Origin of the sequence: Allolucifera butyrica, assembly GCF_900476375.1 — a bacterium.
Taxonomy (GTDB): domain Bacteria; phylum Bacillota; class Negativicutes; order Sporomusales; family UPPP01; genus Lucifera; species Lucifera butyrica.
Genome location: NZ_UPPP01000127.1, coordinates 115,344 through 166,450, shown reverse-complemented (window position 1 = coordinate 166,450; position 51,107 = coordinate 115,344). Strand labels below are relative to the sequence as shown.

47 protein-coding genes and 1 riboswitch (1 of these 48 only partly in view) are annotated in these 51,107 nt (G+C 48.3%); of the genes, 7 read left to right on the top strand and 40 right to left on the bottom strand.

What is annotated here, in order from left to right; all coding sequences use genetic code 11:
- Positions 1-35 precede the first annotated feature (35 nt).
- From LUCIF_RS24350 to LUCIF_RS24330, 5 genes are all read right to left on the bottom strand, one after another.
- The gene (locus LUCIF_RS24350; protein WP_122630402.1) at positions 36-368 is read right to left on the bottom strand and encodes a helix-turn-helix domain-containing protein; all 333 of its coding nucleotides are present in this window, start codon (positions 366-368) and stop codon (positions 36-38) included.
- Positions 369-462: 94 nt separating this feature from the next.
- Positions 463-1,395, bottom strand: a complete 933-nt coding sequence (locus LUCIF_RS24345) for a metal ABC transporter solute-binding protein, Zn/Mn family (RefSeq protein WP_122630401.1) — start codon at positions 1,393-1,395, stop codon at positions 463-465.
- Between the two features lie 31 nt (positions 1,396-1,426).
- Positions 1,427-2,257, bottom strand: coding sequence for a metal ABC transporter permease (locus LUCIF_RS24340; protein ID WP_122630400.1), 831 nt, complete (start codon positions 2,255-2,257; stop codon positions 1,427-1,429).
- Positions 2,244-3,074 (bottom strand): metal ABC transporter ATP-binding protein, encoded by an 831-nt coding sequence (locus LUCIF_RS24335; RefSeq protein ID WP_122630399.1) that lies wholly within the window; start codon positions 3,072-3,074, stop codon positions 2,244-2,246. The genes LUCIF_RS24340 and LUCIF_RS24335 overlap by 14 nt, the downstream gene beginning before the upstream one ends.
- A gap of 74 nt (positions 3,075-3,148) precedes the next feature.
- Positions 3,149-3,577 carry a Fur family transcriptional regulator gene (locus LUCIF_RS24330; protein ID WP_122630398.1) on the bottom strand — a complete coding sequence of 143 codons (429 nt, stop codon included), beginning with the start codon at positions 3,575-3,577 and terminating at the stop codon, positions 3,149-3,151.
- 186 nt (positions 3,578-3,763) lie between these two features.
- On the opposite strand from LUCIF_RS24330, the gene LUCIF_RS24325 reads away from it, so the two are divergent.
- The 4 genes from LUCIF_RS24325 (at position 3,764) to LUCIF_RS24310 (ending at position 7,494) form a co-directional block, all read left to right on the top strand.
- A complete protein-coding gene (locus tag LUCIF_RS24325; RefSeq protein ID WP_122630397.1) occupies positions 3,764-4,945 on the top strand; it encodes a glycosyl hydrolase family 18 protein in 1,182 nt (393 codons plus the stop codon).
- 188 nt (positions 4,946-5,133) lie between these two features.
- The gene (locus LUCIF_RS24320; protein WP_165866153.1) at positions 5,134-6,153 is read left to right on the top strand and encodes a YibE/F family protein; all 1,020 of its coding nucleotides are present in this window, start codon (positions 5,134-5,136) and stop codon (positions 6,151-6,153) included.
- Between the two features lie 133 nt (positions 6,154-6,286).
- Entirely contained in the window at positions 6,287-6,511 is a 225-nt protein-coding gene (locus LUCIF_RS24315; protein WP_122630395.1) for a hypothetical protein, read from the top strand.
- Between the two features lie 143 nt (positions 6,512-6,654).
- Positions 6,655-7,494, top strand: coding sequence for an MBL fold metallo-hydrolase (locus LUCIF_RS24310; RefSeq protein ID WP_122630394.1), 840 nt, complete (start codon positions 6,655-6,657; stop codon positions 7,492-7,494).
- Here the strand turns inward: LUCIF_RS24310 and lipA are convergent.
- From lipA to LUCIF_RS26320, 12 genes are all read right to left on the bottom strand, one after another.
- Positions 7,491-8,381, bottom strand: a complete 891-nt coding sequence (lipA, locus tag LUCIF_RS24305; RefSeq protein WP_122630393.1) for a lipoyl synthase — start codon at positions 8,379-8,381, stop codon at positions 7,491-7,493. The genes LUCIF_RS24310 and lipA overlap by 4 nt on opposite strands.
- Before the next feature lie 20 nt (positions 8,382-8,401).
- Positions 8,402-9,382, bottom strand: coding sequence for a lipoate--protein ligase (lplA, locus tag LUCIF_RS24300; RefSeq protein ID WP_122630392.1), 981 nt, complete (start codon positions 9,380-9,382; stop codon positions 8,402-8,404).
- Between the two features lie 93 nt (positions 9,383-9,475).
- A complete protein-coding gene (locus tag LUCIF_RS24295; RefSeq protein WP_122630414.1) occupies positions 9,476-10,765 on the bottom strand; it encodes an MFS transporter in 1,290 nt (429 codons plus the stop codon).
- Between the two features lie 53 nt (positions 10,766-10,818).
- Positions 10,819-11,838 (bottom strand): Zn-dependent oxidoreductase, encoded by a 1,020-nt coding sequence (locus LUCIF_RS24290; RefSeq protein ID WP_122630391.1) that lies wholly within the window; start codon positions 11,836-11,838, stop codon positions 10,819-10,821.
- A 178-nt stretch (positions 11,839-12,016) separates the two neighbouring features.
- Complete coding sequence (locus LUCIF_RS24285) at positions 12,017-13,090, bottom strand: ABC transporter ATP-binding protein (RefSeq protein ID WP_122630390.1); 1,074 nt, start codon at positions 13,088-13,090, stop codon at positions 12,017-12,019.
- Complete coding sequence (locus LUCIF_RS24280) at positions 13,087-13,791, bottom strand: ABC transporter permease (protein WP_122630389.1); 705 nt, start codon at positions 13,789-13,791, stop codon at positions 13,087-13,089. Before LUCIF_RS24280 ends, LUCIF_RS24285 begins: the two co-directional genes overlap by 4 nt.
- Before the next feature lie 9 nt (positions 13,792-13,800).
- Entirely contained in the window at positions 13,801-14,673 is an 873-nt protein-coding gene (locus tag LUCIF_RS24275; RefSeq protein WP_122630388.1) for an ABC transporter substrate-binding protein, read from the bottom strand.
- A 14-nt stretch (positions 14,674-14,687) separates the two neighbouring features.
- The gene (locus LUCIF_RS24270) at positions 14,688-15,419 is read right to left on the bottom strand and encodes a HesA/MoeB/ThiF family protein (protein WP_122630387.1); all 732 of its coding nucleotides are present in this window, start codon (positions 15,417-15,419) and stop codon (positions 14,688-14,690) included.
- A complete protein-coding gene (locus LUCIF_RS24265; protein WP_122630386.1) occupies positions 15,420-15,659 on the bottom strand; it encodes a MoaD/ThiS family protein in 240 nt (79 codons plus the stop codon). It abuts the gene before it with no gap.
- A 1-nt stretch (position 15,660) separates the two neighbouring features.
- Positions 15,661-17,649, bottom strand: coding sequence for a molybdopterin biosynthesis protein (locus LUCIF_RS24260; RefSeq protein ID WP_207858413.1), 1,989 nt, complete (start codon positions 17,647-17,649; stop codon positions 15,661-15,663).
- A 5-nt stretch (positions 17,650-17,654) separates the two neighbouring features.
- Positions 17,655-18,899 carry a molybdopterin molybdotransferase MoeA gene (locus LUCIF_RS24255; RefSeq protein ID WP_122630385.1) on the bottom strand — a complete coding sequence of 415 codons (1,245 nt, stop codon included), beginning with the start codon at positions 18,897-18,899 and terminating at the stop codon, positions 17,655-17,657.
- Between the two features lie 83 nt (positions 18,900-18,982).
- The gene (locus tag LUCIF_RS26320) at positions 18,983-20,269 is read right to left on the bottom strand and encodes an aldehyde ferredoxin oxidoreductase N-terminal domain-containing protein (RefSeq protein ID WP_165866152.1); all 1,287 of its coding nucleotides are present in this window, start codon (positions 20,267-20,269) and stop codon (positions 18,983-18,985) included.
- Positions 20,270-20,589: 320 nt separating this feature from the next.
- Here LUCIF_RS26320 and LUCIF_RS24245 point away from each other — a divergent pair, with 320 nt between their 5' ends.
- Complete coding sequence (locus tag LUCIF_RS24245) at positions 20,590-21,789, top strand: tungsten cofactor oxidoreductase radical SAM maturase (protein ID WP_122630384.1); 1,200 nt, start codon at positions 20,590-20,592, stop codon at positions 21,787-21,789.
- A 34-nt stretch (positions 21,790-21,823) separates the two neighbouring features.
- On the opposite strand, the gene LUCIF_RS24240 is transcribed toward LUCIF_RS24245, so the two are convergent.
- The 11 genes from LUCIF_RS24240 to LUCIF_RS24190 form a co-directional block, all read right to left on the bottom strand.
- A complete protein-coding gene (locus LUCIF_RS24240) occupies positions 21,824-22,126 on the bottom strand; it encodes a MoaD/ThiS family protein (protein WP_122630383.1) in 303 nt (100 codons plus the stop codon).
- 217 nt (positions 22,127-22,343) lie between these two features.
- Entirely contained in the window at positions 22,344-24,083 is a 1,740-nt protein-coding gene (locus tag LUCIF_RS24235; RefSeq protein WP_122630382.1) for an aldehyde ferredoxin oxidoreductase C-terminal domain-containing protein, read from the bottom strand.
- 56 nt (positions 24,084-24,139) lie between these two features.
- A riboswitch (molybdenum cofactor riboswitch) is annotated at positions 24,140-24,249 on the bottom strand.
- A gap of 320 nt (positions 24,250-24,569) precedes the next feature.
- A complete protein-coding gene (locus tag LUCIF_RS24230; protein WP_165866151.1) occupies positions 24,570-25,643 on the bottom strand; it encodes a M48 family metallopeptidase in 1,074 nt (357 codons plus the stop codon).
- Between the two features lie 99 nt (positions 25,644-25,742).
- The gene (locus LUCIF_RS24225; RefSeq protein ID WP_122630380.1) at positions 25,743-26,930 is read right to left on the bottom strand and encodes a MalY/PatB family protein; all 1,188 of its coding nucleotides are present in this window, start codon (positions 26,928-26,930) and stop codon (positions 25,743-25,745) included.
- 11 nt (positions 26,931-26,941) lie between these two features.
- The gene (locus tag LUCIF_RS24220; protein WP_122630379.1) at positions 26,942-28,012 is read right to left on the bottom strand and encodes a M24 family metallopeptidase; all 1,071 of its coding nucleotides are present in this window, start codon (positions 28,010-28,012) and stop codon (positions 26,942-26,944) included.
- Positions 28,013-28,067: 55 nt separating this feature from the next.
- Positions 28,068-29,309, bottom strand: coding sequence for a PTS fructose transporter subunit IIC (locus tag LUCIF_RS24215; RefSeq protein ID WP_122630378.1), 1,242 nt, complete (start codon positions 29,307-29,309; stop codon positions 28,068-28,070).
- Between the two features lie 112 nt (positions 29,310-29,421).
- A complete protein-coding gene (locus tag LUCIF_RS24210; protein WP_122630377.1) occupies positions 29,422-29,742 on the bottom strand; it encodes a PTS fructose transporter subunit IIB in 321 nt (106 codons plus the stop codon).
- Between the two features lie 24 nt (positions 29,743-29,766).
- Positions 29,767-30,222 (bottom strand): PTS sugar transporter subunit IIA, encoded by a 456-nt coding sequence (locus LUCIF_RS24205; protein ID WP_122630376.1) that lies wholly within the window; start codon positions 30,220-30,222, stop codon positions 29,767-29,769.
- Positions 30,223-30,235: 13 nt separating this feature from the next.
- Complete coding sequence (locus tag LUCIF_RS24200) at positions 30,236-32,137, bottom strand: BglG family transcription antiterminator (protein ID WP_122630375.1); 1,902 nt, start codon at positions 32,135-32,137, stop codon at positions 30,236-30,238.
- Positions 32,138-32,223: 86 nt separating this feature from the next.
- Positions 32,224-33,600 carry a Sapep family Mn(2+)-dependent dipeptidase gene (locus LUCIF_RS24195; protein WP_122630374.1) on the bottom strand — a complete coding sequence of 459 codons (1,377 nt, stop codon included), beginning with the start codon at positions 33,598-33,600 and terminating at the stop codon, positions 32,224-32,226.
- Between the two features lie 263 nt (positions 33,601-33,863).
- Positions 33,864-34,241 (bottom strand): MerR family transcriptional regulator, encoded by a 378-nt coding sequence (locus LUCIF_RS24190; RefSeq protein WP_122630373.1) that lies wholly within the window; start codon positions 34,239-34,241, stop codon positions 33,864-33,866.
- 75 nt (positions 34,242-34,316) lie between these two features.
- Here LUCIF_RS24190 and LUCIF_RS24185 point away from each other — a divergent pair, with 75 nt between their 5' ends.
- A complete protein-coding gene (locus LUCIF_RS24185) occupies positions 34,317-34,697 on the top strand; it encodes a carboxymuconolactone decarboxylase family protein (RefSeq protein WP_122630372.1) in 381 nt (126 codons plus the stop codon).
- A gap of 299 nt (positions 34,698-34,996) precedes the next feature.
- Here LUCIF_RS24185 and LUCIF_RS24180 read toward each other — a convergent pair whose 3' ends face one another.
- The 12 genes from LUCIF_RS24180 to LUCIF_RS24125 form a co-directional block, all read right to left on the bottom strand.
- Positions 34,997-36,298, bottom strand: a complete 1,302-nt coding sequence (locus LUCIF_RS24180) for a nucleotide sugar dehydrogenase (protein ID WP_122630412.1) — start codon at positions 36,296-36,298, stop codon at positions 34,997-34,999.
- A 361-nt stretch (positions 36,299-36,659) separates the two neighbouring features.
- Positions 36,660-38,030, bottom strand: coding sequence for a glycosyltransferase family 2 protein (locus LUCIF_RS24175; protein WP_165866150.1), 1,371 nt, complete (start codon positions 38,028-38,030; stop codon positions 36,660-36,662).
- Positions 38,031-38,226: 196 nt separating this feature from the next.
- Positions 38,227-39,531, bottom strand: coding sequence for a sensor histidine kinase (locus LUCIF_RS24170; RefSeq protein ID WP_122630370.1), 1,305 nt, complete (start codon positions 39,529-39,531; stop codon positions 38,227-38,229).
- Entirely contained in the window at positions 39,512-40,204 is a 693-nt protein-coding gene (locus LUCIF_RS24165) for a response regulator transcription factor (RefSeq protein ID WP_122630369.1), read from the bottom strand. The genes LUCIF_RS24170 and LUCIF_RS24165 overlap by 20 nt, the downstream gene beginning before the upstream one ends.
- Positions 40,205-40,695: 491 nt before the next feature.
- Entirely contained in the window at positions 40,696-41,847 is a 1,152-nt protein-coding gene (gene fucO, locus LUCIF_RS24160; RefSeq protein ID WP_122630368.1) for a lactaldehyde reductase, read from the bottom strand.
- 42 nt (positions 41,848-41,889) lie between these two features.
- Positions 41,890-42,783 carry a dihydrodipicolinate synthase family protein gene (locus LUCIF_RS24155; RefSeq protein ID WP_122630367.1) on the bottom strand — a complete coding sequence of 298 codons (894 nt, stop codon included), beginning with the start codon at positions 42,781-42,783 and terminating at the stop codon, positions 41,890-41,892.
- Positions 42,784-42,825: 42 nt separating this feature from the next.
- Complete coding sequence (locus LUCIF_RS24150) at positions 42,826-43,935, bottom strand: L-rhamnose mutarotase (protein WP_122630366.1); 1,110 nt, start codon at positions 43,933-43,935, stop codon at positions 42,826-42,828.
- A complete protein-coding gene (locus tag LUCIF_RS24145) occupies positions 43,919-45,199 on the bottom strand; it encodes a sugar MFS transporter (protein ID WP_122630365.1) in 1,281 nt (426 codons plus the stop codon). Before LUCIF_RS24145 ends, LUCIF_RS24150 begins: the two co-directional genes overlap by 17 nt.
- 16 nt (positions 45,200-45,215) lie before the next feature.
- Entirely contained in the window at positions 45,216-45,995 is a 780-nt protein-coding gene (locus LUCIF_RS24140) for an SDR family oxidoreductase (protein ID WP_122630364.1), read from the bottom strand.
- 26 nt (positions 45,996-46,021) lie between these two features.
- Positions 46,022-47,539, bottom strand: a complete 1,518-nt coding sequence (locus tag LUCIF_RS24135) for a UxaA family hydrolase (RefSeq protein WP_122630363.1) — start codon at positions 47,537-47,539, stop codon at positions 46,022-46,024.
- Between the two features lie 278 nt (positions 47,540-47,817).
- A complete protein-coding gene (locus tag LUCIF_RS24130; RefSeq protein WP_122630362.1) occupies positions 47,818-48,597 on the bottom strand; it encodes an IclR family transcriptional regulator in 780 nt (259 codons plus the stop codon).
- Positions 48,598-48,711: 114 nt separating this feature from the next.
- Positions 48,712-49,386 carry a hypothetical protein gene (locus tag LUCIF_RS24125; RefSeq protein WP_122630361.1) on the bottom strand — a complete coding sequence of 225 codons (675 nt, stop codon included), beginning with the start codon at positions 49,384-49,386 and terminating at the stop codon, positions 48,712-48,714.
- Between the two features lie 395 nt (positions 49,387-49,781).
- On the opposite strand from LUCIF_RS24125, the gene LUCIF_RS24120 reads away from it, so the two are divergent.
- Positions 49,782-51,107: the 5' portion of a cysteine desulfurase gene (locus tag LUCIF_RS24120; RefSeq protein ID WP_122630360.1), read on the top strand. 48 nt of this gene lie beyond the right edge of the window; only the first 1,326 of its 1,374 coding nucleotides appear in the window; it begins with the start codon at positions 49,782-49,784; its stop codon lies beyond the right edge, outside the window.

Below are 51,107 nucleotides of genomic sequence, written 5' to 3'. Positions count from 1 at the left end.
GGTCATGATGGGGGCTCCTCCCGTTCCAGAAGATTTTAACTCCTCATGACCATTATACTTTGAAACCCAGTCTTGCAGTTGACAGGTTGATTTAATCCCGTATTTTTTGCAAAGATTTCTGTAAGAACAGTACCAGCCAAATAATCCATTACAGCTGCTTCTTTCAACGTCGGCGAGTAGTGCATGTTTTTTGATGTTTCTATTAATCCTTCTGGCCCCAAAGACTGATACGTTATTAACCACCGCTTAACAGCCCAATAGCTAACTTTTAATTGCTTTGCCAGATGTGTTAATGAATTCTCATGCCGCAAATACTTTTCAATTGCATCGATACGTTCTTCATAAGAAACTGAAAACTTTCGACCCATAAAAATACGCTCCTCCTTATGGTAAACAGTTTTTTTATTTCAACTGTCTACCACAAGGGGAGCATATCAAGGTGGTTGTTTTTAGTTTCTTTGTTTACATTTGTATGCCCAGCGCCTTGCCGACCTGGTCCAGCTGGGATGTCATCCATTGCAGGTAATTCTCTCCCGTCGGTTCCGTTTCGGTTACTTTGACGACCGGAATGCCGTTTGCCTCAGCCAGCTTTACGATGTTGTCCACGGTCTTACTGTCCGTTTGCGTGTTATATACAAACAGCTTAATTTTTTTCTCTTTTATATCCTTTTGGACATTGGCGAAATCGGCGGCAGCGGGATCATTTCCTTCCTCTACGGCTTTGGCAAATTCCGGATTGTTCACTTTCAAGTTCAGAGCAGCCGCCATATAGTCAAAAACCGGTTCCGACACATCAACGCTCACCGGGGCGGACTGCCTGATTTTCGCCACTTTCACCGTCAGGGGTGCTAACGACGCGATATAAGCCGCGGCCCGCTTCTGGTACTCCGGCCCATGAGCCGGGTCCAATTTAGTGAAATTCGCGGCCAGGGTCTGCGCCAATTTGGGCATTGTGGCCGGATCATACCAGACATGGGGATTATCTCCGGCGGCCTTGCCCAATAAATCACTGCCGACAGCCACGATTTCCTTGTTTTTGGCCGAAGAATCCGCTTTCAGCAGCTTAGCCATCCAGTCATCATAGCCAATCCCGTTGTACACAACCACTTGTGCGTCCGCCACCGCTTTCGAAGCCTCCACAGTGGGTTCATAGTCGTGCGGGTCCTGTCCCGGATTGGTTAGAATGGAAGTTACCGCTACCTGATCCCCGCCGACGGCCTGCGCGACTTCACCATAAAAATTTTCCGCCGTCACTACTTTGATTTTAGACTTTTGACTAACCGCAGGATTGCTTGCCGAGCCGGGCTGTTTCAGCAGGCTGCAGCCGGCCAGTAAAATTGCCGCCGTCACCGCAAAAGCAATCCCCGCTATCCATTTCGAACCCTTCGTTCTCATTGTTTTCCCTCCAAGCACTAATATAAAACGCTTAATTTGGCAGTACCGCCGCCTGCTTGCTGGCAAGCCTGCGCTCGTGCCAAACATTCCAGCCTAAGGTAATAAAGTACAGGCTACCTTCTACCACCGTAATAAAGAAGCTAACCGGAGCATTGGTATAAAATCCAAGGATTAGTCCTGCCCATACCCCTGCCAGCGCCATCAGCGACGATATCAGAATCATCCGCGCGACGGACTGCGTCAGATGCTGCGCAATCGCGGCCGGGATGGTCATTAACGTAAAAACGAGGAGAGCTCCCACGATCTGTACCGCTTCGGCCGTAGCAACCGAAAGCAGCAGCAAAAAGCCAATCGAAATAACATGGACCGGCAGTCCGGCGGCCTGAGCGCCCACCGGGTCAAACGAGTCAAAGGTAAGCATTTTATACCCCAGAACAAGCACGCCTAAGACAACCAGCGATAAAAAGGCGATTTTGACCACATCGAGAGCGCTGATGCCTAAGATGGTTCCAAACAACAGCGCGGTAACCGCAGTCGATTGTTTGCTGGAAAGAGATAAAAATAACAAACCGAGCCCTAAAAAGATGCTCAAAACGACGCTGATCACGATATCCTTCCGGAACAGTTTCACTCCCAGCCGCCCGATAACCAGCGCCGCAGTCACCGTAAAAAGCAGCATTCCATCTAGCGGGTCCATTCCCATGTACATGGCAAACGCCGCTCCGGAAAAACCAATGTGGGAAAAAGTATGCGCGATAAACGGTAATCCCCGTGCAATTACATAGACGCCAATAATGCCGCACATGATGGCGACAAAGGTTCCCGCGAGAAAGGCGTGTTGCATAAAATCATAATGAAACATCGGCCAACACCCCCTGTTCCGGATTGTCGTGGCAGCAGATGGAAGTTTTCAAATTATCGGCGACAGCCGTCGATACGATAATCTTGGAACCGACCTTCAAAACCTCTACCGGCGCCCCGTATAACCGGGTTAACACATTGGCCTGCAATACTTGCTGCACCGTACCCAAAGCGTACTGCCCTTTAGTTATGTACAGGATACGGTGCGCATATTTGGCAATCAGATTCACATCATGGCTTACCAGCAAAACCGTGATGCCCAGCTTCTGATTTATACTATGGACAACGGCTGCCAAATTCTCCTGGGCTCCGGGGTCCAGATTGGACGTAGGCTCATCCAACAATAAAATTTGCGGATTTCTCACTAAAGCCTGGGCAATAAACAGACGCTGCCTTTCTCCCCCCGATAACTTGCCAATGGCTTTATCGGCGAATCGTTCCGAGTCGGTCACCCGCATTGCTTCCTCTACGTTCCGCCGGTCCTGTCCGGTTAGCCACGGACGAAACCGGTGCGGCAGGCCAAAACTCACAAAATCCCAAGCCCGCAGCGGGGTTGTTTCATCAATTTGCCGGGACTGCGGTGCATATCCCACCAATGACGAGCCGGCCGCTTTCCGGTCCGTACCGGGAAAGGTGATCGTTCCGCCCGCAACCGGAACCAGACCCAGAAGAGCCTTGAGCAACGTCGTTTTTCCCGCTCCGTTCGGTCCGATAATACCGACAAATTCTCCTGATTTTATTGTCAGCGAAAAGTCCCGTAAAATCCACTTCCCGCCGAGATGTATATTTAACCCTTCAATAACAATACCGGATCCCATTTCTTTCCTCCTATATTCATTGCCGCCTGCAAGACTGCCGTCAGCCGGCCGGCGGCCGCTTAGCAATTCCGGTCCTAGCGGGCTGCCGCTCTGCACTTGGGACAATAGCCGTAAATTTCGAGCGAATGCCCCACAATTTTAAAACCGGGACCCGCCGATTTCTGGATTTCACTGTCGTCGATAGGGCAATAATTTAAACAATTCGCCTCACCGCAGCCAAGACAGACCAGATGATGATGGTGTTTATCGTGGGCAAGTTCAAAGACTTTCAAGTCTTTTCCCGGCACACTGATCTGGTTGATCACGCCCATACTGATCAGCAGGTTCAGATTGCGATACACCGTATCCAATCCCACGTCGGGATCCTTTTGGTGAATATGGTCCAAAATTTCCTGGGCCGTGGGAAATTTGTCAAAACTTGCCAGCACTTGGATGATGGCCCGCCGTTGCGGAGTGATTTTACAACCTCTGTCGCGCAGCATCTGAATGATCTTTTCAGTCATTTGCGGTACACTCCTAATTAATAATATTATTAACTATTTTAATATATTCATTCCACTTTCGCAAGGGAATTGAAAAAAACAAAAAACCACTGACATTATTTTCAACTCGGATTATACCCGATATTCATTGATAATCACTAGCTTCTATGTTAATATGATAAAATATCGCAAGAATGGAGGTAATAAATGCGAAACTATAAAAACATTGTTTTCCTTTTGCTCCTCGTTCTGTGTACAAGCATTATCGTTCCTTTACCTGCCTATGCTTCCACCTCATTGGGCAGTTCGGGCCAGGCGGGATTTCTGGATACACTGGTAGGATTGCTGGCGAATCTGTTTCACATTGATTTAAACCAGACCAATCCTCTGACGCAAATACTTTCTCCCCGTACCACCGGCGTACTGCCGCCCGGACAAAAAGATGTGCTGGGTTTTTACGCGGAATGGTCGGCTGACGATATGGCTTCCTATAACGACCTGCAGCAGCACATTCATTCCCTCGGGGCGATTGCTCCGTTCTGGGCTACCCTGCATGGCGACGGCTCGGTAACAAACCGGGGCGGCAGGGATCATGCCTCTGTAATTAAGTATGCCCATAACAACCATGTAACCGCCCTGCTGCTGGTTAACAATGCGAAACAGAATGATCCTGATTCCGGTATCCACGCGGTGTTAACGAATCCGTCCCTGCGCAAGACAGCCATTGCTAATCTTGAAGCCTATATCAAAAAATATAATCTGGACGGAATCAATATCGACTTTGAGCAAGTGCCGCAAACCGACCGTGACAGCCTGACCGCCTTTATGCGCGAATTGTCGGCGCGTCTGAAGCCGCAGGGCTACCTGGTTACGATCGACGTTTTCCCCAAGCATAATGAGGAAAACGATGTCGCGAATGCCTATGACTATGCTCAGCTTGCGAAATATGCGGACCGGATTATGCTTATGACCTATGACTACCATGCGGGCTGGAACGGAGCCGGACCGATCGCCGGCGTTCATGCCGTCGAAACAGACCTAAAATACGCCTTGAAATTTATTCCTAAAAACAAAGTGTATTTGGGCATCGCCGGCTACGGGTACGACTGGTCCAATAACGGCGTGGAAAGTGTTGAATATAGCGCCGTCCAGAAACTGATCAGCCGCTACGGACCCAATGTCCAATGGGATGACTCCTCGGAATCGCCTCATTTCAGTTATACCGGTTCCGACGGAGTATACCACCGGGTATGGTATGAAAACAAAGAAAGTATCAAATACAAACTTGATTTAGTGAATAAGTATGATATTGCCGGCATCGCTGTCTGGAAACTCGGCGATGAAGATCCGGCGGCCTGGCAGGTAATTAAAGATACCCTAAAACGGTAAGCTTGTAAGGGGGCAATAAAAAATTGCCCCCCCATTTTTCGTGGGATCAGTAGTCTAACTGTGAAAAGTAGAAGTAAGGGAGAAACCGTATGCGCAAAAAATATATAGTTTTAATACTATTCTTCGCTACCACCCTATTGCTGTTTTACAGCAAACTAGGGCCTCAGCTGGTTTCAAAGGACGCCTCAATGAATGATTACCAAAAAGCAACCGTATTGTCCGCCAAAACGCTGCAAATTTTGGACCAATACGGGCAACGCAAGGAACAGAAAGTAAAGCTGCGGTTAACGGATGGACCTGAGACCGGCAAAACCGTTGAAATTACGAATAATTCTTCGGTGAACGGAATTGATTTTGATTATGCTTTAGCTCCCGGCGATAAGGTTCTTGTATTCGCTGACCACAGGGGAGCCCTGACAACCTACTACTTCTACGATTTTGACCGTCTGCCCTATTTTTTGTTTTTATTGGGAATTTTTGTATTTGGACTGCTATTTTGGGGACGAATCGTCGGTCTTAAGTCGATCATCGCCCTTGGAATTTCTTTGTTCTTTCTCTGGCATTTCTTTTCTGTCGCCTTAGTACCCACTAACAATATCTATTTTATATCTTTGCTCTTTTGCGCTGCCGCCAGTCTGTTTGTTTTACTGACCGTTGGCGGGAATACTGATAAAACTTGGGCTGCACTGGCCGGAACGTGGGGCGGTTTAGCTTTCGCCGGTCTCTTATCTTACTTCTCAATTCAATGGATGCATTTGTCCGGTCTCGGCAATGAACCGGCTTTTTCACTCAAAGCGAGTATCGCTCCTCAACTGGATCTGCATGGAGTATTATTCGCCAGCATGATCATCGCCTCTTTGGGCGCGATCATGGATGTAACAGTATCCATAGCTTCCGCTCAATTCGAATTGTACCAGTCTTCGCCTGAAATCACCTGGCGGGAACTGTACCGGGCAGGAATGAATGTGGGTAAGGATATTATGGGAGCCATGTCCAATACACTCGTCTTAGCTTACGTTGGCAGTTCACTGCCTTTACTCTTACTCATTGTGGCGGAAAAACAGCAGCTTGCGCATATACTGAATACATCGGTAGTTATTACGGAACTCACCCGGGCTATTGTCGGCAGTATCGGATTAATTGGCTCGGTGCCGCTAACTGCCATCACCATGTCCGTGATTTGCTGCCGGAAAAGAAACCAGTTATAAGGCCGGAATTCCCTTTTTCAGCCGAGACTTAGTTTTAACCGTCCAAATATTAATGAACAGCTAAAATGAATAGGCATATAATTCATTGTCACCGCATAGTATTATTTATCCAGCAAATTTAAGGAGGATATCTATGCCGTTTGACAGTAAAGGAAAACAGTATTTATCTTTTGAGACGGACAAGAATAAATATCTGTATTATCCGAAAGAGGGAACCCTGGTCATCAACGATAAAAATACCCATAGCGAGGTCGCTATCAGCAGTCATGAATTAAGTAAAGCCATAGACTGCCCGGCCATCCGGATGGCGATCAGCAATATTACTTATTTGAGCGCGGCCATGCGGGCCAACGAATAAAAGGAATTAAAAACCGCTTTCAAGCCGCAAGGCAAGGAAGCGGTTTTTTTAATTCAATTCTGCCGGTTCTCCGGTTTCTGCTTTATTTCCGGCGAAATTTCTGGCATACTGGACGCAGGATTAAAAAACGGGAGGTAATGTTTTTGAAGTGCACCGTTGTAGTTGATAATTCCGTGCCGATTTCAACGCGCCGTCCTTTCCGGGGTGAGCACGGCTTTTCCCTGTTAATCGAAGTGGCTTCGGCCAAAATTCTTTTGGATACCGGACAGTCGGAGATTGTGCTGCATAATCTAAAGCTGCTTGGCGTTCAGCCAAATGACCTGGATGCCATTGCTCTAAGTCATGGGCATTATGACCATACAGGCGGCTTGGCTTTTCTTTTGCAGCACCGGCATAAACCCATCCCCGTGTATGCCCATCCGGACATCTTTCAAAACCACCATTCCGTTAACGAAGGGAAGCGGCGGTATATCGGCATTCCCCACACCCAAGAAGAGTTAAGCGAACTCGGCGCGCAATGGAACCTGACGGCGGCTCCCCGGGAAATCGTCCCCGGGCTGATGTTCAGCGGACAAATTCCCCGCCGGACTGACTACGAAACAGGTGACGCGAAACTGGTTATTGCGGCGGAAGCAGGCTGTGATTGTCAGGATCCAATCCTCGATGACGCCGCATTATACTATTCTTGCCGGGACGGCTTGGCGGTTATTGGCGGCTGTGCTCATTCAGGGCTGGTTAATACCGTCGAATACGGGTTGAAACTGACTGCCAACACTCAGTTGGCAGGGTGGATCGGCGGTACCCACCTGGGTCCGGCACCAAAACCGCAGCAAGCTAAAACCTTATGCCGGCTGGCAGAATACGCTCCGCGCCTGGTGGCGGCAAGCCACTGCACCGGCTTTGCGATGATGGCCGAACTGCAAAGGCGTTTTGGCGAACGCTTTATTCCCGGTTTCATCGGCCAGGTTATCCAAGTAGATTAAACGTCCCCGCCCGCCGTGGCATTGGCGCGTTTTAAATAGTTGAACCCATCCTCGGCATAGTAAGAGCTTCTAACCAGCGGACCGCTTGCTATGTATTGAAACCCCATCGTTTGGGCTATTTCCTCATATTTTTTAAATTGACCGGGGTGTATGTACTCCACTACCTCATAGTGCTCCCTGGAGGGCTGCAGATACTGTCCGATGGTGATGATGTCACAGCCAACGTTCCGCAAAGCAGTTAACAGCGCAATCACGTCTTCCTCTTTCTCGCCAAGACCAACCATAAACCCGGATTTTGTAAACAAATTGCCATTTCGTTCTTTAACTCTTGCCAGCAATTCCAGAGAACGCTCAAAAACAGCCATGGGCCGCACCGCGTTATAAAGTCCGGGCACGGTCTCCACATTGTGATTTATAATATCTGGGTTAGCGTCCACTACTGCTTTTAACGCCACATAATCCCCCTGAAAATCAGGAATCAGCACTTCAATCGTAACGTCCGGACAAAGATGCCTAATTTCAAATATAGTGCTTGCAAAATGCCCGGCTCCGCCGTCGGGAAGATCATCCCTGGTTACCGAGGTAATCACGGTATGTCTTAAATTCATTTCCCGCACAGCTCTGGCAATATTCAGCGGTTCTTCGGGATTCAACTCTTCCGGCGCCGCTTTGGCCACCTTGCAGAAGCGGCAGTTTCGCGTACAGTTTTTGCCCATAATCAGAAACGTAGCCGTGCCCCGGGTAAAACATTCCCCTTTGTTGGGACAGCCCGCTTCATTGCAAACCGTATTCAGCGAGTATTTCGCCAAGACACCGTTCACAGGGCCTGCTCCCGCTGCGACCCTCAAATTTCTCTTTAACCAGTCCGGCTTCCTTATGTATGTCATTCTAAGCGGTTCCCCTCCGTTTAAATTAATACCTCCAGCATATTTTCCAAAGTGACGTTTTTAATATGCTCATCCATAGTAAAGTCTTGTAGTGCCGTATATAAAACCGCATAATTGTATTCCAATCCTTTCAGGGCTGCCTCTAGCTGGGAAACTCCTTTTTCACTGAAAAAATCGCCGTATATTCTTACATCTTGAATTCTCCCTTTATAAACTTCCAAATAAGCCTGTACAATTCCTCCCGCAAATCTCTTTTCCCTTTTCAGATTAAATTGAGGACTGGTGCCAAAATTCCACTGCCAGGTCGCATATTTTGCTTCGGTTATGCGGTCAATTTCCCGCCAGTCTTCGTCCGTAATCGAATACCGTTCGGCGTTTTCCGTATTGCTCAAAACCTCATTAAAGAGATATTCTCTAAATTCGTCAATACTCATTGGAAACGCCAGAAAGTCGCTAATATTGACTACCCGGCTTTTAACCGATTTAATTCCTTTGCTGTCGAGTTTTATGTCGTTGACGGTCAGAGCATTCGCCAGCTCGGATACATCGGCGGCAAAAAGCAGCGTGCCATGGTGAAGCACTTTATTCTTATATTTACACTGCGCATTGCCGGAGAACTTTTTCCCCTCAATCGTCAAATCATTACGGCCGGAAAGCTCAGCCTGAATGCCAAGCTTTTTCAGAGCCGCCAGAATGGGCGCCGTGAATTTGTTAAAATCGGCAAAATTCTCATCTGCCCGGCAGCTGATAAAAGTGAAATTGAAATTGCCCGCATCGTTAAAAACGGCACCGCCGCCGGTGATTCTCCTCACAACAGGAATGGCATGTTCTTTTACATAGTTCAGATTGATTTCATTGTAGGCGTTCTGATTGCGGCCAATTAAAATACATTTTTCATTTTTCCACAGCATAAAACAGTCCTCATTCAATGTGCTCATAAGAAATTCTTCTATGGCATGATTTCTATAGGGATTTGTATTGTTATGCTCGACAAAAATCATAAGGGTCCTCCATCCCGCTCACTCTATTTCTCTTTCTTGTTTCCATATTAAGAATTTTACTTATACCTCTCCATTCCTGCATAGCAGACCCAATTACTGCACTAATTTACTATGATTCTTTAGATTAACCATACCTTTAATAGGACGAACAAAAAATGCGACTGCCAGGGAGCCTAGAAGAGCCAAAGAGCCCGCCAGTACAAAAGCGCTGGTGAAAGCTCCCGTCGATTGCACAATAAATCCGGTAACAGTTGGCCCAATCACTCCCGACAGGTTGGCCAGAAAGTGAACAAAGCCGCTCACCCCGCCAACATTTTCGCTGCGGACGGTATCCTGAATCAGCGCCCAATAAGTCGAACCGGTTAAGTACAGTGTAAAAATTGCGATTGCCATCAAACCAACTGCCCACTCCACTGATTGAACAAAACCGGTCAATGCAATACATACCGCGGTAGCGCCTAACCCGGTTACCAATATAAGTTTACGGGAAAACATTAGATTTCCCGTCTTTTTAAATATAAAATCAGAAATAAAACCGCCTGCTGCCAGGCCAATAAAACCGGTAATCCATGGCAGCACAGTCACAATACTCATTTTAGCAATGCTTAGCCCCTTAGCCATAATAAGGTAACTTGGGAACCAGGTTAAGAAGAAGAACAAATTGTAATTATAGGCAAAAAATGCTAAGGCTGTCAGCAATACCGTAGGTTGTCTTAAAAAATAACTCAGTGGTAATTTATCCACCCCGGTACCGGACATAATTTGAACTTGGCCTTGCTTGATTTCTTCCCGTTCTTCCTGCGAAACGCCCGGATCTTCCCGGGGTAAATCTCTGGCTATATGCCACCAGAAGACCGACCATACAAGTCCGACGAGCGCCATAACGATAAAAGCTGCTTTCCAGCTATAATAAAAGGCGATCACTCCCACGACCGGTCCTGCTACGGCAGCGCCCAGCGGAGTGCCGGCGCTGGCAACTCCCATTGCGCTGGAACGTTCCCTAGCCGGAAACCAATTACTTACGGTCTTGCTGGTAGTGGATGAAATCGGCCCCTCACCGATCCCAAAGCACACGCGAATGATGAGCAGGGAAGTAAAATTGAAGGCGGCTGCTGTCAGTCCGCAAAAAACAGACCAAATCGTCATAAAACCGGTAAAAATTTTCCTGGGCCCGCAGATGTCGGAGAGATAGCCGCCAACAAAGTTAAATAATGCATATCCCAGGAAAAAACTGCTGAATAGTATGCCTAATTCCACCGGAGTCAGCTGAAACTCTTTGGTAATAAAAGGAGCTGCCACGGAAAACGCGGTCCGGTCCATGTAATTTATAAAACTGGCCAGAAAAATCAGCATAATGATTTGCCACCGGCGTCTACGGAACATATAATAACCTCCTTTTTCATAACCCATCTATCCCCCTGTAGATAAGAATCCCGTTAAAACCTCAAAACAATTTTACATACCTCTGCCGGGTTCGTATCGATTAATTCAAAGGCTGTCTGCACTTCATGAAATTTAAAAGTATGAGAAATCACTTGCTCCGGCTCTACCAGTCCTTTCACAAACCACTCCGTCACTTGCGGAAATTTATGATTATTCAACCGGGTCCCGATAATCTCCAGTTCCCGGCTCATAATATCAACCTGGGGGATTTTAACCGGCGGTTCGGTGCTAAAACCCAGCACAACCACTCTCCCCGCTGCCGAAGCAATCCGATGAATACAGGTTTCAAGAACATTTGCATTTCCAGTGGCTTCCAAGATCAGACTGGCTCCGTTCTGGTCGGTAAACGTCATTATTTCTTGTACCAGATCCCTTCTTTCCGCATGAATAACAAGGTCGGCACCCATTTTCCCTGCCTTATCCAATCTGGTTTCAATGATATCCATGATGGCAACCTTCGCTCCGGCCATCTTAACTGCTTGTAAAAGGATCAATCCAATCGGACCTGCGCCGCAAATCAGCACCGTATCCTCCGCCGTCAGACGCCCCCGGTCAATTACCTGCGCTGCAATCGTATACGGTTCGACCAGCGCTGCCACTTCCCAGGAAATATTCCCGGGCAATTTATAGGTGTTTGCCGCGGCTACCGCAACATACTCCTGATAACCGCCATCCCGGTGCACACCCAATACATTCAAATTCCGACAGACATTATGCCGGCCAATGCGGCAGGGATAACACCGGCCGCAAGAAATAACCGGATCAACAACAACCCGGTCGCCAGCCATTAAGCCGGTAACTTGTGAGCCAATCTTTACAATTTCCCCGGCAAATTCGTGTCCGGCCACTCTGGGGTACGTAGCGAAAACATTTTTACCGTGATAAATATGAACATCGGAGCCACAGATTCCGGCAGCCTTTACTTTGACTAACACTTCATTTTCTTTCAAATCGGGAATTGGCCGCTCCTTAATCCCGATTTTCCCTGGCTCAAATATCTCGATTGCTTTCATTGTCTCTACACTCCCCTTCAAGGAATTCTAGTAATCCTACCATACCAGTATGCAGTACCATTATATTCCTCCTATTTCAAAAAATTCATTATAATACAAATAAGGGACAAATGCCCTTAATGGCATTTGTCCCCTAAAACTTCTCCATGCGCGTCCGCTTCATAAGGCTATTTTCCGGCTAAACAATATGCGCTTCCACCGGATTAAAAACCAATTTTATTGTATCAGCAACATTTATCTTACCAGCTGCATAATGGCGCGGCACTCTGGCATATAACATTTGCCCCCCAAATTCAACCAAAATTTGATAGGTTCCCAGGCCCGGCACAACCCGCTCTACCAATCCCACAATCTCCACCCATGGCTCCTCTTGCCGCAAGGTCCGTTCCTCGCGAAGATAAAGAGCGTCGCTGGGCAGACAGCAGGCGGAAACGGGCCCGCTCACTTCGCCGTGATATAAAAACCGGATTCCGTTGGCTAATTTTATAAACCGGTCCTGCCCTTCCTGTTCGACACAGCAGGGAATAATATTATCTACCCCCGCCAGTCTGGCTGTTTGCTCATTAACCGGCCGGCGCATCACAGCTTCCGGTTTGTCATCCTGAACGATGCTGCCGTTGAACATGACGATCGCCCGGCCGGCGAAGTGCAGCACGTCCGCAAAATTATGACTGACCAATAGCACCGCAATTTCTCTGGCTTCCGCTACTTGCCGGATTTCCTCAATCATCTTCAGCCGGGTGGCTGCATCCAGCGCGGCAAACGGTTCGTCCAGGAGCAAAAGTTCCGGTTCCGTTACTAAAGCACGGGCAATGCAAACCCGCTGCGCTTCCCCTCCTGACAGAGACCGGGCCTGACGGGCCGCCAAATGGCTGCAATGAAAATCGGTTAACGTTTTTTCCGCCAATCTTGCCGCCTCATCCGGCGCAAGCCCCCGGAACTTCAGCGGATAGGCGACATTAGCCAACACCGTCTCCTTTAATAGCAGCGTTTCCTGAAACACCATGGAACAGCGGCGGCGCAGCCCGACTTTATCCTGCTGTAATACATCGTCGCCGAATAAACGAATTTCTCCCTGATATGGATGGAGAAGGTTGACCGTCTGCAATAACGTACTTTTGCCGGCGCCATTGGGGCCTACCACCGCCGCCAGTTCTCCGCGCGCAAGAGAAAACCGTTCAATATTCAATATGTTTTTGCGGGTTTCCCGGTCAACCCTAACCCCTCGCATTTCCAGTATCAGTTCATTCATGCCCTACCACTCTTTCCACCATGCTGCAGATAAGTTAATAATACCACAATCCCGTATGCGAGAATCAACAAAATAAAACTGAGGGCCAGAGCCATATCATAGTTTCCCTTGCTCACTTCCAACACGGTTGCTGTTGTCAGCACTCTTGTCTGATCCTTAACGTTACCGCCCACCATCATGGATGCGCCCACTTCCGAGATAATCCGGCCAAAACCGGCTATAACGGCGGCCATCAAGCCCAAACGCGCCTCTTTAATCAGCAGCCAGCTTGCCTGCCGGGAAGTCGCCCCCAGTGAGATCAATTGCCAGTGCAGTTTCGGATTAACACTGAGAATGGCGGCAAAGCTCAAACCGGCCACAATGGGGGCGGCGATAATCGCTTGCGCAATGATCATCGCCGCCGGTGTATACATTAAATGCAGATCCCCCAACGGACCGTAACGCCATAAAAATAAACTGACAACCAAGCCGACCACCACCGGCGGCAAACCCATACTGAAATTGACCAGACTGCTAAAAACACGCTTGCTGCCAAGCTCTTTCAATGCCAGCCACAAACCAAAGGGCACGCCAAGAACCACACTGACGACGGTAGCGATTCCGGACACTTCCAGTGTCAGCGCCGCTACCGCCAACACTTCCCGGTCGCCACTAAGCAGCAGGTGAAATGCCTGGCTCATCCCCTGAATGATCGTATCCATAAAATCCCTCTACAGTCCGAAATCCTTGTCCGTTTTGCTGCCATCGGCAAAAAATAACGGTTGTCCGAACTTATCTTTACCAAATGCGGCAATCATGGACTGCCCTTCCGCCGACAGTAAAAAGTCACCAAACGCTTTCGCTCCGGCATGATTTACTTTCGAAAATTTTTCCGGATTAACTTCCATAACATGGTAAATATTAAGTAATTTCGTATCGCCTTCCACCAGGATCTGCAGGGTAAGATTTTTCTTCTGTGCTAGGTATGTCGCCCGGTCGGTCAGGGTATACCCCTGCTTCTCGTCGGCGATTTTCAGGGTCTGACCCATTCCGGCGCCGGCTTCCTGATACCAGGCGCCGGACGGCTTAATGTTAACTTTCTTCCATAGGCTCTTTTCCATCTTATCGGTTCCCGAATCATCGCCGCGGGATACAAATAGCGCCTTATTTTGAGCAATCGCAGTCATGGCTTCCGCAATGCCCTTTCCCCGGATATGAGCCGGATCACTGCCCGGGCCCACCACGATAAAGTCATTATGCATTACCAGCCGGCGGTTAATAGCGGCCCCGCTTTCCATCACCTTTTTTTCCGCCGCCGGTGCGTGAACCAGGAGGACATCGGCCTCCCCCTTTTCTCCCATAGCTAGTGCCTGGCCAGTGCCGACCGCAATCGTTTTGACAATATAGCCCGTTTTCTTCTCAAAAGCCGGAATCAGCACACCCAGTAAACCACTGTCCTGCGTACTGGTTGTTGTTGCCAATATCAAATCTTTGTTTGCCGGCGCCTGCTCCGCAGCAGTTCCCTGTTTATCCGGATTCGCACCGCAGCCAGTGTAAAAAACAGCCACTAAAACAATCAGCCAAACCATCAAAAATTTGCGCATCCTAATCCTCCTGCTCATTTTAGATTGATTATTTCAAAAAGGTTCAGTTCCGTATCGAAATATAATAACTGGCTGTCTAAAATCTCGCCAATCCCCGTCAAAATCTTGACGACTTCCTGCGCCTGAATCGCCGCTGCCAAGGCAGGTGTAACGGCGGGATTCCCCAGTACCGTCTCAATGCCCCGGTCCGAACCGGGAGTCATTTTATAAATTGTTTCCAGACCACGGCGGCCAGGCAGCAAGGTAGTAATCTGACCGGTAAATCCGGCAATCGCTCCATGGACTAGGGGAATCTCCAGCGCCTGCGCAGTTCTGCTCAGCAGGAGCCGGCTGCTGATATTGTCCAGCGCGTCAACAACCACATCCATACCGGCCAGCAAATCCACAGCATTCACTTCATCCAGCATTGCCGGCACCGCATCGACGGTAACATCCGAATTCACTTCGGCAATCCGCCGGGCGGCAGCCTGGGCCTTATTCATACCCAGATTTCTTTCCGTAGCTAAGAGCTGCCGGTTAAGATTGTGCACCGCAAAACTGTCGCCGTCGATTATACGCAAATAGCCCACGCCTTGCCGGGCCAGCAGTTCAATAAGGTTCCCCCCCAGGCCGCCGGCGCCGGCAATTGCCACTTTCGCATTAAGCAAGCGCAGTTGTCCGTCAATCCCAATGGTGCCGATATTTCTTTGGTACCGTTCCGGTATCCGGCCGGCTGCGAACTGCTGCAAAGTCTCAGACCGTCCCATCTAGCCACCGCCTACCGGCGGAAACAAGCCTACCCGGTCGCCATCGCGAAGAATATGCTCAACCGTGGTATTGACGCCGTTGACCATGAGCATATGAACCTCGGCTGCGGCAACATGAATTGCCGCAAGCAAATCCGCCACGGTTCTTCCCGCCGGCAAATCTGTGGAAAATACGCCTGCGGCGGACTCAGCCGGGGCATATCGCCGCAAGGTAGCGTACAACCGCACCTCGACTCGCATCCTATTCACCTCTTGTTCCGCATTCATTCAATCTCAGATTAGGTCCGGCGGCAATTAATTTACCCGCATTGCTCAGATCATAGCCACCCAGGGATTCCACTTCCGAACGGAATTCCTCCGACAGCAAAACATCCATAATCTGATACAGCCGTTCATCCTCCCCGGTAAAATTAAGAATCAAATCGTACTGTTCCGGCGATACAGGGATAAAATCCAATCCCAGCGCCTGGGCCGCTGCCTGAACTCCCAGTCCCGCATCAGCCGCACCTGCTAATACCGAAGCCGCTACCGCCATATGGGTTCCTACTTCTTTTTCATAACCGGCTATTTGCTCCGGCCGGATCCCCAACTTTCGCAATTGATAATCCAGTAACATCCGGGTACCCGAACCGCGCTGCCTGTTAATAAAGGAAACATCGTCCCGCGTTAGATCACTCAGGCCGGTTATGACCTTCGGGTTTCCCGGCATAACCATGAGCCCTTGCAGCCGCATCGCCAAGTGAATCAGCCGCCAGTTGCCATCCGGCAGAAACTTTTCCACATACGGTGTATTATACAGTCCGGTATCCGCCTCCAGCAAATGCACCCCGGCAAGGTGCGCCTCGTTATTGCGTATGGCCATGATCCCTCCCATACTGCCGACATTGGCGCACGATAACGAGACATTTTCCATCCGGCGCCGCAGGAAAACTCCTAATAATTCCAGCGCTAAGTCGTGGCTGCCGACTGCCAAAAGCGTATTTGCCGGCTTTCCTTTACGAAGCAGCACCACCGGAACCGCCGTTCCGGCACTTAAGCCGGAACTGATTGCCGCAATCGAAATACTTCCCTGGGCTTTCGTCAACGACGAAATGAGTCCCGCCCCGCGGCTCAGAGGCGCCGCCACCATTTTACCCTGAACATTGCCGAGCGATACCCGGATATACTCCTCTACCCCAACCGTTGAGGGCACTTGTTTTACTAAACTGGCCTCCACCGTAGCCGCTTCCGGCCGGGGCAGTTTCTGGCGGGCGAATAGAATGTCCCTGACAAAAAGTTCCGCTGTCAGCATTGCCGCTACCGGGTATCCCGGCAGACCGATCACCGGTTTTCCCTGGCACACAGCCATAACAACCGGTTTGCCCGGTTTAATCGCCACACCGTGCACAAAAACTTCCCCCAGTTCGGACAGAACATCCACAGTGTAGTCATCCCGGCCGGCCGATGTGCCTGCATTAATAATAACCATATCATTCCCCTGCAGGCTGGCCAAAATCGCCTGCTTAATCGCCTGACGGTCATCCTTGACAATGGCCGAGCGGACCGCTTCCCCGCGCCACTCCTGTATCGCCGCTGCCAGCATATGCGAATTTACATCCAGAATCGTTCCCGGCTTTAATTCTCCCCGGCTGGCAACCAGTTCGTCCCCGGTTGGAATGATAGTTACTTTCGGTCTTTGGACAACTTCCACGTCCTCGATTCCCGCCGCCAACAACGCCGCAATATCTACCGGTGCAATTTCATGATGTTCGGGAATAACCATTTCATTGGCAACAATATCCTCGCCGATAATACGCACATGCTGCCATGGCGCAGCAGCCGCAATAATTTCCGCCATATTGCCGCGGATGTGCACATCTTCAATCATTACCACTGCGTTCGTCCCGTCCGGCAGCACATCGCCCGTATCAACCATATAACAGCAGCCGGAACCAAAGGTCTTGGCCGGCGGCAACAGGGTCAGACATTTGGGGTCCGTTTCCTGGGCGCCGAACGTGTCTTGCGCCCAAACGGCAATCCCGTCCATCGCTGCGCCATTATAATGCGGTACAGACTGTTTCGCATAAACCGAACGAGCCGTTACCCGTCCCAGTGACGCCTGTACCGGCACCACCTCCGCAGGAGGGTTGTGAAAAAAACCATTTTCCATAAGTTTTTGCCGCCACAACTTCTGGACTTCACTACGCTCCACACAATTAAGATAGGCCTTATTACTGCGCAGAATTTTCACCCCCTTTACTTTTCTTCTTTCAGCAGCAGCACTTCCGCTGTTTCTCCCTCATACAGGCCGCTTTTATCCGCCGGAATATGCAGCATGCCGTCGGCCTGAGCCATTAGATTAATCAATCCCGATTTACCCAGGACTGGATCGGCCACATATTCTCCCTGCCGCTTCCATAGCCGCACATTAATAAAATCATCCCGTCCGGGAGTGGAAGCTACGTTACGGGAAAGACAGGCCGGAACAAGGAACCGGCCGTCCGGCTGTTTTTGCCCCAAAAGTTTACGGACTGCCAGTTTGACCAGTTGCTCACAAACAGTCATTGCCGCGACCGGATGTCCCGGCAGCCCGAATACCGGTACTTTGTCCACCATGCCGAAGATAGTCGGCTTGCCCGGCTTAATGGCGATCCCATGAATTAAGATTCCCGGCGCACCCAGCGCCTCAATGGCCTTAACCGTATAATCCCGGGCCCCTACCGAACTTCCGCCGGAAATAATCACCAGTTCAAATTTGGCTGTTGCCTCTGACAAAATTGTAAAAAATTCTTCATAACTGTCCCGTACGATTCCCAGGCGTTTCACTACACAGCCCGCTGCCGACATCAAGGCTTCCAGTGCATAGGAATTCACATCCCGTATCTGTCCGAATTTCGGGGACTCCTGAATATCTACCAATTCGTCACCCGTAGAAATAATAGCAACTTTAACTTTCTTACGCACTAGAACGCGGGTACAGCCGCAGGCCGCCAGCACGCCGACGTATTGCGGCGTGATTTTTTGTCCTTCCTTTACAATAACACTGCCGGCTTGAATGTCCTCTCCCCGGGTAACCACATTTTCTCCCGGAGCAACCATTTTTAAAGCTAACAAGGTATTGGCATCCGGCTGTTCCACATATTCCAGCATCACCACCGCATCCGCACCGGCGGGCAGCATACCTCCTGTGGGAATTGCCACTGCCTGGCCCGGAAGCAATTCCTGTACAGACGGTGCTCCCATGACCACTTCGCCGGCAATCGCAAAAAGCGAGGGGGCGCTTTCATTGGCGCCAAACGAATCGGCGCTGCGTACGGCAAATCCGTCTACAGTTGAACGGCTAAAAGGCGGTAAGTCTTCCTGCGAAATAATATCGGCAGCCGCGGTCCTGCCCAAAGCATCCGGCAAACACACGGATTCATCCCCGGCAGTGATTCCGTCAAGGCGGCCGGCAATCAGGTCCCGCGCCTCATTAAGCGGCACGCACTGAAAAAATTCCATAGCTGCTCCTTCACCTCCATGTCATCGGCAAATGCCTTACCATTAACTTGGCCTGGTTGAAATTCCTCCAGCCAGGCCGGTTATTAATTGCCCATATTAATATACTCTTCCGTTGTCTTATTCCAACCATACCGGGCATTGCACATTTCCACAATTCCTGCCAGTGCGTCGGGATTCTCCAGTACCGCGGCAACGGCAAACCGGCACAAGCCCGCAGCGTTAATCAAAGCTGCCGCAGCCGGGTCCTCATCACCGGCGCCTGTCTTCTTAACAGCAGCAGCCCATTTTACACCAAACACCTTGCCGGCGGCTTCGCCGCCGGCGCCGAGAATCCGTCCGAGCGGCGTTGCTTTTCCCATTTCGTGGATTAGCCGGATTGCCGCCTGACTATTGCCGGATTGGGCAATACCGGCCTCTATGGCCACTCTTAACGCGTCGCCCATCTCGACAGTATCCACACCATAGTCGTTACACAGCCGGTTCATCAGGACAATGTCGTCCAGATTATCTATTTCCAGACTTGTCCCCAGGGACCGGCGGCTTGCTTTTTTCAATCCGCCTGCTGCCACTTCGTCCGGCTTAGCAGGGTAACCCTGGGGGCAACGGATCATACATCCCGCCGAACACAGCCGGTCCGGCCTGTCCCCATTATACCCGGCCAAAGTCTGGCCGGCGGCAGAACGCGCCTGCAGCACCCTGATCAGTTTCTGCGCTCCGGCCCGGAAAGCGGCTTCGTCGGCAAAAGACACGCCCGGCGCACCGCTGTCGTCAACGACAATGGCTTTGAGTCCCTTGCTGCCCATAACGGCGCCTAAGCCGCCCCGGCCAGCCTGGCGGTCGGGACTGCCGTCCCGGCCGGTAAAGCCGATACAGGCGGAGGCCATTTTATTTTCTCCCGCCGGGCCAATACAGCCAATCGCCGCAGCCGGACCGGAAATGCCTTGCAGTCTGGCAACCGCAGCAGAAATGGTCAGCCCTTTTAATTCCGGCATTGTTTCGATCAATAAACCGTTCGCCGAAACCCGTATAACATAGGCCGTATCTTCCGGCGGCAACCCTTCGACAATAATGCCCCGAATCCCCAGCCGTCCAAGCTTGGTACCCATTTCTCCGCCGGCGTTGCTTTCCTTCACCATACCGGTTAACGGACTCTTGGCGCTTACGGACAGTCTGCCGGCATTCGGCGCTCCCGTACCGGCTAATAAGCCGGTAGCGAGGGCCAGCTTATTTTCCCCCCCCAGGGGATGAGTATTGGGATTCACCGCCTCGGCTACAATCCGTAAGCTAAGTCCGCGGCCACCCAGCCCCTGATATTGTACGCATTGCTCTTTAGTTACCGCTAAGGCAGCCATATCTACCCGGTAGAACACCCAATCCCCCCTCTTCTTTTCATTTCTAACATCGCAACTATTATGCCAAATCATACTTTTCAGAAAAAACGCCGTTCCACGACAATTACAGCAGGACATTCCAGATAATATATGTAGCAAAACCGTCACACTTATGTTCTTATGTATTACATAAATGTGACATTCCTGCTGTTCTCCCCCCTTAGCCATGAACTGGCCGAAGCTTGCAAATAAATAACATACAGCCTATTTTTATTGAAGAGCTGAATTTATTTTGATACCCTATACATAGAATCTTGCAATATAACAGGCCGTCAAACTATATCAGGGGGGAGAACCCAATGGAAAAACCATATAAAGAGTTGAACATCGGAAATTTTGCAGTGAGAGAAAAAGTTCGGATTGCCAAAAATGGTTATGTTAAGTTACCTGTATCTTCCAATGTGGAACAAGAGGCTTTATTTATCCAGACAGAAAATGGTTATTCGCTGATACCACTAATACCGGATGTAAAAAGAGTATACATCGAGGTCACTACAAAATGTAATTTTAACTGCGTAACCTGTATTCGCAGTTCCTGGCAGGACAAACCGGCCCACATGGAGCAGGAGACCTTTGAACACATTCTGCATAATCTCAAAGAACTGCCGGCCCTGGAATCGGTTCACTTTGGCGGTTTTGGCGAGCCCTTGATGCACCCCCGGATTTTTGACATGCTAAAAGCAGTGAAAGAACTTGGCTTAAAGGTAGAAATTATTACTAACGGATCGTACTTACGACAAGAAGTCATTGAAAAATTGATCGACCTGGAGCTGGATGTTCTTTTTACTTCTTTGGACAGTTCCGAAGAGAAAGAATATAACGAAATCCGTCAGGGAGCCGACTTTCAGGACGTTTTTCACAACGTTACGAATTTACAGGCTTTGAAGCGGGAGCGTAAGAGCGCAAAACCGGAATTAGGAATCGAATTCGTAGCCATGAAAAAAAATTACGCCCGCTTGCCCCAGTTGATCCGCATGGCCTGGGACCTCAATGCCAATCAGGTCATCGTAACCAATCTGCTGCCCTACCATGAGTCCATGAAAGACGAAATCGTCTACGACACGGACGATACCGGCTGCCTGTTCGGCCAGGAATCGCTGCTTACGTCCGTCCGGGCTCATATGTCCAATATGAAATTACGGACCGAACGTCATTGTAAATTTGTAAATGACAAGGCCTTGTGCATCAATTACCAGGGCAATATCAGTCCGTGCTATGCTTTGATGCATACCTACCAGTGCTATATCTATGGAAGAAAGAAGCAAATGTATCCTTGTTACCTGGGCAATGTCAACGAAAAAAAGCTGCAAGAAATATGGACGGATTCCGGTTACGTCAATTTCCGGCTGAATGTTGGCAATTATCATTTTCCGTCCTGTACAGACTGCAAGTCTCTGGACGGCTGTAATTATACGGAAAGCAACGAAATGGACTGCTGGGCCAACAGCCCGTCCTGCGCGGAATGCCTTTGGGCCAGACGGATGATCGCTTGTCCTTAATAGCAATGAGCGAGTTTTCCTTGTTTTCCGCGATTTACTCCTTACGGTTTTTAGCGTAAAATCCCAGGACAATCCGGTACGGACCGGGACACCCCGGCGGCACAAACGCAACCCGGTCCCCCGGTTGAATCAAATAATCGACGGACTGGGCCACACCATTTACAAAAACGATTTCAATTTCCGTCTCTGGAATCTCCAATCTTTTTGCCAATTCGCGGCCAGAAGTCGGCTTTTCCAGCTCTAGCCGCAGCGGAATGGGCCAGTTTCGTTCTCTAAAGATTTCATTTAACTGAAGAAACCCTCGCACCTCAATAAATTTACCGTTTTCTTCGGGCATCTTGCATCCCTCCCCGCATTTAGTTTAAATACCCGCTACGGCCCGAAAAACCGCTGTGCGATATTTCAACCCATAGTACAGGACTCAGGGCGCGGGAAAACACGGCTCGTAATCCCCCTGAATCCTTGAGCTGTAAGAAATAGCCTTTACTGGGAAGAATAAACCGGGCTTTCGCCCGGTTTATTTGGCGCGCGTTCTTCCAGGGAATCCTTTCCGGCTAAAAATTAAACACTTCGTCGATTTCCTCGGGGGTGAAATCCCAAACTAAATTATGCGGCGGCAACGGTTCATATTCAAAGAATTCGGGCAGGCGGTCGTGAGCGTTGTTGAAACCGGCCGCCGTATTGAAGGCCCGCTCAATTTTAAGAACTGATTTACCGAGATTGGTAACATCATCCGCGGCCAATGCTAAATCGTATTGCGCATTGATCATGTCAATAAGCGCCTGGAAGCCTTCCGGAATGTCCAGGATCGCAAAGGCGATGAAAAGGCAGCAGCCGGTGCTGTCGACTGCGGCAGTGGCAATTTGCAGGTTCCTGGAAAGTTCCACCTGTCCTTCTTTTTTATGCGGATCCACATAACCCCCAACCTTCAGGATATTGGTAGCGATACAATAACCGGAAGTGTGATCGGCTCCCATCGGGGTTGTGGCGTAAGTCAGGCCGATTCCTTTCACCGGACGCGGATCATAGGCGGGAATTGCCTGGTCTTTGACAACAGGCGTCCGGAACAAACCGCAAACCTTGCCGACGACGGCAGTGCCGCTGCCAAGGATCCGGCCCAGTGGCGTAGGAACGGCAATTTGCTTGACCGCATCTAATGCCGCTTGGCCATCCCCCCAGGGAAGCAGCCCGCCTTCCATGGCAGTTGCTATGGCAACGGATGTTTCGATGCTGTCTATTCCGATATCATCCATTTCCCGGTCAATCAGAGCAATTTTATCCAGGTCTTTGATACAGGCATCGGCGCCAAGACCCCAGACGGTCTCATATTCAAAGCCGCTCGTAACATATTTGCCTTTCTTATCGGGAAACCACTGGGAGCAGCGGATGACACAGCCGGCATGACACCCGTGGGAAACTTTTCCCTCGCCGCCGCGCGCGGTAATCGTGGCATTCATCGTTTCACCGCCGACGTCGTTAGCCCAATCCGCCCGGCCGGCAGTAAAATTTCTGGTTGGCAGGGCGCCGGCTTCGTTCAAAATATTGACCAGTACGTCGGTTCCATATGCCGGCAATGCCTGACCGGTAACCGGATGATTCAGGAGCGCCTTGGCGAAAACCTTGGCCGCTTCCCGGAATTTCTCAGGATGAGCAATGGTGACACCGGGCGCCCCGGTATCGTCGATAACGAGGGCTTTGACTTTTTTAGAAGCCATGACTGCGCCCAGTCCGCCGCGGCCGGCGCTGCGAATGTTGCCTTCGGGGTCCTTAAAGGAAATGTTGGCGGCCGGCAGACGGTGTTCGCCTGCCGGCCCGGCGAGGGCAATCCCCACTTTGGCACCGTATTTTGTGCTTAAGACTTCAATTGCCTTATAATTGCCGCAGCCGTCGATAATTTCAGCCGGCGCCTCATCAATGCTAACGCCGTTCATGTCGATTTTCAGCACATAAAACGTGTCTTCCGTTGCCATTTCTTCGATGACGAGAGCCTTGATGCCCATTCTGGCCATCTTCTGGGAAAACGTTCCTCCCGAGTTGCTTTCCTTGATCGTACCGGTCAGCGGACTCTTGCCGCCCACAGAAATACGGCCTGAGTTCGCGGCGCTGGTACCGGTGAGAAAACCGGGAGCAAAGATTAACTTATTGTTTTTGCCCAAAGGATGACAAGTAGGCTTCACCTCATCCGCGACAAAGCTGGAAGTAAGCGCGCGGCCTGCTAACCCCGAATACTTCTCAGGAACTTCGCCGGTCGTAACCGTCTTGGTCTTCATGTTTACCCGGATAAACTTACTCATAACAACCCTCCTAAATATTAATGATTGACAACAAAAAAGAGGCGCTAAAAAATTACTTTTTTAGTACCTCTTCCTTTGCGCAATGGCAGGCACGGTAATTGCTCACCGTACCCTGACGTTTATTACCTCCCCGTGGGATGATAATAAATCGGAAGTAATATTCGGTTCTAAATAGTCAATGACCGGGTCTGGTCATCCTGACCATTTTTCACCTCCCTTCGCGTAATTTGACGTCTTACAAGGTACCCATTTCCAGACCGCAACAAGGGTTTAATTTTAATATTCGCAATTTTTGTGCCAATTTTGTAAGCCGGAAAAATCGCCACCTAAAAAGGATCCGGCAATTTCCCTTTATGAAAAGGTGTATCAATCATGTCACGATTGTGTACTTTCATTGAGCAAAAAGATTACACTTGGGATTCCTTCTTATATAGTTATAGTCCCGGTCTTGCGGCCGGGACTAGCGTTTTATCCCGGAAAGGAACACTATTGGCCGGTAATCGCATTGATCCGCCCGGCTAGGTCCTGGCTGTCAGGATCATTTCCGGCGGGAGTCATAATCAGCTGTTTGCCGATGTAAACCGCGCCGTCGTCTCCGACATAGGCGGCGCCCAGAGCGTTCTCATGGTACACCCTGGCCAGGTTGCCTGCGACAAGATAGGCTCTCTCTGCGGCCAGCCGGCCATAAGCCTTGTCCGGCGTTACCACATCCCGGCCGTCAATTTGAACGGTCGTATCATTTTTAACCGTAACATGCCCGTTGCTGTAATCGGTAAGCCGCTTGGCAAAATTGTGAATCCGGTCGGATGTCCGCGGATGATTGTTCGGACTAAGCACCCGGCTTAGCCCTTCATGCCACAATTCGCCGACCAGGGAACGAAGCTTGACCATAGCCGCCGCTCCGCCGCCGGGGTTGTAGCCGGCGGCAACGGCATTGTCAAACCCCGCATTATCCGCATTCCATTCTTCTTTCATAGTAATGACTTCGTTGGCGACATAATTGTTGGCCGCCACTCCCAGCGCTTCACTGGTCAGATTGGGATTATTCTGCAAGTACAGATCGACCACCATGTTAAGTCCCAGAATCTGTTTCGTACCCTCCACAGGGTCCCGGTGTTCGCCGTGCCCCATTTCGTGGCCAAGAACCGCCGCTAATTCATCCTCGTTTAATGACTCGACTGCGCCCTTATTCACTGCAATAACCCGACCCAGAGTACAGAAGGCGTTAAAATCCTTGTCGGGAGTTATGTATACAGCATAATGATTTTTGATCAATCCGTTGGTCATTAAACGGTGCGCCACATTTCCCACATATTCATTCATCTGCTTATCTTCATACACACCGGTCTGATGCTCGGTTTGCTTCAGCACACCGGCTTGATCATGGTCATTCAGGTTGTTTAATTGTCCGTTAATATACACATACGCTATAGCGCCATAGAGCAGCGTTTCTCCCCAACTGGCCGCCTCCGCTTTAACGCTGCCGGCCAGGGCCGGTACCGTCAGCATAAAAGAAACCAGACCAAGAACCAGTAACTTTTTTAATGGCCGGATTCGCAATCGTCTCACCTCCGCCAAGGCTGGATGCAATTCGCTAATCTGGGCTCCTCCCATGCGGCAAATATGCTTATGTGTATTATTTCGCTAAGACACAATATTTCACCTTCCTGGGGGCTGGTTTAAAACCTCTTCCATCTTTTTCAAGACTGCCAGCACATTGTCCCGCTGGGTTCCCAAATTCACGCGGATATAGCCTTCCCCATCCCTGACAAAGTGAGCCCCATTTTCAACCAGCGCGCCGGCCCTGGACGCCAAAACCCTGGTAACCTCGCCTGAACTAAGTCCGGTTCTCCTGATATCGACCCAGGCCAGATAGGAGGCTTCCATTTCCATCACTTGCAGTTGGGGAATCTTCGCTGCGATATAGGAAGCAAACAGTTCATAATTTTCCCGGATATAGGCGGCCGCTTCGTCAAGCCAGGGACGGCACCGGTCATATGCGGCAATGAGGCCGATAATGCCGAAAACATTGGGGGACGTAACGGAATTCTGCTCCAGTTTTTGCCGCAGGCGGGTTCTTAGCTTCTCATCCGGAATAATGGAGTAAGACGTCTTTAAGCCGCCTAAATTAAATCCTTTATTCGGCGAGGTTAACAGGATCAGATTGCTATGCGCTTCTTTTAACATTAGGGCCGAATGAAATTTCCCCTGGTGGATGTGTTCCCCATGGACTTCATCGGCAACTAAAATCGTGTCATGCTCCCGGCAGAGCCGGGCGACCGTTTTCATTTCCTCGAAACTCCAGATTCGCCCCGAGGGATTGTGGGGCGAACAAAACAAATATAATTGGGGCTTGTATTGCTCTAACTGGGCTTTTAAAGCGGTAAAGTTGATGGTATACCGGCCTTCCCGCAGTTGCAAGCTGTTATAGATCCGCTTTACCCCCTGCCGTCTGGCCGCGCTGTCAAAAGGCTCGTAAACGGGCGTATTCATCAGCACGCAGTCTTCCGGGCCGCAAAAAGCCTGGATCACATAGTGGAGTGTAGACACCGTGCCGTAGGACAGCGTGATCCACTCCTTTTCCACCGTCGCCCCGTGCCTGTCGCCTTGCCAGCGCATCACCGCCTCATAAAACTCGTCGTAGCAATAGGTATACCCCAAAGCGCCCCGTCCAATCGCCGCCCGCAGCGCCTGCTCCAGCTCCGGCGGCATTTTAAAATCCATATCGGCAATCCACATGGGGATGAAGCCTTCCGGCACCTTGCCAAAATTTTTTTCGATTATTTTCCGGTCCCATTTACGGGCTCTTTCCCTGACCCGGTCGGGACATTCATCAAAATTGTACATTCGCTCTCCCCCTATATTACAATGAGGTCTCTGGAACTGCGAGTCAGCGGCCGGCAACCGCCGCGGGTAATCAAAACATCCTCTTCAATTCTTACTCCGCCCACTTGGGGAAGATAAATCCCCGGCTCGATGGTAATTACCATGCCTTCTTCCAGCCGCTGCGCATTCCCCGGTGCAACCGCCGGATACTCATGGACTTGAATTCCCAGGCCGTGGCCCAAATTATGGCCGAAATAATCTCCGTAGCCGTTTTCCCGGATCAGATTGCGGGCGAATGAGTCCAATTCCCCCAGAGTCAGGCCGGGTTTGGCCCGTTCCATCGCGGCTTCGCCCGCCGCTTTTACCGCCGCATAAACCCGGACCAGTTCTTCCGGGCACCTCCCTACGGCCAGGGTACGGGTGATATCTGAGCAGTAGTGCTGATAGATTACCCCAAAATCCAGGGTGACGAGTTCTCCTTTTTGGATGATTTTGTCGGTGGCTTTCCCATGAGGCAGCGCGCCCCGTACACCGGAAGCCACAATACTGTCAAAAGCGTCTTTTTGGCCGCCTTGTTCCTTCAGAAACCGCACCAGTTCATTCTCTACCGTTTTTTCACTCATACCGGCTTCGATATAGCCGAGAATGTGCCGAAACGCCGCATCGGCCATGGTACAGGCCGTCTGAATGGTTTCGATTTCCGCCGTCTCTTTGATGCTGCGGATTTTCGCCAGGTCCAGGGAGTAAAAACGGCAGCGGATCCTCTCTTGCAGCGAACGATATGCGTCATAAGAAAGTTCCCGGCCTTCAAAACCGATCTGCTTTAATCCTTCCGCTGCCACAACCGAATTCAACCGCTCTGCCAGTGTGTTGGGACCGCCCAGCAGTTCCACCTGAAACAACTTATTGTTCTGCTGTACTTCCTCATAGTAGCGGCCATCAACCAGCATATACTGATTCGCTTTGGTTATCAGGAGATAGCCGGAACTGCTGAACAGCCCTCCCAGATAAAATTTATTATGAGGACTGTTCACTAAAACGGCATCGGTCTCCTTATCCAGAAACCGCTGCCGTACCGCTTCGATTCGCTTGCTCAACTTCATAATTTCCTCCATATAAGAGCGGAGAACCGACCTCAGTCAGTTCTCCACTTTCTGTCTATTCATTTACCACGAGTTGGCCCTCTTTGATCAGTTTATTGCGATAGAGGACATTGATCACGGCAATGAAGACCGAGCCAATGATTAACCCTAAGATATAAGGGATAATGCCTTTGACTAACGGCCAGGCCCAGATGGCCGATTCCGGGAACCACTGCACGGCCCCCATTGCAATCGCGGAGATGGCGCCGACAATTGCCCCCATTACATACAGAGGAATGCAAAAAGCCGGTTTTTCCAGGGCAAACGGAATCGCTCCTTCGGAAATCCCCATAAATGCTAAGAAAATGGCCGTTTTTCCCACCTGATCGAATTGCTTGTCATAGACGCTCCGGCCCACTAACTTTTTATCGATTAACGTGCTTAAACCTAAACCAAAGGAAGGAATGACGATGGCCAGGCAGCGCGCCGTAATGGGAAGAACTTGTTCCGTCGTAAATCCAAGGGCGACAAAACCGGCGGCTTTATTGACCGGTCCGCCCAAGTCAAAGGCGGTAGCCGCCGCCAATACCAACGCATAGGCATATTGCCCGGAACTGCCCGCGGCCTGCAGCAAACTCCGGATTAACGTATTGATCCAGCCGCCGAAAGGAGTAATAATGAAGACCATTAAAACCAGGCAGGCCAGGGCTGAAATCAGCGGAATCAAAAAGGTTACTTTAAAAGCCAGCCAATTATGCGGCAAGTTGATCTTTTGATTTAACCACTTCACGAAATAGCCAATGATAAAGGCGATGAGGATCGCGCCTAAAAATCCCGAAGCCACGGGCGCTTTATTCGCCCACTTGCCGTCTACCAGCGTTAACACCGCAACCGGTTTGGTCGCGATATAGCCGCCGATAAACCCTGCCGCCAGCGCGGTCTTGCCGCCGATCGAATTAGCCGTGAAAGCGGCAAAAACAGGAATGGCAAACCCGAACAGGGTGAAGCCGAAAATTTCCATCACGCTGGCCATTTGCAGCATTAGAAAGCTGCCGCCGGTATATTTTCCCGAATTGATGGCATCCACGATGGAGGTGGAAGGATTGATATTAAGAATTCCATAAGGAATAATCTGGGAAATGGCGCCAATCAAGCCGCCCATAATGAGCATCGGGATCATATAAGAAATCCCGGTCATAATATGTTTGCTGAATTCGGTCCAGCCGGAGGTTTTGGCCGGCATGTTTTCCTTTGCATTGCCAACACTGGTGCTGCCGCCTGCCGAAGCTGCCCCGATGACTTTTTTCTGAATCGCCATAGTATACCTCCCCATTCCTCTTCTTGTATCTTTCATTTCAATGCGCTATGATTAGAAGTGAACTGATTTTTCTTTACTCCTTTAATCTTTGCCTTAGATTAAGGAGCTTTTTTTATTGGGCCAGGTCTGCTTCAATCTCCCGGATTACATCCTCGGGTGTTTTTATCATTTCCGGCAAGCCGACCTCGTACACTTCCCGGCCTTCGAACCGCTCCATTCCCAGCGGCGTTACCGCAATGGCATGAATGATGATGTCCGCCTCCCGGATATCGGCCGCCGTTAATTCATTTTTAATGCCGTCGGCGCCCTGGGTTTCCACCTTGACATCGTAGCCCATTTCCCGGGCTGTTTTGCCGATTGCCTCTGCCGCCATAAACGTGTGGGCCAATCCCATCGGACAGGCGCATAAGGCAATCAATTTTTTTTTTGCCATTTCATCGCTCCTCTTTTGGCTAAGTTAGCTGTATAAAGCCTGCTCCACCAGGAAAAAGATCTCTTCCTCGCTGCCGGAGGTCACCAGGATTTTTTTAAACACCCCGTCAATCAGCTTCCTGGCAAGGCTGGCGAGCAGTTCCAGATGGGCATTCCCCCCTTGTTCATTCCGGCTTAAGATGCCGATAATCACCCTGACTCCTTCTTCCCCGCCGTCCCCCCAGGCAACTTCCCGCCGCGGTTTAAGCACCAATACAGCCGGTTTTAGAATATGCTCAGACTTGGTATGAGGTATGGCAATTCCGCCGCCCAAATTGGTGGCGAATTCGTTTTCCCGCTTTACCAGTCCTTCATAAACGCCCTGCGCTTCCTTGCCGATCCCCAGTTCCAGGGCCAGTTGGGCAATATAGCGCAAATAGGCGTCTTTATCCTTCAGGTCTAAATTTAGTTTGATATGTTCTTTGGCAAAGAGTTCACTCATTGGCTGCGGCCCCTCACTTTACATCGAATAATTCCATCAGCTTGTCGAAACTGAAGTTTTTTATCACCCGGACAACCTCCCCCGGGTCTTTGATAAAATGATACAAATATTTGAACATGGGAAAGTAATAGCTGTCTTGCCGGTTGAAACAGACCAGAAAGATCAATTGCACCTCTTCCTTCTTCCAAAGGATCGGTTTGTCCAACACTCCCACACCAATTACCGACTGATAAGCTCCTTCCAGAATCGTATGCGGAATCGCCACCAGATTGCCGATATCTGTCGAGGACATCGTTTCCCGCTCCAGCACCATGGCGATTACGTGCTCATCAATTAGCCCCTTGGCCTGCATTGCCCGGCCAAGGCTTTCGATGGCCTGGACCGGCGTTGCCGCGCTAAGCCGGAAAAACGCTTCTGGCTTAAAAGTTTCCCGGAAGATTTTGCTTTTCTCTTCCCGTTCCTGAAAAGCCTGGTGAAATTTCTCGACAAAATCGTCGGAAAAAACATTCTCGATATACAGCACCGGGACTTTGAAATCGTTCCGGTCCAGTTTCACTGTCGACACGATAAAATCCATATCGGCCTGTAAGGCGATATCCAGGTACCGTACGGGATAGGTTCCCACAATGGTAAGATTGCTGATGCGCTGTTTCAGCTTTTCCGCCAGCAATTGGGATGTGCCAATCCCATAGTGGCAGATAATGCAGACCTTCTTGCCGCCGGTGCCCCGCCGCCGCTCAAAAGCGGCGCCGAAATGCATGGTGATAAAGCCGATCTCGTCTTCATCCAAAAGGACCTGAAATTTTTCGTTTAGCTTTTTCGCCACCATCGCCGCCAGATTGGTTTCCAGGGGAAATCTCGTTTTGATTTGGGTTAGCAACGGATTTCTGGCGCTAATTCCCGCTTTAAACCGGTTCATAAAAATCTTCAAATGCATGACCAGGGCGTTAATAAACGTGGCATCCCCGCTAAAATCAATCCCCGTCACCAGCCGGATCTCGGCCAGGGCTTCCTCAACCAGCCTGCTTACCTTGTCCCGGGCGTCGGCGGTGAGTTTTCTTCTGGTGTTATAGTCATAAATGATTACGCCGCTGCTGGCGGATACATACAGCGCCTCCTTCTCATCCAGAGGCAGGGCCAGCTTGGCGGCGATTTTCTTCATGACCGCCCGGATAAAAGTATAGTTGTGCAGCCGGTAGCTCTCTTTAAACGGCCTCCGGCCAATACTGCGGTTTTGCCTGACCCTGGCAACCGCGACCAGAATCCGCGTCAGCAACAGGTTGAAATCCTTGTCGGCCAGAATGATGTTGTCTTCCTTCAGCGCTGCCGTAAGGATGGCTTCCATTTCTTGAACTTCCGGCCGGGAAAGCGAATCCAGCCTGATTTCCAGGAAATTATTTTCATCACTTTGGATGGCGTAATGCAAAATCAGCTCTCTGATTTTCAATTCTTCGCCCACGATTTGACTGCCGTGAAAGGGTTTGGAGACAATCCGCAAATCATATTGCCGCAAAATGCGCTTCACCGGAACAAGCAGCTTATTGGTGCTGGGGATGCTCAAATTCAGGATATCGCTTAATTCCTCCGCTGTTACATAATCCCGGTTTAAAAAAGCGCATAGTATTTTGGTAATCCGGCCTTCGCTGGAATCGTCGATTTGGAACCCCGCCAGGCACTTTTCCGCCGCTTCGCGAATCCGGCGCAGTTCCCTAACCGGTCCCTTCAGCTTGTAACCGATTCCCTTGGCGGAGGAAATCTCCACACCGGACTGCTGCAAAAAGTAATTCAAATCCTGGATATACCGTTTGACCGTTCTTACGGACACCTCGATCTGCCTGCTTAATTCTTCCGCGGTCACATACTCGTTTTTGGCGGCAAGCGATTGAATAATCATCGAATGTTTTTTACTGATCATCCCTTCACCATCCTACAGTACCATTGTAAACCGTTTCCCGGTTCATGTATTTATCCGGAATGTCTTGTTAAGTGCCATCGAGTTGCTTAGAGGTTGCCAAGTGTCCATAACGCCTCCGCGTAAATGCCGATTGCCTTAACAAACGCGTCCTCGCTGCCATACTCGCCGGCCTGGTGCGCATTGCCGGCGGACCCGTCGGGAAACTCGCCGCCGAAGATAACGGAATTTTCCATCTCCGCCGCGTACGTGCCCGCACTGGTGACCCGGACCGGACTTGCGGTGTCCCCGGTGTGTTTTATATAAATTCCGTGCAGTGTCCGCACCAGCAGCGAATCCGGCTCCATGTAATGAGGCCTTTTATTACCGATGGTTTTCACTTCATAGCCCGCCAGACCGTGCTGCTGAAAATAGGCGCCAACCTTATCCCGGATTTCTTCCAGGGTTACATTCTCCGGATACCTTATACTGAGAGTTGCGCGAAACCGACCTCCTTCCAGCCGGAGTACGGTCGTAACCAGAGTCATGCTCCCGCAGCGACCTTGGGCCGTCAGGCCGAAGATCCTCCCGTCCCGGCTGCCGCCGTTCAACAGGGGCGCCAGGTCTTCCAGCCATTTTTCTTTTAACACCTGCGGCAACAGGGTAAACACCTTTTCCAGGGGGTTATTGGCGTTTTCCGGCTTGGAAGAATGCCCGCCAAGTCCCGTCAGTTTAAACCCGGCAACCCGTCCTTCCTCCCGGACCGCTTCCCAGGTGAGATTTTCCGCCGCCAAAAAAGGTTCCAGCGTCTCTTTCGCAACCCAACAATTTTTCACGACTACCGAGTCCGGAATCGTATTGTGCACTTCGCCGCCGGCAATATACAGCGCAGGATTCGCTACCGGTCCGGTGATCTGGAGCACCACGCCGCCTTTTTCGCCGTGGATCACCGGAAACTTGGCATCCGGCGTAAAGCCGTACGCCGGTTTCGGCTCCCGCCGGAAATAATGCCGGATACACTGAAAACCGCTCTCTTCATTGCCGCCGGCAACGACCCGGATTCGCCGCTTTAGCGGCAGCGCCTTGTCCCGGATCAGTTTCAGGGCCAGAAAGACGGCCAGCAGCGGTCCTTTATCATCGATGACTCCCCGGCCAGTCAGCCGGTCCCCGGATTTCACCAGCCGGAAAGGGCCGCTTTGCCATCCCTCCCCGGCGGGCACCACATCACAATGGCCAAAGGCATAGACGTATTCCTGCCCCGTTCCGTATTCGGCGTGAACGGCGTAACCGTCTACCGATTTAGCAGCAAAGCCTGCTTCCCGCCCCAGATTCTCAAACCACCCTAACGCCTGGGCCACCCCGGCACCAAAGGGCATTTCCGCCGTAACTGTTTCCTTATCATACACGGACGGAATCCGGACCCATTGCTCCAGCAATATTACCAATTCCTGCCTGTATTTCTCCGCCGTGGCGGCAAAGTTGATCATTGCTTTTCTCCTCCCCGTATTTAAGATATATTTTCCGCTCCCCCCAAAACCGGTTCCCAGTCATTGGAAAAAACTGCTTCATTGATATCATAATTTTATTCCGTGCCGCTGACAAGCTAAAAACAAAAACACTTCCCCCGCCGGAACCAATGGGTTGTAACCCGGCAAGGAAAGCGCAACTCAAGTTTCTTGCATAATTCGATAAAATTTATCAATTCCTGCTTTAGGCAAAAAAATATCTGCAGCCCGCCGAACGTTTCGGCTCAAAGCGCAGACGCGGTAAGTTGGCTTAATTTATGTTTGTATAGCTTAATTTTCTCATCCAGATTTTGCAGATTGTTTTCCCACTTAGCTTTTTCTTCCAACACGGCAATTTTGTGTTTCTCCAGTATTTCCAGCCTCCGGCTTATTGTGGAGTCGCCCTGATACCTTAAAAGAGCGTATTCTCTAATGTCTTTAATGGACATTCCCGTATCTTTCAGCCTCTTTATAAATCGAATCCAATCGATATCTTCGGAAGTATAATACCTTCTTCCTGCTGAATCACGGTTTACAATTAATAATTGTTCTTTTTCGTAGTATCGTAACGTAGGAGAACTCAAGTTCGTTATACTGGAAAACTGTCCTATGGAATATCTCATTTTATTTTCCCTCTTGACTTAAAGTTAACTTTAAGAACTACAATTCAATTATAGCAAATTAGGAGGTTGAAAACAATGAACTTAACTCGTTTCGAAAAAGGCTTAAAAAAATTATCCGAAGTAGATGGCAATGCCGGGGAAAATGTCATAGCGGCTCTCAATGATATTGCGCCGGATTTAGGAAAATATATTGTCGAGTTTGCTTTTGGCGACATATATTGCCGTGAAAACTTAAATTTACAGGAACGGGAGATGATAACCTTATCCAGTCTAATGACATTGGGGGGCTGTGAAACTCAGTTGGAAGTGCATATAAATGGCGCATTGAATGTAGGAATTACACCTAAGAAGATCATCGAAATTTTTATTCAATGCATTCCTTATACCGGCTTTCCAAGAGTCTTAAATGCTGTCGGGGTTGCCAAGCGGGTTTTTCAATTGCGAAAAGCGGGATAGGGAACTGTCGGGGGACGGGATGAGTGACAACCATTCTAATAGTAAATTCCTTATTGTCAACAACTCCGTCCCCTGGACACTCTACCCTGGACACTCTACTTATTGTCAACAACCCCGTCCCTTGTAAGATAGAGTTGAGAAGGATGGTCGTAAGAAAATAGAAAAGTCCGAACATTCCAGTTCGTGTATAATGAAATGGAAGGATATGAATGTCCATTTCCAAAGCATTTACGCTTTAGCTGGTTGGGACCTTTATTCCCGCTTTACGAGCAAGGATGTGCCTAATACTTCCGCCTCTCTTATGCCCAGTAAATATTCTCAGCCTTATTTCGATAAACCCTTCGGGTATCTATGATCAATGCCGCACATCGGCGTATTAAATCGTAATCAAACATGTCATGATTCGTTGCAAGTATAATGCAATCATAGCTCGTCAAATTTTCTGATGTTAGTTCGACACTGCTCAAACTAAGTTTAAGTTTACGAGTTTCCGGGAAAACAGGAATAAATGGGTCGCTATAGTCGATTTTGGCACCTTTTTTTATTAGCTTATCTATTATAAAAATACTCGGAGATTCTCTTGTATCGTCAATATTCTTTTTGTACGACAATCCCAGCACTAATATTTTTGAGCCATTTACTGATTTTCCTTTTTCATTTAACGCATCTGCTACTTTCCCAATAACCCAATCGGGCATTGAGGTGTTTATCTCGCCGGCTAATTCGATAAAACGTGTATTCAGTTCATATTGTCTTGCCTTCCATGTTAGGTAAAAGGGATCTATCGGAATACAATGTCCGCCAAGACCTGGTCCAGGATAATAGGGTGTAAATCCGAATGGTTTTGTCGAAGCAGCATCAATTACCTCGTATATATCTATACCCATAGCGTCGGCAACAATCTTCAACTCGTTGACTAACCCGATGTTTACAGCTCTGTGAATGTTTTCAAGTAATTTGGTCATCTCTGCTGTTCGAGTACTTGATACAGGAACCACCCGAACAGTGGCTGCACTATAAAGAGCAATTCCGACTTCCAAACAATGCTTAGTTATTCCACCACAAACTTTAGGGATACTTCCAGTGGTAAAATATGTATTTCCAGGATCCTCTCTCTCCGGGGAATAAACGAGAAACAAATCCTCCCCTATCTTAAGATTTGTCAAACTTATTCGCGGCAGGAGTTCTTCCTCAGTCGTTCCCGGATAAGTTGTGCTTTCTAAGCTAATGATTTGTCCGCGTCTCAATTGTGGCACAATGGCATCGATGGTTGCAATCACGAACCCCAAATTGGGTTCTCTATGAGAATTAAGCGGAGTTGGTACACATATTATTATAGCGTCTACCTCAGAGATACGATTGTAATCATTAGTTACGTCTAACCGGTCTAACGAATTATTAATCCTTTCATCAGGAATATGTTTAATGTAACTTAGTCCTGATTTTAATTTTGCAGTCTTTTCGTAATCAATGTCAAATCCAAGCACATCAAATCCAATTTCTGCAAACCGGAGCATCAAAGGTAATCCAACATAACCTAATCCTACTATACCTATAACAGCTTGCTTAGAATGAATTTTATGTATAAGCTTATCTTTCATTTTTATACACATACCTTTCGCTTCACTCAGGCACAAAAAGTTGTGAAAATGTTGCCTGAGCTTTATTATTTAGTTAACCTAATGTACTTTCCCGACCATGAAATCGTCAGGATATACAACTGGGAAATTCAAGGTTTCTATCAGTACGTCTAGGGTGTGTGACTTATGTGCACGATCCCATTGCTTGTTCACACGAAGCGGTGCGCGAATACGGCATCAAGCTTACCGCATGGGGGGATCTGCCGAAGGGCGCGGACGCCGTTATCGCGGCAGTATCGCATAAGTCATACCTGACTGTGGGTTTTTCCGGACTGCAGGCGCTGCTGCGTCCTGACGGGCTTTTCGTTGACGTCAAATTCGCCTATGGCGCCGCAGGCAGCCTTTTGGCAGCAGAAATTTCACGAGTCAGCCATCCCGACCGCGCCGCGCTCATCAATCCCCAGAAAGAAATCCATGACAGAACATAAAGCGAGAGCATTGAATAAGGCGCCGCCCAGCGCCAACCAAACAATTTATTATAACGAACGTAATATATCGTCGCCGGAACAATTGAACTGAACAAGCCCCCGATTGTGAGCATAAGAAACGTAAAAAGAGGGTGAGAAAACAATTGAATAAATACGTTCAGTTTCAGTGTCTCACCTACTGTTAACTGAAACAATTGCATAAAACTGAACATGCGGATCCATCCGCTACCGCTGTCACCGTGCCGGAATCGCTGCAGGACAATGGTCGCCAGGACTAGGCTCTCGCGCACGTTACTGCGCGCCCATCGTAAAAGCATGCGCTGCAGCCCTCTTAGCGTGACAGGAACTTTCGTCAACACAACAGCGTCCCTCTGGTAAACAACGCGGAACCCGTTTTTCAGGACGATGTTAGTCATCGCTCTGTCTTCGCCGATTGTCGCGGCAATACCCATAAAGGTTTGATCGGCCCAAGCTGTTAAATGCGGGTTTACCGTCGACACCCGGTACGCGGACAAGGCGCCGGGGGTGCAGAACACGCCGCCATACACACTTTGTCCGGCACGGATGAAATCGAAGCTGGTCGTAAAGAAAACATCCATCATCTTGGGAATGGCGCCATCGCCAAGATTGAGGATTTTCACATTGCCAGCCACTGCTCCCACGCGAAAATCAGTGACAATGGGGCTGACAAGATGGCGCAGAGTGTGTGGAACCACTTCGGAATCAGAATCAATCGTCACATATACCGCGCTGTCTGTGGCATGAACAAATCCAGCCATAAGAGCGTGGCGTTTCCCCTTGTTTTTTGTCTGTCGCAGCGTATAGAGCTGTGAAGGATATTCGCCCTGAGCCTTACACATCCAATGCCAGGTATCATCCAAGGAACCGTCGTCCACGCAAATCACGCGCATCTTGTCGGAAGGGTAATCGCTGTTCATTACCGAACGCACGGTGTGCAAAATCTGGCGCCCTTCGTTATATGCCGGAATGACGACTGTCACCACGGGCAGATCCTCGTCTTTCACTGGTGCGTAGACTTTATAACGGCACGCCATCCATATGCGCCAGGCAATCACGGCAACCCCCGAAAAAATCAACACCGCCCCCACTGCAAGGCCATATGCGCCAGAATCATGCAAAATTCGCTCCACTGCCCGGTCGACAGTTTTTGAGCAAAGCATTGCCACGGCGATGATCACGTCAATCGACAAAATCCACAAGTACAGATAATCGGACTGGCTTTGAAGAAATATCTTTTTCTGCATTTTATCACCTTGCTTCCAGTTTTCGCTACAATTGGAATATTCTTTTGTAAAAGAGTAACAGAGAAAAATGAAAGTATGATGAAAATGGAAAAAATTAATCGGGCAGGCATACTCATTCCGGGATAAATTTAAAAGACACAGAAGAGGAGGATGACTTCCCTCCCTTCTGTGTCTTGACATCCCTGTAACTTCCAAATTATTTCCGGGGCAGCTTTACAACAAATTTACTTCCCTTACCTAATTCGCTGTCCACGTAAATCTCTCCCCGATGAGCCTCGACAATCCAGCGTGCTATGGACAATCCCAGGCCAGAGCCTTCGATATTCCGCGATCGTGCTACGTCAACCCGAAAGAATCGCTGAAAAATTTGCTGCTGAAATTCAGGCTCAATGCCCGGCCCGGTGTCCTCTACAATAATTTTGACGTAAGGCATTTTACCGCCTGCGTAGCTTTCTTCAATCCGCACCAGCACCTGGCTGTCCTGATAACTGTACTTTATAGCGTTGTCGAGCAATATGTAGATAAGTTGATGAATACGTTCCGGGTCGGCGTTTAACTCCAGCGGCTTGGATGCATCGAGCCGGACGCTGACGCCCATGGCCGCCGCTTTTGGTTCCAGAGACCGAATGACCTGGTCAGCTATGGATTGAAGGAAAAACCCTTCTTTGCACAGAGCGACTTCTTCGGTATCTGTCCTTGCCAGTGTCAATAAATCATTGACAATATTTTTCAACCGAAAAAATTCTTCTTTTGCCTCATCAATAATTTGCCGGGAAAAGGGCGACAAAACATTGTCCTTGTCCATTTGTACGGCCTCCATTGAGGTCAGTAGCACACTTAGGGGATTTCTCAGTTCATGCGATGCGTCGGCGACAAACTGTTTCTGCCTGTCAATTGACCGTCCAATTGGAATAATGACCCTGCCAGCCAAGAAGTAGCCGAGTATGGCGGTAAAAATCAAGAATAGCAAAGTAACTACCATGATAGTAATAATGCTCTGAAATAATACCCGGGCATAGCCGGTGACGTCGCGGCCGACATAAACCGTTCCCAGCAGATTTCCGTTCCGGTACACTTTTCGCATCGCCAACATTAGTGTTGCTTTATCACCGCTCGGCAAAGAAACTGTTACAACTTTCGTTTCCCGGGACGGATCCCAGTTTATGAATTGGGCGCGGGTCGCCTTGCGCAAAACCGGGACGGGAAGATCGGCCTTAATCAGTCGGCCATTACCGTCCAAAACCAGATAAAAAACATCTCCGCTAACATCGTAATCACTTTGGATAGAAATCTCACGGGGACCGTCATTACCATATTGTTTCAGCAGCGCCTCCTGCTGTTCCCTGGCAATGTGGACGGCCATGATCTTTATTTCGTCCACTTCTTTTTGATAGATAGTCCAAATGAGGCCTGAACAAAAAATAGAGACAAATACGGCGAGAAAAATGCCAAAGACGATAACATATAAAATCGTCAGTCTTTTACGAATCTCGGCAAGCATCTTTACCCTCCATTTTATAGCCTACGCTGCGTATATTGTGAATGAGCTGAGCCTCGCCGGGAAGGTCTACCTTCTTTCGCAGCAAACGAACCAAAGCTTCGAGATTGTTGGAAGAGACATCATTTTCCAAGCCCCAGATGCGGTCCATAATGACGTCCTTGGGCAGAATCTGACCGCAGTTATGCATAAGCAATTCCAAAAGCTGAAATTCCCGGTTCGTCAATTGTATGCTCCTGTTGCCCCGTCTGGCTATCTTTGTCCAGCTGTTCAGCTCAAGGTCTTTGACGGTGATCTTCTCTTCTTTGTAAGGGACATTGCTTCTTCTGGCCACTGAACGAATTCTGGCCATCAACACTCTAAACTCAAAAGGCTTAACAATGTAATCATCGGCTCCGGAAGCCAGGCCAACCTCCAAGTCGTCTACAGTATCCTTGGCTGTAAGCATTAGTATTCCACCCGAGTAATGTTCCTGCCTCAGTTCACGGCACACCTGCAGTCCGGATTTTTCCGGCATCATCCAATCAAGAATAATTACATCGTATGCATCCTTTTTCGTAAGCTCCAAGGCATCATCGCCGGATTGAACCCAGTCAATACTCATGTCATGCCGTTTCAGCATTTGATAAACAAGGTTTCCCAGACGCTTGTCATCTTCGGCCATTAATACCCGCATTGCATTACCCCATTTCCCGTGATATTTTATAGGATCTCTATGTAGTTTTTTTACTTTAGACTAACACCCGCGGGTGAAGGACCATTGTTCTATGAATAGTTCGAGGTTATATTCTTTTCCCCTGGATTTTATCGGCATTTTTTAGAGCCTCCTCTATACCGGTCAATTTTTTTAGCGTTGAAATGTAATCAGGACTGACCCACTGCCTACAATAATTAGAGCAAAAATAAATGAAAATCAGCTGAAACTTATTCCAAAAATTACCCATAAAAGACAAAACTCCTGCCAAATCCATACATATTGGAGCAGAAGTTTATTATTTCTGACCTAATATTTTACTAGATAAATACAGGTCGCTCAGCTAGTCGACCGGCATCCAAACAAAAGCAGCCTTGACAATGATTCTAAATTGTCAAGGCTGCTCATAGCCCTATTTTTAAATTCTACTGCTTCCGGTAAAAGAAATGTTCCTGTTCAAAATATTAAATATTTCAGTAGATGGATTTGTAAATGGCTAATATATCATCTACAGTTACGTCACGCGGATTACCCGGTGTGCAGGCATCAGCCAAAGCATATTTAGCCAAAAATTCAAAATCTTTTTCTTTTACGCCCAGTTTACTTAGGCGGCGCGGAATCTTGACGTCGTCGGCCAATTTCTGAACGGCTGCAATACAAACCCGGCAGTATTCGTCCCGGCTCATATCGTCTACGCCTTCTACCCCCATAGCACGCGCTACTTCGCGATACCGTTCGCCCGTTGCCGGTGCATTAAAATTCAATACCGGGGCCAGGAGAACTGCGCAGGCCACGCCGTGGGGAATGTCATAGAACGCGCTTAGCGGATGAGCCATGGAATGGACGATACCGAGGCCGACGTTAGAAAAGCCCATGCCGGCAATGTACTGGCCAATAGCCATTTCTTCGCGAGCCTTCAAATCGCCTTCTACAGATTTGCGCAGCCATTTGCTGATGATTGCAATGGCTTTCAGATGCATCATATCGGTCAATTCCCAAGCGCCCTTGGTGATATAGCCTTCGATGGCATGTACCAAGGCATCCATACCGGTGGAAGCACACAGGCCTTTCGGCATGGATGCGCACATATCCGGATCAACGATGGCGACAATGGGGATATCGTGGGGATCGGCACAAACGAATTTGCGGTTCTTTTCTCTATCGGTGATAACATAATTGATGGTAACTTCTGCGGCCGTGCCGCTCGTCGTAGATACAGCGATGACCGGCATGCCTTTGCGTTTTGTCGGCGAAGCGCCTTCCAAACTGCGAACATCGGCAAATTCCGGATTCGTCATAATGATGGAAATAGCCTTGGATGTGTCGATAGATGAGCCGCCGCCAATGGCGACGAGGACATCGGCGCCCTGCTCCTTACAGAAGGCCACCCCTTCCTGGACATTTTCAATAGTCGGGTTGGCTTTGATGTGATCGTAAACGGCATAGTCGATATTGGCAGCATCGAACAGTTCCGTCACGTTAGCAACTACCTTAAATTTGATTAAATCCGGGTCCGTAGCGACCATGACCTTTTTCAAGCCCCGCTTCTTAATTTCATTGACAATTTCACGAATAGCCCCTTTACCGAAATAAGATGTTTCATTTAAGATAATACGATTCGCCATTTTACCCTCCATTACTTAAGATACTTCATTTGCCTTTTCAGCTTATTTACGCCATAAATCATGGGCGATTTCAATTAATGACTGTTTTACTTCCTCAGTTAACGCGGTTAACGGTTCCTTGCAGTTTTCCTGCATAGGTTTATTTAATTCTTTCATCGCCCATTTCATAACCGGATTGAACGGCGTATATACTTCATAAAACTTCATGCGCCTGTCAATTTCCCGCTGCATGCTTTTTATCTTCTGCAAATCTTCCTGCCGCAATGCTTCGGCTACATTATGGCAAAGTTCCGGATATACGTTTGATAAAGCTCCGATACAACCGTTACCACCGGAAATAACCGCTGGAATGCAATTGTTGTCGTAACCGGTAAATACCTGAAAATCAGGGTATTTCGTCTTAATTTCCTGAATGTATTTTTGCGTATGACGCAATACGGGATGGGTGTCTTTCACGCCGGCGAAATTTTTATGTTTAGCCAGAAGCCGCAAAATGGTATCGGCCGATACATCATAGCCGGTACGATCGGCGTAATTGTATAAGAAAATATTACCGTGAATCTGACTCATAACATCATCATAATAATTAAATACGTCTTCCTGATTGCAGGCACTGTAATAAGGACCGACAATAATAACCGCATCCGCCCCGGCATTAATGGCAACATTGGAAAGGCTAACGGTTTCGGATTTAGCCATCCGCCCCGTACCGGCTAACACGATGCCTTTATGATTGATATGCTTCACCGCATCGGTAATCATAGCCTGAATTTCTTGATAGGTAAAAGCATAAAATTCACCGGCGCTGCCGCCGACTAACACCCCGTCAATACCGGCACCAAGAATCTGATCGTATAAAGCATGCATTTCTTCATAATTTACTGTTCCATCTTCATTTACGGAGGTTAAAATTGGACAAATATATTCACAATTCATTTGCTTCTCCTTTTCCCACAAATAATGGCATAAATCCACCTTCTAATTTTTATTGAGGTCATATACAAGTTTCATATCAGCCCACCACTCAGACTTAAAAGCGCCTGCTATGCGCATCTGGCATGGATCGGTTTCCTGCCACCATCTCTGAGTTTCAGGGTCCTGCGCCATCTTCGCCATATCGTACTCGAAATCGTCGCCGCAGTACTCCATAATAGAAAAGAGCAAATCATCGCGGTTAAAAATCTGATATTTAGTGATACCGCATTCTCTTATTTTCTTATTTATGCCGGAGAACGGATTGGCATGCAGCTTTTTATAGTACTCTGCCTTTTCAGGACGAAGCCGGATCACATTGGCAAAAGTCTGAGGCTTATTGATTTTATAAAGCTTCCTGGCACTTTTACTGAAAAAGTCCGCATCATCGCCAAAGTATTCCCTTACTGCCTTCAAATGTTCATCAAAGGACGAGTACAGCTCAACAACCGGGAAGTTTGAAGCATAAATCAGTTTGGAATGATCAAATTCGCCGGTCAGAAAGTCAAGCAGATTTTTTACAAAAACCTTGTTTTCTGTAGCAAATCCGGAAACCTTGCAGTATACATTAGGCAATTCGGCAAGTTTTTTCATTGCCCGCTTATAATCTGCCGTCAACTCCGTTACATTACCGCAGTGATTGATTACAACCTTGGTCTGAGGAACCCGGGAAACTGCATTATACATATCCTGGAGTTCTTCTACCCGGTTGCAGCTCTCAAAAATCATATCCTTATCCGCCAGAACTTCAAGCCCTTCCATAAAACTGTCTTCCAAGCATCTACCATGAGGCGACGTTTCAATATGAAGCGGCTCTCTAACACCGGCAATCTTTAGGGGAAGACGCATGTGAGCGCATAAATGCGGTACCCGCATAATTCTCGCCAAAATCGTAGAATTATGCAGATTAAAAATATACTCATCCTCTTTAACAGCATTATCACAGTCAACCTCTACATAAACACCGCCCTTAAAATCGAGGTCATATTTACCGTAAGCTTTGCATAAATCATCCACGCTAAAGCTTCTTTTAATGCCGGCGCAGAAATCCAGCCAGGGGAGATTCAATACGTCCAAATCCCAAATGTGAAAGTGACTGTCAACTACTTCTAGCATTGATTATCTCCTTTTCAACTCTACTGGCCTTTAAATCCATACCGCATTCCGTTTTACAGCCTTTAAATCCATACCACGCAACAAATAAGAAGCAAGGTAAGAGAAGCAGGTAACCGGCAGCCGTACCAAATTTATCGGCAATATGGCCCATGAAGAAGGGCATAATAGCCCCACCAACGATGCTCATAATAATGATACTGGAAGCTGTTTTAACAAGATTCTCAGGAATTCTTACAACACTTAAAGCAAAAATTGTCGGGAAGCTAATAGACATAAAGAAGAAGGATGCGATCAGCAAAAATATACTTAAGCTACCGGTTGTAACGTTCAAAAAGATCATGAGAATCGCATTGATTACAGAATATACGCCAAGAATTTTACCGGCACTGAATTTTTTCATTAAAGGAGTGGTTACAATTCTTCCGACCATGAATGCGACTAATGCAATACCGAAGAAATAAGCGGCTTTGCTATCTGAAAGTTCCTGCCAGTGTTCAACACTGTAATTAATAAAAAACGCGCCGGCCCCGACCTGGGCAGCTATATATAAAAACTGTGCCAGTGCGCCGAGTTTAAAATGCTTATAGCTAAAAAGCTGGCTATATGACCCATTACCTTCCGCAGAATTTTCGCCGTCTGAAACTTCAGCCCCTTCAGGCATTTTAGTTACCAGGAATAATACGAGCATACATAAAACAATTGCAGCAATGCCGACATAAACCATCTGAACATTATGCATATTCCTGGCGATATCATCACTCTTGGCGATAGAAAGAAACAAGCTGCCGCCGATGATTGGCCCCAGAAACTGACCAACGCCGTTAAAACTTTGGGCAACATTGATACGAAATGCTGCGCCTTCATCACGGCCAAGCTTGGTGATGTACGGGTTGGCATTTGTCTCCAGGCTGCCAAGACCGCAGGCAATAACAAAAAATGCCCCTAAAAACATAGTAAAACTGTGCGTATTGCTTGCCGGAACGATAAGAAAGGCCCCCACTGCATACAGGAAAAGCCCCATGATAATTCCGCCTTTAAAACCAAACCGTTTAGCTATCAGTGAAGCAGGTGTAGCGATTACAAAATATCCGCCAAAGTAAGCTGCCTGCAACAGACCGGATGTTGCTTTTGTAATGCCCAACTGATTTTGAAAGTTTTTGTTCATAACGTCAATCAAACCATAGCTGAGGCCCCAAAGAAAGAACAGTACCGTAACCAAACAAGCAGCTATCTTAATATTTTTACTGCTAACATTGTCACCCATTTTTCTCCCTCCGTTCTTAGCTTAACGCCCTGTCAAGATGAACATAACCACCATCCACAAATACCCATTGAGCCGTGGTGTGCGATGAAAGCGGGGAAAGCAGGAATACTGCCATATCAGCAATCTCTTCAATCGATGTAAAACGATGTTCAAAGGGAATTTTGTCCGCAATGACTTTTTTTCTTGCTTCCGGATCGTCAAAGGATTTAATCCAGTTTGCGTATAGCGGAGTCCAGCATTCGCTGACTACAATCGCATTGCTTCTTACATGATCCTTGGCTAAAGCAGCGGCCCACTCGCGTGTCAGACCCAGAATCGCCCCCTTTGCAGCCGCATATGCGCTGGTCTTGCCCTGTCCGGTAAGAGCTGTCTTGGAAGAAATATTCAAAATGGTCCCCCTGCTATCTTTAAGATACGGAACTGCAGAATGAACCAGTGCATAGTAATGTGTCAGATTTCCATGAAGGCTCTTTTCAAAGTCCCGCCAGGAAGATGTCTCCAGATCCATATTGTCATTTGCGCCGGCGTTATTTACTATACCGTAAATAGACCCCCTCCGTTTTGCCACGTCGTCGACAATGGGCTGAATTTTATCAGTTTCGTTAAGATCAACCTGAATAAATTCATAATCTTTTGCCAATTTTTCCAGCTTTTCTTTGAATTCAGGTAAAATTGCCGAACGGGACAGCACAATAGGAATCGCCCCTTCTCTTGCCAGAGCCAGTGTAATACCGCTTCCTATCCCTTTGCCGCCACCTGTTACAAAAACAACCTTTTCCTTTAATTGCAAGTCCATGTCACCCGACCTCCTTCTAAAATCTATTAAACAGTGGTAGCAAGCCGCCAAATTGAAAAATCATTCTGTCTGTTTATCTCAGCCTTTGTAAGTTTCCCATTGCTTACCGCAACAATAAAGTCCAGGATCTCCTCTCCCACTTCTTGAATGTTCTTCGTACCTTCTATCACGGTACCTGCATTTAAGTCTACGGAATCATTCATACTGTTAAATACAGCCGAGTTCGACGCCAGCTTTATCGTCGGCGTAACAGCACTTCCGGTCGGGGTTCCACGTCCGGTTGTAAACACGCAGATATTACATCCACCGGCAACCATGCCGCTTAGCTGTTCAATATCATTGCCCGGTGTATTCATAAAGGTAAGGCCTTTATCGATGATCTGCTTAGCGTATTCCCTCACTGCCACAACAGGCTGATTGCCTGCTTTGTAGATACAGCCCAGCGATTTTTCCTCAATACTGCTTAAGCCGCCTTCAATATTCCCCGGGCTGGGATTGGCACCGCGTATATCGGCATGAGATTTTATTACTGTATCTTCAAAGCCCTTAATTGTGCTGAGAATTGCCTCTTTCACAGCATCATTTATAGCTCTGCCGGCCAGAATGTGTTCCGCACCGATCAGTTCTGTTGTTTCCGCCAGTATTACGCTGCCACCATGCTGAATAATCATATCGGAGGCCGCGCCAAGACTTGGGTTTGCGCTAAGACCTGAAAAACTATCGCTCCCCCCGCACTCGGTGCCAAGCACTACATCGGCCAGGGAACCTTCGCTTTTCTGCACTTTTAGTGCCTCCGCAAGCATTTTCTTGACTATTTGCACTCCTTTTTCAATACTCTTGCCGGTTCCCCCGGTCTCCTGAATCGTAAAATACGCAACCTCTTTATACGGCGCTCTTTCCTTGATTTCTTCCGCAACTGCTTTAGCCTGAACAACTTCACAGCCAAGACCTACCACCAAAACACCGTATACATTCGGGTTGGCTCCGGTTCCTACGATGACATCCTGCGTTTGTCTTGCATCATAGCTTAGCTCACTACATCCGTGCTGGTGAATAACATAAACGACGTCTGTTTCATCATTTCTTGCTTGGTCACTGTACGTTACTGCATTGGCTATACTTTCAACCACTTTATTGGCACAATGTACGCTGGGAATCACCAGAATGCGATTTCTAAATCCAAAGCTTCCGTCACATCGCCTATACCCCATAAGTTTGTATGTTTTATCACTCTGAGCAACCGTAGTTTTACTATAAACGTCCTGGCTAATCTCTCTTACACCACTGTCCGTATCCCCTCTGCCGCGTTCCCCTTCCATGTTATGTATATGCACCCATTCCCCGGCTTTTATATCACAGCTTGCAATACCAATGTGGGAAGCATATTTAATAATGGACTCGCCTTTTTTAATGTCCGCAGTTGCAAATTTGTGGCCTTGGCAAATATCTTGAAGAACAGTTACGCCAAGAGCAGCATCCCCTTTTTTAAGAGGTTCCAGAGCTGTTGCAACATTATCAAGTTCGCTTACGTGAATTGCATTCATTTAACCATCTCCTCCTCCCTTAAAATTTGTTCGTATATACTAACGATGTTTGTATATACTTACCATATTGAAGTCTAGCAAATTTATTACAAATTGTCAAGAATTTAATGAAAAGTTGAAAAACAATTAAATAACTTAACGTAAATGAAATACCTCGAATCACTAGGCTATTTTCACAGCCTAGTGATTCGAGGTATTTGTCTGTGGCATCCTATGAAAAAAGTGCACCTCCGAATGTGAGGTGCACTTCAAGCGTCGCTTTTTACTATTCATTATTTTCAGTCGGAAAACAGCTTTACTTCCATTGGCAGCAGCGCAAATTCCTTTTCAATTAATTCGGCATGAAATTTCAAAACATCTAAGATTTTTTCAGTCTTTTCCGGCGTAGACCGAAATATAGGAAGACTAACGCTGATAGATGCCAGAACTTTGTCAGAAATTTTGATAGGAACAGCCAGACACTCTATGTCAATATTCGTTTCGCCGATTTCATGAGCATATCCATTATCCCTTACTGTCTCAAGCTGCTGTAAAAGAGTTTTTAAATCGGGTATAGTTCTTGCCGTATATTTTATAAATTCGCCTGGATAAAGTTTAGCTGTCTCATCATTGCTTAACCCGCTAAGAAGACATTTGCCGAGAGCCGTTGCATATGCGGCAATCGTTTTTCCGGCAGACGATTCAATCCGTATTGCCTGATTCGGTTCTGTTTTCTCCACATAGAGTACATCGCCTCCGTCCAATATGCCAAGCTGGCATATTTCGTCGCAAGCGGCTACAATTTCTCGCATGTGTGGCTTAAGAATATCCAAATAATTCAAGGAATGGACGTAAGCATATCCCAGTTTAAAACAGTTTTTACCAATTGCAATCCGTGAACCGAGATTCTGGAGAAATCCTTCATGTAAAAGTGTCATAACTATAGGGTACAACGTACCCTTGGCAATGCCGGTACGTCTCGAAATTTCAGCAAGAGTAAGCCCATCTATACTGTTGTATACAGCCTCAAAAATGTCTAAGACTCTAAGAGTTGGATTATGTAATTTAATTCTATCCATATATGCATTATATCTAATTAAATATTCATTGTAAAGTTTGTGGTACTAAGTGCCAGGAGGACGTAGCTGTCAACACACAGACGCCATTAACCTCGTACCCTTGACAGTTTCCTTTCATATTTTTTGCGGATAACCAGATTCACTAAATTGCAGCTTAGTACCCGCCGGATATGTTATTCCGTTTACTGTTAAATTATCAGCGATTGTTCCTGTGGAGACCTGCCCCTCAGGACCGAAAAATACTTGAGTACCAGATTTAAATTTTAGGAAGCCGGCTTTTTCGCCCTTCGGTAGATAATTTCGCCAACCAAGGGGGCGAAAGTCAGTGTCTTCTGTTATGGTTCCTGATTTAACATTTCCATGTTCATCAAACTCGATATATGTAGCATACTTAAATGTTACATAGGGTTCATTGTTATCCCAAATACTAAATTCAGCATCTTCGCCGATTTGACCGGATACTACATCACCCTGAACATTAAACACTATTTGGCACGTATCGCCTTTAAAATGTATGCATTCTGGTCGGTGTTCGGTTCCCCAGCCAGTAAAAGCAAAAAATCCATTTGATGCTGGCCGTAAATCTTCATAGTTCTTTAACGTCCCAGATATTACTTCACCCTGACCGTTTAGCGTTACTGATGTTCCTTCCTTAAATTTCAAAGAACCGGCAATCCAACCTTGAGGATGTAAAAAAGTATCCCGTTCTAGTACCTTTGTAGTATTTGCCCAGGCCGTTGAACATAATGAAAAACTGAGGATAATGACTATTAAAATAATTTTTCTCATAATAGCCTCCTTGTAGTAAAGTATTTTCTCTTATTCAACTACTACAAATTCCATTTTACTCCTGCAAACTATAATAGTTTTCAAAAAAGTTAGAAAAGAACAAAGAGTGTCGAGTGTCAAGGAGTGTCAAGGGGGAGTGTCAAGGGGACGGGGTTGTCGACACGCAAATGTCACATTAATCCCGTTCCCTCTGTATGGGCCAAAAGACATACCCGGAGTTATCAAAAAAACGGGCGGTGTCTGCCAAGATGTACACAGTAGATTCCCGTTACAGAACATGAACCGAATAACAGCCTGATTCATATTATGAAATGTAGAGTTACCAGGAGAAAAACCAGCTATACATTATACAGATTCCTTCTGGCCAGCTCTAGCAATTGGAGGTGGTCTATTCCATGAATATCTCTTCTACAGACTTGGCATCAAGGCTTCAAGGCACTTATGCCGATTTAGTAAGTACAGGGCTAACGGATGTTCAACACGACAATTACTATTTTCTTACTGCCAATCGCGGTGACCCAGAGCTGCTAAAAATAGCAAACTGGGATATTCAGTCCATCCGTCGCGATTTTCCCGCACTACAGCAAATGATAAACGGCCGACCGCTCATCTGGCTGGATAATGCGGCGACAACCCACAAGCCGCAATGTGTAATCACGGCGGTATCTGATTTTTACGCTAAAGACAATTCGAATGTCCATCGTGGAGCACATACTTTAGCTAAACGCGCCACCGACGCCTATGAAGGAGCACGGGAAAAAATCCGGCGCTTTATAGGTGCGGACTCCGCTGAGGAAATCATTTTCGTCCGGGGAGCTACGGAAGCCATCAACCTTGTCGCCCAAAGCTACGGACGCATGGTGGTCCGGCCGGGCGACGAGATTATTCTCAGCAATCTTGAACATCATGCGAACATTGTGCCCTGGCAGCAGTTGTGTGAGGAAAAAGGCGCCTTGCTAAAGGTAATTCCGCTGAACGATTGCGGCGAAATCATCCTGGATGAGTATGCGAAGCTGCTGAGTTCTAAAACCCGTCTGGTAGCAATTTCCCATGTATCCAACTCTCTGGGAACGGTTGTCCCAATCAAGGTTATGATTGACATGGCCCACACTCTGGGCGTACCGGTGCTCGTCGATGGTGCACAGGGTATTCCGCACTTTAAAGTTGACGTCAGTAATCTCAATGCAGACTTTTACGCTTTTTCCGGTCACAAGATGTTTGGCCCTACAGGCCTTGGCGTCTTATATGCAAAAAAATCGTTGCTGGAATCCATGCCGCCGTGGCAAGGGGGCGGCAATATGATCAAAACAGTTACTTTTGAACATACCACATATAACTCGCTGCCAAATAAATTCGAGGCCGGTACCGGTCATATTGCCGGCGCCGTCGGACTGGGGGCTGCCGCCGATTATCTTACCCGTCTCGGTTCCAAGCCAATCGAAATATACGAACAAAAGCTGATGGTATATGGCTGCAATGCGCTAAGCACCATTCCCCGTTTACGCCAGGTTGGCACCGCCGCCCAAAAGGCCGGAGTCTTGTCTTTTGTGATTCCGGGCGTCTCCTCGGAAGGGCTCGCCGAATATCTTGACCGTCAGGGAATTGCTGTGCGGGTAGGGCACCATTGCGCCCAACCGTCACTGCGCCATTTTGGCCTGGATAGCACGATCCGGCCATCGCTGGCTTTATATAATACCTTTGCCGAAATCGACCAGCTGGTT

Bases quoted from the DNA above. Each gene is read 5' to 3' on its own strand.
- LUCIF_RS24190 (WP_122630373.1), bottom strand. From the start codon at position 34,241: ATGAGATATTCCATAGGACAGTTTTCCAGTATAACGAACTTGAGTTCT.
- LUCIF_RS24205 (WP_122630376.1), bottom strand. From the start codon at position 30,222: ATGAGTGAACTCTTTGCCAAAGAACATATCAAACTAAATTTAGACCTG.
- LUCIF_RS24145 (WP_122630365.1), bottom strand. From the start codon at position 45,199: ATGGGTGACAATGTTAGCAGTAAAAATATTAAGATAGCTGCTTGTTTG.
- LUCIF_RS24140 (WP_122630364.1), bottom strand. From the start codon at position 45,995: ATGGACTTGCAATTAAAGGAAAAGGTTGTTTTTGTAACAGGTGGCGGC.
- LUCIF_RS24170 (WP_122630370.1), bottom strand. From the start codon at position 39,531: ATGCTTGCCGAGATTCGTAAAAGACTGACGATTTTATATGTTATCGTC.
- LUCIF_RS24225 (WP_122630380.1), bottom strand. From the start codon at position 26,930: ATGTACAATTTTGATGAATGTCCCGACCGGGTCAGGGAAAGAGCCCGT.
- LUCIF_RS24155 (WP_122630367.1), bottom strand. From the start codon at position 42,783: ATGAATTGTGAATATATTTGTCCAATTTTAACCTCCGTAAATGAAGAT.
- LUCIF_RS24180 (WP_122630412.1), bottom strand. From the start codon at position 36,298: ATGAAAGATAAGCTTATACATAAAATTCATTCTAAGCAAGCTGTTATA.
- lipA (WP_122630393.1), bottom strand. From the start codon at position 8,381: ATGACATACATAAGGAAGCCGGACTGGTTAAAGAGAAATTTGAGGGTC.
- LUCIF_RS24275 (WP_122630388.1), bottom strand. From the start codon at position 14,673: ATGCGCAAATTTTTGATGGTTTGGCTGATTGTTTTAGTGGCTGTTTTT.
- LUCIF_RS24320 (WP_165866153.1), top strand. From the start codon at position 5,134: ATGAATGATTACCAAAAAGCAACCGTATTGTCCGCCAAAACGCTGCAA.
- LUCIF_RS24165 (WP_122630369.1), bottom strand. From the start codon at position 40,204: ATGCGGGTATTAATGGCCGAAGATGACAAGCGTCTGGGAAACCTTGTT.
- LUCIF_RS24185 (WP_122630372.1), top strand. From the start codon at position 34,317: ATGAACTTAACTCGTTTCGAAAAAGGCTTAAAAAAATTATCCGAAGTA.
- LUCIF_RS24245 (WP_122630384.1), top strand. From the start codon at position 20,590: ATGGAAAAACCATATAAAGAGTTGAACATCGGAAATTTTGCAGTGAGA.
- LUCIF_RS24345 (WP_122630401.1), bottom strand. From the start codon at position 1,395: ATGAGAACGAAGGGTTCGAAATGGATAGCGGGGATTGCTTTTGCGGTG.
- LUCIF_RS24130 (WP_122630362.1), bottom strand. From the start codon at position 48,597: ATGGATAGAATTAAATTACATAATCCAACTCTTAGAGTCTTAGACATT.
- LUCIF_RS24350 (WP_122630402.1), bottom strand. From the start codon at position 368: ATGGGTCGAAAGTTTTCAGTTTCTTATGAAGAACGTATCGATGCAATT.
- LUCIF_RS24315 (WP_122630395.1), top strand. From the start codon at position 6,287: ATGCCGTTTGACAGTAAAGGAAAACAGTATTTATCTTTTGAGACGGAC.
- LUCIF_RS24210 (WP_122630377.1), bottom strand. From the start codon at position 29,742: ATGGCAAAAAAAAAATTGATTGCCTTATGCGCCTGTCCGATGGGATTG.
- LUCIF_RS24240 (WP_122630383.1), bottom strand. From the start codon at position 22,126: ATGCCCGAAGAAAACGGTAAATTTATTGAGGTGCGAGGGTTTCTTCAG.
- LUCIF_RS24265 (WP_122630386.1), bottom strand. From the start codon at position 15,659: ATGCGAGTCGAGGTGCGGTTGTACGCTACCTTGCGGCGATATGCCCCG.
- LUCIF_RS24290 (WP_122630391.1), bottom strand. From the start codon at position 11,838: ATGAAAGCAATCGAGATATTTGAGCCAGGGAAAATCGGGATTAAGGAG.
- LUCIF_RS24150 (WP_122630366.1), bottom strand. From the start codon at position 43,935: ATGCTAGAAGTAGTTGACAGTCACTTTCACATTTGGGATTTGGACGTA.
- LUCIF_RS24285 (WP_122630390.1), bottom strand. From the start codon at position 13,090: ATGAATGAACTGATACTGGAAATGCGAGGGGTTAGGGTTGACCGGGAA.
- fucO (WP_122630368.1), bottom strand. From the start codon at position 41,847: ATGGCGAATCGTATTATCTTAAATGAAACATCTTATTTCGGTAAAGGG.
- LUCIF_RS24200 (WP_122630375.1), bottom strand. From the start codon at position 32,137: ATGATCAGTAAAAAACATTCGATGATTATTCAATCGCTTGCCGCCAAA.
- LUCIF_RS24125 (WP_122630361.1), bottom strand. From the start codon at position 49,386: ATGAGAAAAATTATTTTAATAGTCATTATCCTCAGTTTTTCATTATGT.
- LUCIF_RS24325 (WP_122630397.1), top strand. From the start codon at position 3,764: ATGCGAAACTATAAAAACATTGTTTTCCTTTTGCTCCTCGTTCTGTGT.
- LUCIF_RS24335 (WP_122630399.1), bottom strand. From the start codon at position 3,074: ATGGGATCCGGTATTGTTATTGAAGGGTTAAATATACATCTCGGCGGG.
- LUCIF_RS24255 (WP_122630385.1), bottom strand. From the start codon at position 18,899: ATGGAATTTTTTCAGTGCGTGCCGCTTAATGAGGCGCGGGACCTGATT.
- LUCIF_RS24220 (WP_122630379.1), bottom strand. From the start codon at position 28,012: ATGAAGTTGAGCAAGCGAATCGAAGCGGTACGGCAGCGGTTTCTGGAT.
- lplA (WP_122630392.1), bottom strand. From the start codon at position 9,382: ATGATTTTTGTCGAGCATAACAATACAAATCCCTATAGAAATCATGCC.
- LUCIF_RS24135 (WP_122630363.1), bottom strand. From the start codon at position 47,539: ATGAATGCAATTCACGTAAGCGAACTTGATAATGTTGCAACAGCTCTG.
- LUCIF_RS24330 (WP_122630398.1), bottom strand. From the start codon at position 3,577: ATGACTGAAAAGATCATTCAGATGCTGCGCGACAGAGGTTGTAAAATC.
- LUCIF_RS24215 (WP_122630378.1), bottom strand. From the start codon at position 29,309: ATGGCGATTCAGAAAAAAGTCATCGGGGCAGCTTCGGCAGGCGGCAGC.
- LUCIF_RS24340 (WP_122630400.1), bottom strand. From the start codon at position 2,257: ATGTTTCATTATGATTTTATGCAACACGCCTTTCTCGCGGGAACCTTT.
- LUCIF_RS24280 (WP_122630389.1), bottom strand. From the start codon at position 13,791: ATGGATACGATCATTCAGGGGATGAGCCAGGCATTTCACCTGCTGCTT.
- LUCIF_RS24175 (WP_165866150.1), bottom strand. From the start codon at position 38,030: ATGCAGAAAAAGATATTTCTTCAAAGCCAGTCCGATTATCTGTACTTG.
- LUCIF_RS24235 (WP_122630382.1), bottom strand. From the start codon at position 24,083: ATGAGTAAGTTTATCCGGGTAAACATGAAGACCAAGACGGTTACGACC.
- LUCIF_RS24295 (WP_122630414.1), bottom strand. From the start codon at position 10,765: ATGTTCCGTAGACGCCGGTGGCAAATCATTATGCTGATTTTTCTGGCC.
- LUCIF_RS24195 (WP_122630374.1), bottom strand. From the start codon at position 33,600: ATGATCAACTTTGCCGCCACGGCGGAGAAATACAGGCAGGAATTGGTA.
- LUCIF_RS24270 (WP_122630387.1), bottom strand. From the start codon at position 15,419: ATGGGACGGTCTGAGACTTTGCAGCAGTTCGCAGCCGGCCGGATACCG.